This is a genomic window from Herbidospora galbida, assembly GCF_005233835.1.
In the GTDB taxonomy this organism is placed as follows: Bacteria; Actinomycetota; Actinomycetes; order Streptosporangiales; family Streptosporangiaceae; genus Herbidospora; species Herbidospora galbida.
Genome location: NZ_SZQA01000045.1, coordinates 1 through 51069, shown reverse-complemented (window position 1 = coordinate 51069; position 51069 = coordinate 1). Strand labels below are relative to the sequence as shown.

The 51069-nt window shown below is 69.8% G+C and carries 47 protein-coding genes; 21 read left to right on the top strand and 26 right to left on the bottom strand.

Annotated features, from left to right (window positions below):
* The first annotated feature begins 491 nt into the window (after nucleotides 1–491).
* Nucleotides 492–1541, top strand: a complete 1050-nt coding sequence (locus FDA94_RS33495; protein ID WP_137251076.1) for an AI-2E family transporter — start codon at nucleotides 492–494, stop codon at nucleotides 1539–1541.
* 246 nt (nucleotides 1542–1787) lie between these two features.
* On the opposite strand, the gene FDA94_RS33485 is transcribed toward FDA94_RS33495, so the two are convergent.
* Nucleotides 1788–3212 carry a hypothetical protein gene (locus FDA94_RS33485; protein ID WP_212735621.1) on the bottom strand — a complete coding sequence of 475 codons (1425 nt, stop codon included), beginning with the start codon at nucleotides 3210–3212 and terminating at the stop codon, nucleotides 1788–1790.
* Between the two features lie 173 nt (nucleotides 3213–3385).
* Between FDA94_RS33485 and FDA94_RS33480 the strand changes: the two genes are divergently transcribed.
* A complete protein-coding gene (locus FDA94_RS33480; RefSeq protein WP_137251074.1) occupies nucleotides 3386–3790 on the top strand; it encodes a VOC family protein in 405 nt (134 codons plus the stop codon).
* A 106-nt stretch (nucleotides 3791–3896) separates the two neighbouring features.
* Here FDA94_RS33480 and FDA94_RS33475 read toward each other — a convergent pair whose 3' ends face one another.
* The 4 genes from FDA94_RS33475 to FDA94_RS33460 form a co-directional block, all read right to left on the bottom strand.
* Nucleotides 3897–5441: a cellulose binding domain-containing protein gene (locus FDA94_RS33475; protein WP_137251073.1), complete on the bottom strand. Its 1545-nt coding sequence runs from the start codon at nucleotides 5439–5441 to the stop codon at nucleotides 3897–3899.
* A gap of 11 nt (nucleotides 5442–5452) precedes the next feature.
* Entirely contained in the window at nucleotides 5453–7219 is a 1767-nt protein-coding gene (locus FDA94_RS33470; protein WP_137251072.1) for a chitinase, read from the bottom strand.
* The gene (locus FDA94_RS33465; protein ID WP_137251071.1) at nucleotides 7220–8839 is read right to left on the bottom strand and encodes a chitinase; all 1620 of its coding nucleotides are present in this window, start codon (nucleotides 8837–8839) and stop codon (nucleotides 7220–7222) included. It lies immediately after the preceding gene.
* Between the two features lie 226 nt (nucleotides 8840–9065).
* Nucleotides 9066–9536 (bottom strand): GbsR/MarR family transcriptional regulator, encoded by a 471-nt coding sequence (locus FDA94_RS33460; protein ID WP_137251070.1) that lies wholly within the window; start codon nucleotides 9534–9536, stop codon nucleotides 9066–9068.
* Nucleotides 9537–9619: 83 nt separating this feature from the next.
* Here FDA94_RS33460 and FDA94_RS33455 point away from each other — a divergent pair, with 83 nt between their 5' ends.
* Both FDA94_RS33455 and FDA94_RS33450 read left to right on the top strand, forming a co-directional pair.
* The gene (locus tag FDA94_RS33455) at nucleotides 9620–10501 is read left to right on the top strand and encodes an ABC transporter ATP-binding protein (RefSeq protein WP_137251069.1); all 882 of its coding nucleotides are present in this window, start codon (nucleotides 9620–9622) and stop codon (nucleotides 10499–10501) included.
* A complete protein-coding gene (locus FDA94_RS33450; RefSeq protein WP_137251068.1) occupies nucleotides 10498–12057 on the top strand; it encodes an ABC transporter permease in 1560 nt (519 codons plus the stop codon). The genes FDA94_RS33455 and FDA94_RS33450 overlap by 4 nt, the downstream gene beginning before the upstream one ends.
* A gap of 92 nt (nucleotides 12058–12149) precedes the next feature.
* Here FDA94_RS33450 and FDA94_RS33445 read toward each other — a convergent pair whose 3' ends face one another.
* A complete protein-coding gene (locus tag FDA94_RS33445) occupies nucleotides 12150–13253 on the bottom strand; it encodes a YeiH family protein (protein WP_137251067.1) in 1104 nt (367 codons plus the stop codon).
* Entirely contained in the window at nucleotides 13250–13378 is a 129-nt protein-coding gene (locus FDA94_RS41255) for a hypothetical protein (RefSeq protein ID WP_269750632.1), read from the bottom strand. Before FDA94_RS41255 ends, FDA94_RS33445 begins: the two co-directional genes overlap by 4 nt.
* A 58-nt stretch (nucleotides 13379–13436) precedes the next feature.
* Between FDA94_RS41255 and leuE the strand changes: the two genes are divergently transcribed.
* On the top strand, nucleotides 13437–14072 hold the full coding sequence (gene leuE / locus FDA94_RS33440; protein WP_137251066.1) for a leucine efflux protein LeuE: 636 nt from the start codon (nucleotides 13437–13439) through the stop codon (nucleotides 14070–14072).
* On the opposite strand, the gene FDA94_RS33435 is transcribed toward leuE, so the two are convergent.
* Genes FDA94_RS33435 through FDA94_RS33415 form a run of 5 tightly spaced genes read right to left on the bottom strand, consistent with a single transcriptional unit; the run spans nucleotide 14069 to nucleotide 21627 of the window.
* Nucleotides 14069–14614 carry a hypothetical protein gene (locus tag FDA94_RS33435; RefSeq protein ID WP_137251065.1) on the bottom strand — a complete coding sequence of 182 codons (546 nt, stop codon included), beginning with the start codon at nucleotides 14612–14614 and terminating at the stop codon, nucleotides 14069–14071. The genes leuE and FDA94_RS33435 overlap by 4 nt on opposite strands.
* Nucleotides 14611–15153 (bottom strand): hypothetical protein, encoded by a 543-nt coding sequence (locus FDA94_RS33430; RefSeq protein WP_137251064.1) that lies wholly within the window; start codon nucleotides 15151–15153, stop codon nucleotides 14611–14613. The genes FDA94_RS33435 and FDA94_RS33430 overlap by 4 nt, the downstream gene beginning before the upstream one ends.
* The gene (locus FDA94_RS33425) at nucleotides 15143–16174 is read right to left on the bottom strand and encodes a hypothetical protein (RefSeq protein ID WP_137251063.1); all 1032 of its coding nucleotides are present in this window, start codon (nucleotides 16172–16174) and stop codon (nucleotides 15143–15145) included. Before FDA94_RS33425 ends, FDA94_RS33430 begins: the two co-directional genes overlap by 11 nt.
* Entirely contained in the window at nucleotides 16174–19299 is a 3126-nt protein-coding gene (locus FDA94_RS33420; protein ID WP_137251062.1) for an Hsp70 family protein, read from the bottom strand. Before FDA94_RS33420 ends, FDA94_RS33425 begins: the two co-directional genes overlap by 1 nt.
* Entirely contained in the window at nucleotides 19300–21627 is a 2328-nt protein-coding gene (locus tag FDA94_RS33415) for a hypothetical protein (RefSeq protein ID WP_170991238.1), read from the bottom strand. It abuts the gene before it with no gap.
* Nucleotides 21628–21958: 331 nt separating this feature from the next.
* Between FDA94_RS33415 and FDA94_RS33410 the strand changes: the two genes are divergently transcribed.
* Both FDA94_RS33410 and FDA94_RS33405 read left to right on the top strand, forming a co-directional pair.
* Nucleotides 21959–22591 carry a VC0807 family protein gene (locus tag FDA94_RS33410; RefSeq protein WP_137251060.1) on the top strand — a complete coding sequence of 211 codons (633 nt, stop codon included), beginning with the start codon at nucleotides 21959–21961 and terminating at the stop codon, nucleotides 22589–22591.
* 29 nt (nucleotides 22592–22620) lie between these two features.
* Nucleotides 22621–23091, top strand: coding sequence for a TspO/MBR family protein (locus FDA94_RS33405; protein WP_137251059.1), 471 nt, complete (start codon nucleotides 22621–22623; stop codon nucleotides 23089–23091).
* Here FDA94_RS33405 and FDA94_RS33400 read toward each other — a convergent pair.
* The gene (locus tag FDA94_RS33400; RefSeq protein WP_212735620.1) at nucleotides 23088–24023 is read right to left on the bottom strand and encodes an ROK family transcriptional regulator; all 936 of its coding nucleotides are present in this window, start codon (nucleotides 24021–24023) and stop codon (nucleotides 23088–23090) included. The genes FDA94_RS33405 and FDA94_RS33400 overlap by 4 nt on opposite strands.
* Before the next feature lie 51 nt (nucleotides 24024–24074).
* Here FDA94_RS33400 and FDA94_RS33395 point away from each other — a divergent pair, with 51 nt between their 5' ends.
* The 7 genes from FDA94_RS33395 (at nucleotide 24075) to FDA94_RS33365 (ending at nucleotide 30550) form a co-directional block, all read left to right on the top strand.
* Nucleotides 24075–25211 (top strand): MFS transporter, encoded by a 1137-nt coding sequence (locus FDA94_RS33395; RefSeq protein WP_137251058.1) that lies wholly within the window; start codon nucleotides 24075–24077, stop codon nucleotides 25209–25211.
* Nucleotides 25212–25222: 11 nt separating this feature from the next.
* Entirely contained in the window at nucleotides 25223–25954 is a 732-nt protein-coding gene (locus FDA94_RS33390) for an SDR family oxidoreductase (RefSeq protein ID WP_137251057.1), read from the top strand.
* A 208-nt stretch (nucleotides 25955–26162) separates the two neighbouring features.
* Nucleotides 26163–26981, top strand: coding sequence for a DMT family transporter (locus FDA94_RS33385; RefSeq protein WP_137251056.1), 819 nt, complete (start codon nucleotides 26163–26165; stop codon nucleotides 26979–26981).
* 11 nt (nucleotides 26982–26992) lie between these two features.
* Complete coding sequence (locus FDA94_RS33380) at nucleotides 26993–28216, top strand: glycosyltransferase (protein ID WP_137251055.1); 1224 nt, start codon at nucleotides 26993–26995, stop codon at nucleotides 28214–28216.
* Nucleotides 28217–28228: 12 nt separating this feature from the next.
* Entirely contained in the window at nucleotides 28229–28864 is a 636-nt protein-coding gene (locus FDA94_RS33375; RefSeq protein ID WP_137251054.1) for a DUF998 domain-containing protein, read from the top strand.
* 314 nt (nucleotides 28865–29178) lie between these two features.
* Nucleotides 29179–29661, top strand: a complete 483-nt coding sequence (locus tag FDA94_RS33370; protein WP_137251053.1) for a hypothetical protein — start codon at nucleotides 29179–29181, stop codon at nucleotides 29659–29661.
* Nucleotides 29662–29713: 52 nt separating this feature from the next.
* Nucleotides 29714–30550, top strand: coding sequence for a phosphotriesterase family protein (locus FDA94_RS33365; RefSeq protein WP_137251052.1), 837 nt, complete (start codon nucleotides 29714–29716; stop codon nucleotides 30548–30550).
* Here FDA94_RS33365 and FDA94_RS33360 read toward each other — a convergent pair.
* Both FDA94_RS33360 and FDA94_RS33355 read right to left on the bottom strand, forming a co-directional pair.
* The gene (locus tag FDA94_RS33360; protein WP_137251051.1) at nucleotides 30507–31403 is read right to left on the bottom strand and encodes an alpha/beta hydrolase; all 897 of its coding nucleotides are present in this window, start codon (nucleotides 31401–31403) and stop codon (nucleotides 30507–30509) included. The two genes, FDA94_RS33365 and FDA94_RS33360, sit on opposite strands and share 44 nt — an antisense overlap.
* Before the next feature lie 24 nt (nucleotides 31404–31427).
* Nucleotides 31428–32825: an NAD(P)/FAD-dependent oxidoreductase gene (locus tag FDA94_RS33355; protein ID WP_137251050.1), complete on the bottom strand. Its 1398-nt coding sequence runs from the start codon at nucleotides 32823–32825 to the stop codon at nucleotides 31428–31430.
* A gap of 200 nt (nucleotides 32826–33025) precedes the next feature.
* Between FDA94_RS33355 and FDA94_RS33350 the strand changes: the two genes are divergently transcribed.
* Nucleotides 33026–34219: an RNA-guided endonuclease InsQ/TnpB family protein gene (locus tag FDA94_RS33350; protein WP_137251049.1), complete on the top strand. Its 1194-nt coding sequence runs from the start codon at nucleotides 33026–33028 to the stop codon at nucleotides 34217–34219.
* A gap of 350 nt (nucleotides 34220–34569) precedes the next feature.
* On the opposite strand, the gene FDA94_RS33345 is transcribed toward FDA94_RS33350, so the two are convergent.
* The 5 genes from FDA94_RS33345 to FDA94_RS33325 are packed head-to-tail and all read right to left on the bottom strand — an operon-like array spanning nucleotide 34570 to nucleotide 40009.
* Nucleotides 34570–35358, bottom strand: a complete 789-nt coding sequence (locus FDA94_RS33345; protein WP_137251048.1) for an ABC transporter permease — start codon at nucleotides 35356–35358, stop codon at nucleotides 34570–34572.
* Nucleotides 35355–36206 carry an ABC transporter permease gene (locus tag FDA94_RS33340; protein WP_137251047.1) on the bottom strand — a complete coding sequence of 284 codons (852 nt, stop codon included), beginning with the start codon at nucleotides 36204–36206 and terminating at the stop codon, nucleotides 35355–35357. Before FDA94_RS33340 ends, FDA94_RS33345 begins: the two co-directional genes overlap by 4 nt.
* A gap of 4 nt (nucleotides 36207–36210) precedes the next feature.
* Nucleotides 36211–37410, bottom strand: coding sequence for an ABC transporter substrate-binding protein (locus FDA94_RS33335; protein WP_137251046.1), 1200 nt, complete (start codon nucleotides 37408–37410; stop codon nucleotides 36211–36213).
* 60 nt (nucleotides 37411–37470) lie between these two features.
* Nucleotides 37471–38565, bottom strand: coding sequence for an ABC transporter ATP-binding protein (locus FDA94_RS33330; protein ID WP_137251045.1), 1095 nt, complete (start codon nucleotides 38563–38565; stop codon nucleotides 37471–37473).
* Between the two features lie 16 nt (nucleotides 38566–38581).
* On the bottom strand, nucleotides 38582–40009 hold the full coding sequence (locus FDA94_RS33325; RefSeq protein WP_137251044.1) for a gamma-aminobutyraldehyde dehydrogenase: 1428 nt from the start codon (nucleotides 40007–40009) through the stop codon (nucleotides 38582–38584).
* A 182-nt stretch (nucleotides 40010–40191) separates the two neighbouring features.
* Between FDA94_RS33325 and FDA94_RS33320 the strand changes: the two genes are divergently transcribed.
* From FDA94_RS33320 to FDA94_RS33310, 3 genes are all read left to right on the top strand, one after another.
* Nucleotides 40192–40674, top strand: coding sequence for an Lrp/AsnC family transcriptional regulator (locus FDA94_RS33320; protein ID WP_137251043.1), 483 nt, complete (start codon nucleotides 40192–40194; stop codon nucleotides 40672–40674).
* Between the two features lie 107 nt (nucleotides 40675–40781).
* Nucleotides 40782–41210: a hypothetical protein gene (locus FDA94_RS33315; RefSeq protein WP_137251042.1), complete on the top strand. Its 429-nt coding sequence runs from the start codon at nucleotides 40782–40784 to the stop codon at nucleotides 41208–41210.
* Between the two features lie 42 nt (nucleotides 41211–41252).
* Nucleotides 41253–42641 carry an Nramp family divalent metal transporter gene (locus FDA94_RS33310; protein WP_137251041.1) on the top strand — a complete coding sequence of 463 codons (1389 nt, stop codon included), beginning with the start codon at nucleotides 41253–41255 and terminating at the stop codon, nucleotides 42639–42641.
* Nucleotides 42642–42676: 35 nt separating this feature from the next.
* On the opposite strand, the gene FDA94_RS33305 is transcribed toward FDA94_RS33310, so the two are convergent.
* Nucleotides 42677–44062, bottom strand: coding sequence for a M1 family metallopeptidase (locus tag FDA94_RS33305; protein WP_212735619.1), 1386 nt, complete (start codon nucleotides 44060–44062; stop codon nucleotides 42677–42679).
* A 57-nt stretch (nucleotides 44063–44119) separates the two neighbouring features.
* Here FDA94_RS33305 and FDA94_RS33300 point away from each other — a divergent pair, with 57 nt between their 5' ends.
* Complete coding sequence (locus FDA94_RS33300) at nucleotides 44120–44821, top strand: ABC transporter ATP-binding protein (RefSeq protein WP_137251039.1); 702 nt, start codon at nucleotides 44120–44122, stop codon at nucleotides 44819–44821.
* Entirely contained in the window at nucleotides 44818–45483 is a 666-nt protein-coding gene (locus tag FDA94_RS33295; RefSeq protein ID WP_137251038.1) for a hypothetical protein, read from the top strand. Before FDA94_RS33300 ends, FDA94_RS33295 begins: the two co-directional genes overlap by 4 nt.
* Here FDA94_RS33295 and rlmN read toward each other — a convergent pair.
* Nucleotides 45473–46585, bottom strand: a complete 1113-nt coding sequence (gene rlmN, locus FDA94_RS33290) for a dual-specificity RNA methyltransferase RlmN (protein WP_137251037.1) — start codon at nucleotides 46583–46585, stop codon at nucleotides 45473–45475. The genes FDA94_RS33295 and rlmN overlap by 11 nt on opposite strands.
* Before the next feature lie 84 nt (nucleotides 46586–46669).
* On the opposite strand from rlmN, the gene FDA94_RS33285 reads away from it, so the two are divergent.
* Nucleotides 46670–47704, top strand: coding sequence for a suppressor of fused domain protein (locus FDA94_RS33285; RefSeq protein WP_246060288.1), 1035 nt, complete (start codon nucleotides 46670–46672; stop codon nucleotides 47702–47704).
* On the opposite strand, the gene FDA94_RS33280 is transcribed toward FDA94_RS33285, so the two are convergent.
* From FDA94_RS33280 to tsf, 4 genes are all read right to left on the bottom strand, one after another.
* Nucleotides 47701–48534, bottom strand: a complete 834-nt coding sequence (locus FDA94_RS33280) for a phosphatidate cytidylyltransferase (protein ID WP_246060287.1) — start codon at nucleotides 48532–48534, stop codon at nucleotides 47701–47703. The two genes, FDA94_RS33285 and FDA94_RS33280, sit on opposite strands and share 4 nt — an antisense overlap.
* Before the next feature lie 72 nt (nucleotides 48535–48606).
* Complete coding sequence (gene frr, locus FDA94_RS33275) at nucleotides 48607–49164, bottom strand: ribosome recycling factor (protein ID WP_030455681.1); 558 nt, start codon at nucleotides 49162–49164, stop codon at nucleotides 48607–48609.
* Between the two features lie 10 nt (nucleotides 49165–49174).
* Nucleotides 49175–49990 carry a UMP kinase gene (gene pyrH / locus FDA94_RS33270; protein WP_202610317.1) on the bottom strand — a complete coding sequence of 272 codons (816 nt, stop codon included), beginning with the start codon at nucleotides 49988–49990 and terminating at the stop codon, nucleotides 49175–49177.
* A 33-nt stretch (nucleotides 49991–50023) separates the two neighbouring features.
* Nucleotides 50024–50857 (bottom strand): translation elongation factor Ts, encoded by an 834-nt coding sequence (gene tsf, locus FDA94_RS33265; protein WP_137251036.1) that lies wholly within the window; start codon nucleotides 50855–50857, stop codon nucleotides 50024–50026.
* Nucleotides 50858–51069: the final 212 nt, after the last annotated feature.

The window sequence follows — 51069 nt, the reverse complement described above, 5'->3', positions numbered from 1 at the left end:
AATCCGTCTAATAGACGGGGTTGTGCATCATGCACTGGCTTTTAGCACACTGTTGAGTTCTCAAGAAACGGACTTGCTTTGTTTTTCTTTTTTCTTGCTGTTGTGCCTTTATCTTTTCAGCGTTTCCCGCTAGTGTCAAACTCGGTGTTTTGACGCTATTTTGCGGTTCCTGCGAAACGGACTTGCTTTGTTTTTCTTTTTTCTTGCTGTTGTGCCTTTATCTTTTCAGCGTTTCCCGCTAGTGTCAAACTCGGTGTTTTGACGCTATTTTGCGGTTCCTGCCGAAGAGCAACCCCTCTAACTTAGCCAGATCCCAGACGATGTCAAATCGACCGGATTTCCGGATCTTGTTGAGTGGGGTTTGCCGAACCAGGTCGACGTGTTAAAGATTAACAGCTCTCCGGAGCGCTTCCGCACGGCCGCGAGGTCACGGCTCGGTCAGTTGATCACCAATAGTGGATCTCCGCCGGTCAGAGGGGTAGAAACGCCTCATGATCGAGCTGCCCCGCGCACTGGTCGTCCTGCTGACCGCGGCGGCGGCGGTCGTCATCCTCGCCGGAGTCCAGGCCGTCGGATCGATTGTCGGTCCGGTGATGCTGGCTCTCGTCCTGGTCGTGGCGGTGTCGCCTATCAGGGGTGTGTTGGAGCGGAAGGGCGCGCCGACCTGGCTGCAGGTGGCGGTTCCCTTTCTCGTCGTGCTGCTGGTGCTCGCCGGGATGGTGGCGATCATCGCGGTGGCGGCCACGCAGCTGGCGTCGATCGCACCGACGTACAGCGACAAGTTCGCCGCGCTGGCGGCGGGGGCGCGGGCCTTCGCGGCCGAGATCGGGTTCGGGACCGACCAGATCGACAAGGCGATCAGCTCCTTCGATCCCAGCCGGCTGCTGCCGATCGCGCAGGGGCTGCTCTCGGGGGCGCTGGGGGCGGGGTCGGCGCTGTTCCTGATCGTGGTGCTGTCGCTGTCGATGAACCTCGACGCGCCGGCGTTCACCCGGATCATCAGGGTCGCCGAGGTCGAGCGGCCCGAGCTCCACGCGGCGCTGACCACGTTCGCGTCGCGGACGCGGCGCTATCTGCTCGTCTCCACCGTGTTCGGGATCATCTGCGCGGTGCTCGACGTCATCGCGTTGTACATCTTCAGCGTGCCGCTGCCGCTGCTGTGGGGGATCCTCGCGCTGATCACGAACTATGTGCCGAACATCGGCTTCATCCTCGGGCTGTTGCCGCCGGCGCTGCTCGCGTTGCTGGACGGGGGCTTCTCGACGATGTTGCTGGTGATTCTCGCCTACATCGTGATCAACGTGGTGGTGCAGTCGTTCGTGCAGCCGAAGTTCCTCGGTGACGCGGTCGGGCTGTCGACCACGATGACGCTGATCTCGTTGATCGTGTGGGCCTTCGTGATCGGACCGCTGGGAGCGCTGCTGGCCATTCCGCTCTCGCTGCTGGTGCGGGCGTTGGTCATCGACAGCGACCCTTCTGCCCGCTTCGCCCGTGCGCTCGTTTCGGGTGAAGCTCCTCCGCAGGGGCGTACACCGGCATAGGGTCACGGCGTGCGCAGATGGGACATCGATGAGCGGCAGACCGGGATCGCCGACGGCACAGCGATGGATCCGCAGGTCCAGACCCTGCTGGCGTCGATGCGCCGTGACGGCTGGGTGACCGAGGAGCCGGAGGTCCACCTGCTGCCGCACCTCAAGACGGCGTGCGGCGACAGGTGGCGGATCGTACGCGACCGGCTCGTCGACGACGGGGTGTACGAGGTGACGCTGACGATCGGCGAGGACCTGTCAGGCGTCGCGCTGCACCGTGCCGCTGTCGGTCTTCTTGCGGCCATCGCCGAGCCGGTCTTCTTCGTCAGGCAGAGCGAGCCCCGGGTCTTCGACTGCGTCACGGGGGTGCTCGACGGCGACCCGCCCGGGTTCAAGAGTCACGGGCACCTGGTTCGCCTGATCGTCGAATGACCGGCGGGCCCACGGCATCGCGGCGATGAGCAGCGGGAACAGGATGATCGAGCTGATCGCCCACGGGGCGTGCAGGGCGCCCCAGTCCTGTCCGCGGAACTGCGTCAGCACCAGATAGCCGGTCGCGGCCCACAGCGAGCTGCCGATGATCGCCGGCCAGGCCCACTTCGTGGGGCGGGCGACCAGGAACGGCATGAACCAGAGCAGATACTGCGCCCCCAAGCGGGGCGTGACGACCATGAAGCCCAGCAGGATCGCGATCGACACGTCGATCGGGTCGGCCTTGCGCCACCACCACAGGCAGAAGGCGGCCACGGCGTAGATCATGTACTGGCCGACGACGAGCTTCCACGGCGTGAGGTCCCAGTTGCCGCCGTTGATCACGGCGGTCCAGCCCCAGTCGCCGGTGATCGGCCGCACGTCGCTCGGCCGCAGGCTGATCTCCTTCAGCACGTCGACGAGCTGGTCCCAGCGCACCCAGCCGCCGAGCGGCATGGTCAGAAGCACGAGAATCGGCGGTACGGCCACCGCCAGCCCCGACACGATCCGCGCCCGCACGCCCGGCAGGAACATCAACATGCCCGGCACCAGGATCACCGGCCAGCTCTTCGCGCAGAGCGCCAGCCCCATGAGCATGCCGGCGTAGACGGCCCGGCGGGTCACCCCGGCGGCGTCGCGCGTGAGGAGGCTGCGCACCATCCGGTCGGGCCGGTCGAGCAGCGGCTCGCTCCCCCGGAATTCGCCCTGCCCCCGCGCCACCACGTAGGCGGCCACGGCGAACACCAGCGAGACGGGCTCGACCTGACCGTGCACGGAGGCGACCAGGATGGCGAGCGGGTTGCAGGCGTACTGGAAGGCCCGGAGCCTCCCCTGCCCCTGACCGGCCAGTTTGCCGACGAGCGGAATGAGCGCCAGGTCGGCGACGACGGTGACGAGCCGGCCCGCGATCTCCCACGGAATGCCCAGCCACATCAGCGACCCGTAGACATAGGGGATCGCCGGCAGGAAGTGCCACCCGCTGTTGACCGGGTTGCGCCCTTCGAGGATCGCCTCCCCGGCCGGGCGGAAGCTGTTGACGAAGTCGATCGGCTGCCAGGAGTCGGCGGCCGAGAACGCCATGATCAGCACCCGGACCGTGATCCCGACCCCGAGGATCGCCAGGAGTGAGGGTTGCCACCCCTTCCGCTGTGCGAGGACGGCGAGCACGACACCGGTGACGAGAAGAATTCCCGTGGGGATTGCGTAATCCATGACGGGGCAACCTTAGCCACTCCGCCCGGCCGAGGAGGGCCACGCGCGAACGTCGTCACTTCTCAGGGCGCGGCCCTGCGGGGCCGCTCTGGACTCTGAAACGAGGTGCCTGCCACCATGCGGCGCGGGTACGTGGGAGCAGATTCCCAGGCCCGGCACCGGAGAGGATCCACATGGAAACGGTTCGTCAGGTGATCGTGTTCGACGCGGCCGACCTCCGGGCGGAGAGCACGTTCTGGGCGGGGATCCTCGGCGGGCGGGTCGTCGAGGACGACGAATGGCACAGTGTCCTCGACGCCTCGGGGGAATGGCGGATCGGCGTGCAGCTGGCACCCGGCCACGTACAGCCCGGCTGGCCGGACGGAACGCCGCAGCAGATCCACCTCGACCTGCACGTCGACGACCCCCGGGCCGCCCACGAGGAGGCGATCGCCCTCGGGGCCCGCCTGCTCCGGGCCGCGGCCGACCTCGACACCGACGAGGGCCATCAGGTCTATGCCGACCCGGCGGGGCACCCGTTCTGCATCGGCTGGGGGCACCCCTCTCGCGAGGCGCTCGCGGAGCGCTTCACGAGGTGAGGGCTCTCGCGCGCCGTTGAAAGAGCAGTACGAAGAGGACGGTGCCGTACCCCGGCGTCCCGGCGTGGGTGCGGCACCGCCCTCGGCTATTCGGTGTCACGCAGAGCTAGAAGCCTCCGGTGATCCGGGTGAACTCCCAGTTCTGCTGGCTGATGCCCGAGCAGTTGGCGACCACGCCGCCGCCCGGGCAGGGGCGGTCGCGGTTGACCGACCAGGTCGCGAAGCGGGTCAGGCCGCGCTGGAGGGCGTAGTCGCGGATCGCCGTCCAGGCCGCGGGGGTGGTGGTCTCCAGCTGGTCGGAGAGGCCGACCATGCCTGAGATGCCCATCTTCGCGTAGGCCTGGGCGTCGGTGTAGCCATAGGCCGACTTCAGGACGTTCTTCAGGCCCTCGGACGCGTTGATCGTGTCCTGCTGGATGTTCGAGCTGCCGAAGTCGAAGGTCATGATCGTGAAGTTGTCGATCGGCACCGCCAGGGCCCTGGCCTGGTTGATCAGGCGCACTCCGTGGGACGTGGGGCCGGTCGTCGACGTCCCGAAGGTGACCGCGATCTTGATGTTCGGGTTGTTCTGCTTGACGATCTTGAGGCCGTTCAGGATGCGGTCCTGGACGGTGTAGTTCTCGAACTCGTCGGTGTTCTCGATGTCGAAGTCGACCACGGCCGGCCCGGTGGCGTTGATCACCGTCTGGACGGCCTGCGCGTAGGCCTGCGGCGTCGAGCAGTTGGGGCCGAGCTTGTTGCCCGACCAACCGCCGAACGAGACCTGGATCGACCCGCCGGCCGCCTTGATCGCGTTGATGGCGTTGACGTCGGCCGCGTTGTTCAGCGGGCGGTTGCCGTCCCAGGCCGGGTTGCAGCCGCCGCTCGACAGGATGAAGGCCATCGTGAACGACTTCACGCCGGTCGCCGACATCACGGTCGCGGGGTTGGGCGGGTCGCCCCAGCCCATGTAGAGGTAGGGCGCGCCGGGCATCCGGGGTCCGCCGGTCGGGCAGCCGGTGGTCGAGCCGGTCACCGATCCGGACGACGCCGACTCACCCACGTTGTTGTACGCCCTCACGGTGTAGGTCTTCGAGGTGCACGCCGCGATCCCGGAGATGGTGGCCGAGGTGCCGGTGACCTGCGCGCGCTGGGTGCTGCCCTCGTACACGCGATAGCCCACGACGGTCCCCGAGGACGCGCCCCACGACAGCGAGATCGACGACGAGGTGGAACCGGTGACCGACGGGGTTCCGGGGGTGCCCGGAGCGCCGGGGTTGGTGGTGCCGCCGCCGCACGGCTGGCCGTTCAGGGTGCAGTTGGCGGGGACGGCCGAGCCGGGTGAGGCGATGAAGCCGAAGCTCGCGGTGGCGCCGGGGGCCAGGGTGCCGTTCCAGCCGACGTTGGAGAAGGTGAAGCGCTGGCCGCTGCGGGACAGTACGGCGTCCCACTGGGAGCTGACGTTGCCGCCCGAGGGCAGGTCGAAGGCGACCGACCAGCCGTTGATGGTCGACGTCGTGCCGTTGGTGATGACGTATTTGCCCTCGAAGCCGGAGCCCCAGTCGGAGGTCTTGGTGAAAACGGCGGTGGCGGGGGCGGCCTGGGCGGGGGTGGCGACGACGAGGACGCCCGCGAGCGTCCCCAGCGCGACTAAAAGCGCACGTAGTTTCATCGAAAGGTCCCTTATCCGAGCGCGTTGAGGTAGGAGCGGTGGCTGCGGGAGAACTCGAAGTTGTTGAACCGGTCCCAGTTGATCGACCAGGTCATCAGGCCCCGGAGGTTCGGGTAGACGCCGCGCGGCCGGTAGGGGCCGCAGTTGACGCCCTTGGCCAGGCAGTCGAACGCCTTCTGGACCTCGGCGACGGTGGTGAAGCCGTTGCCCGCCTGCGGGGAGGACGGCAGGCCGATGGCGACCTGGTCCTGCCGCAGCGCCGGGAAGACGTTGTTCGCGTTCCCCTGGATCGGGAACCCGGCGAGCAGCATGTCGGTCATCGCGACGTGGAAGTCGTGGCCGCCCATCGTGTGGTACTGGTTGTCCAGGCCCATGATCGGCCCGGAGTTGTAGTCCTGCACGTGGAGCAGGGTCAGGTCGTTCCGCATCGCGTGGATGACCGGGAGGTACGCGGCCGCGCGCGGGTCGGCGCCGCCCCACTGGCCCGAACCGTAGAACTGGTAGCCGAGCTGCACGAAGAACGTTTCCGGAGCCATGGTCAGGATGAAACGGCTCCCGTAACGGGCCTTCAGCGAGCGCAGCGCCGCGATCAGGTTGACGATCACGGGGGTGGTCGGGTTGCGGAAGTCGGTGTCACCGGCGTTCAGCGACAGGCTGTGGCCCTCGAAGTCGATGTCGAGACCGTCGAGGCCGTACTTGTCGATGATGGCGCCGACCGACTGGACGAACTTGTCGCGCGCGGCCGTGGTCGTGAGCTGCACCTGGCCGTTCTGGCCGCCGATCGAGATCAGCACCTTCTTGCCGGCCTGCTGCTTGGCCCGGATGCCGGCGATGAACTGGGCCTCGGTCTCCACGTTGGGGCACTCGGCGACCGGGCACTGGGTGAAGCGGATGTCGCCGGAGGTGACCGAGGTCGGCTCGCCGAACGACAGGTTGATGACGTCCCACTCGTTCGGCACGTCGGCCATCCGGGTGTAGCCGGAGCCGTTGGCGAACGAGGCGTGCAGGTAGCCGACCATGACCCGCTTGGGCAGGCCGGTGGGCGGCGGCGGCACGCTGCCGACGACCGCGGTGACGGTGTTGGACCTGCCCGACTCACCGGCGGCGTTGACCGCGCTGACCTGGTAGCCGTACGTCCCGGCGGCGGGCCGGTCGGTGTAGGCCGTCGCGGTCGGCGAGGAGATGAGCGACCCGTTGCGGTAGACGCGGTATCCCGTGGCGCCCGAGACGGCGGGCCACGACAGGTTCACGTCGGTGGTCGTCTGGCCGAGCGAGAGGACCGGCGCGGCCGGGGGCTGCGGTCCGGGCGGGTTGCCGCCGGGGCCGTCGAGGACGACGTCGTCGGCGTAGTAGGTGCCCTGGCCGTACCAGCCGTTGAGGTAGATCGTCACGGAGGTCTGGGAGGAGCCCGTGGTGAAGGTCCGGGTGAGCTGGGCCCAGGTCGCCCCGGGCGCGGCCCAGGTCTCGGAGAACCCGATCGCGCCGAGGAAGACGTACGGGCCGCGCACCCACGCCGAGAGCGTGTAGGCGGTGTTCGGCTGGACGGTCACGGTCTGGGAGCACCGGGCGAAGTCGCTGCCCGCCGGGGTGGCGGCCAGGGCACCGGTGCCCGAACGGACGGGGGTGGTGACGGCCTGGGCGCCCGAGGAGCACGTCCAGCCGGTCAGGCCCGACTCGAAGCCGGGGTTGGTGGCGATGTTGGCGGCCTGGGCGGGCGACGCCACGAGGGCGCCGCCCAGCACGAGGGCCGCAGCGGCTATGAGGCTGCGGATCTTCATCTACGGCAGGGTGTTCAGGTGGGGGCGGACGGTCCGGGAGAAGTTCCAGTTGTTGCTGGCGTCCCAGTTGATCGACCAGGTCATCGCGCCCCGGATGCCCGGGTAGGCGCGCGGCGGCACGAAGCTGCCGCAGTTGGTCCGGGTCGCCAGGCAGGTGAGGGCCTGGTTGACCATCGACGGGGCGACCACGCCGCCGCCGGCCGCGCCGGGCCCGGCCGGGAGGCCGAGGGCGACCTGGTCGTCGCGCAGGCCGTTCTCGAGCTGGATGCACGCGAGGGCGGTCAGGAAGTTGATCGAGCCCTGGCCGTAGGCGAAGGCCTGGTCGCAGCCGAGCATCGAGCCGGAGTTGTAGTACTGCATGTGGACGACCGTGAGGATGTCCTTGATGGCCAGGGCCAGCTTGAAGTACTCCATGCCGGTCGACTGCATGTCGATCGTCTGCGGGGCCATCGTGATGATCAGCGACGACCCGACACGGCTGCGCAGCTGGCGCAGGGCGTCGCCCATCCACTGGGCGTTCAGGCCGTTCTCCAGGTCGATGTCGACGCCGTCGAAGCCGTAGTTCTGCATCACCGTGTAGACGGAGTTGGCGAACTGGGTGGCGGCGGCGCTGCTGGCGACCTGGACGCGGCCGGTCTCGCCGCCGACGGAGATGATGACCTTCTTGCCGCGCGCCTTCAGGGCCTGGATGTCGGCCTTGAACTGGGCCTCGGTGTAACCGCCGACGGCGGTGGCGAGGCCCGGGTCGAGGGCGAAGGTGACCTGGCCGGGGGTGCTGGTGGCCTCGGCGAACGCGACGGCGATCAGGTCGTACTCGTTCGGCACCGCCGACAGCTTCAGCTCGGCGGCCGGGTTGACGAAGTTGTGCCAGTAGCCGGTGAGGAAGTGCTTGGGCAGCGGCCCGATCGGGCAGCCGGTGGTCGAGCCGCTCACGGCGTCGCTGGCGGCCGACTCGCCCTGCGCGTTGTAGGCCTTGATCGTGTACGTCTTCCCGGTGCACGCCGCCAGCCCGGAGATGGTCGCCGTGGTGCCGGTGACCTGGGCGCGCTGGGTGGTGCCCTCGTACACGCGATAGCCGGTGACGGTGCCCGAGGACGCGCCCCAGCTCAGCGAGATCGAGGAGCCGGTGGTGCCGGTCACCGAGGGAGTGCCGGGCTTGCCGGGGACACCCGGCTGCGGCGAGGGCGAGGGGGACGGGGACGGAGACGGGTTGGTGCCGCCGCCGCAGGACACGCCGTTGATCGTGCAGTTGGCCGGCGTCGCGCCGCCGGGGCTGGCGATGAAGCCGAAGCTCACCGAGCCGCCGACCGGGATGGTGCCGTTCCAGCCGACGTTGGAGAAGGTGAAGCGCTGGCCGCTGCGGGTGAGGGTGGCGTCCCACTGGGAGCTGACGGCGCCGCCGGAGGGCAGGTCGAAGGCGAGCGACCAGCCGTTGACCACGGTGGGGCCGCTGTTGGTGATGACGTACTTGCCCTCGAACGCCGACCCCCACGAGGAGGTCTTGGTGAAGGTCGCCGTCGCGGCGGCGTTGGCCGGGCTCGCGGCGAAGGGGATCACGACGAAGGCGAGCGCGAGCGAGAAGACCGCCGTCAGCGCGCGCCAGAGGTACCTGCGTTGCATGTCACAACCTCTGTGGGACGGGTGGGGGGAACAGAGCTGTGGCCGCGTCCGGTGACTTGACGCAGTGGTTCAGGACTTCTTTTAGTAAAGTTTCCTAAGAGTTGTGGGGATCGTAGCCCGCCGGATCCGCCCTCACAAGGCCCATCCCGGTATCCGGTGAAACATGACGAAACCGCCCCGGAACCCGAGGCGGTCTATGTCAACATGTGTCAGACCACTCTGTCAGTCAGAGCCCGTGTTCGACCTTGTACTCACGCCAGAGGTCGATCAGCTTCGGCAGGGCCTCGTGGATGAACTTGAAGTATTCGTTCATCGTCTGGACCCGGCGGGCGGCCGGGGTGTCCTCGCCCAGCGCCAGCGCGACCTCCTCGGCCATCTTGGCCAGCGTGATGAACAGGTCGTTCTTCAGAGCCGTCGCCTCGTACCAGGGGTTGTCCGGCAGCCGGTAGACGTCGCTGCGGGATCCGAGCTGAGGCTCCTTCTCCAGCATGGCCACTTGCATCAGATAACGGACCGCGCCCGACACCGCCGCCGGGCTCACCGCCAGGCGCTCACCGATCTGGCCGGCCGTGAGCGCGTCTTCGTCGGCGGTCATCACCGTCATCAGCACCCGTGCGGCCATGCGGGGGAAACCCCAGCTCGTGAACACCATGGCCATCCGCTCGGTGGCCATCCGTACCTGTTCCTCGTCTCGCATCCAACCTCCCCTCCGAAATATATATGCGATTCATACGCGTCATGGATTTCACAAGTTTGTGAAACGAGCGTACGGTCCGAACCATGGAAAACGCCATCCTGGTGTCCGGCCTCCACAAAACCTTCGGCCGGACGCACGCGCTCAACGGACTCGACCTCACGGTCAGGACCGGGGAGGTGCACGGTTTTCTGGGCCCGAACGGATCGGGGAAGTCGACCACGATCCGCGTCCTCCTCGGGCTGCTCCGGGCCGACTCCGGGTCGGCCCGCCTGCTGGGCGGCGACCCGTGGAAGGACGCCACCGCGCTCCACCGCCGCCTCGCCTACGTGCCCGGGGACGTCACCCTGTGGCCGAACCTGTCGGGCGGTGAGGTCATCGACCTGCTCGGCCGGCTGCGCGGCGGGCTGAACCCCAAGCGCCGCGCCGAACTGCTGGAGCGCTTCGACCTCGACCCGCGCAAGAAGGGCCGCGCCTACTCCAAGGGCAACCGGCAGAAGGTCGCCCTGGTCGCCGCGCTCGCCTCGGACGTGGAGCTGCTCATCCTCGACGAGCCCACCTCCGGCCTGGACCCCCTGATGGAGGAGGTCTTCCGCGAGTGCATCGTCGAGGAGAAGCAGTCGGGCCGCACGGTCCTGCTGTCGAGCCACATCCTGGCCGAGGTCGAGCAGCTCTGCGACCGGGTGAGCATCATCAGGAGCGGCCAGACCGTCGAGACCGGCACCCTCACCGACCTGCGCCACCTGACCCGCACGTCGATCAGCGCCGACCTGGCCACCCCCCTGACCTCCATTCCGGGCGTGTACGACCTGGTCGTCGACGGCACCCGCGTCCGCTTCGAGGTCGACACCGACCGGCTCGACGAGACCCTCAAGCACCTCACGACGGCCGGCGTGCGCGGCCTCACCTCACAGCCGCCCACCCTCGAAGAGCTCTTCATGCGCCACTACCAGGGCGCGGCGTCATGACCGGCGGATGGCATCTGGTCCGGTTGATCCTGCGGCGCGACCGGGTCCTGCTCCCCCTGTGGGTGCTCATCCTCGCCGCCCTCCCCGCCGTGTACGCCGCCAGCTTCGCCGAGCTCACGCCCACCGAGGAGTCCCGGGCCCTCTACGCCCAGACCACGGCGGGCATCCCCTCGATCGAGGCGATGCTGGGCCCGATCTACGGGTCGAGCGTCGGCGCCCTGGCCACCCAGCGCGCCGGGCTGACCCTGCTGATCGTCGCGCTGATCAACGTGCTGGTGGTGATCAGGCACACCCGTACGGAGGAGGACGCCGGGCGGCGGGAGCTCGTCGCCGCGACCGTCGTCGGGCGGCACGCCCCGCTCGGCGCGGCGCTCCTCGTCGTGATCGCCGCCGACCTGGTGATGGGCCTGCTGACCGCGGCCTTCATGGGCTTCACGAGCGGCGCGCTGCTGCTGGGCATGTCGCTGGCGTTCGCCGGGATCGTGTTCGCCGGCGTCGGCGCGGTGGCCGCCCAGCTCACCGAGAACGCCGGACCGGCGCGCGGGCTGGCGCTGGCCGTGCTCGGGCTGGCCTACCTGATCCGCGCGGCGGGCGACGCGACCGGCTCGAACCTGTCGTGGGCCTCGCCGCTGGCATGGAGCCAGTACACCCAGCCGTTCGCCGACGAGACGTGGCTGCCGCTGCTGGCCTCCCTCGGCCTGGCGGCGCTGCTGGCCGGGCTGGCCGGATGGCTCTCGGTCCGCCGCGACGTGGGCGGCGGGATGCTGCCGACCCGGCTCGGCCCGGCCGGCTCGACCTCGCTGACCGGCCCGTTCGCGCTGGCCTGGCGGCTGCAGCGGGGGCTGCTGATCGGCTGGAGCGCCGGCTTCCTGGTCTTCGGGCTCGCCTTCGGCGGCGCGGCGTCCGGGGCGGCCGAGGCCTTCACGGGCAACCCCGAACTGGCCGAGCTGTTCGCGCGCCTGGGCGGCGGGCTGTCGCTCACCGACACCTTCATCGCCACCCTGCTGGGCATCGCGGCCATCGCCGCCGCGGCGTACGGGATCCAGGCGGCGCTGCGGATGCGCTCGGAGGAGAGCACGATGCGGGCCGAACCGGTGCTCGCCACGGCGACCGCGCGGGTGCCGTGGGCGCTCGGCCACGTCGTCTTCGCGGTGATCGGCCCGGTCGTGGCGCTGTTCATGATCGGGGTCGGCCTGGGTCTCACCTATGGCGCGGACGTCGGCGACATGGGCCAGATCCCCCGGCTGATCGGCGCGGCGCTGGCGCAGGCTCCGGCGGCGGCCACCCTGACGGGCCTGACGGTCGCCCTGTTCGGCCTGCTGCCCCGGTTGTCGGCGGTGGCGTGGGGGATCCTGGCGATCTGCCTGCTGCTGGGACAGATCGGCGCACTGCTCCAGCTCAGCGAGGTCGTACTCGACCTGTCGCCGTTCACCCACACGCCCCACCTCCCCGGCGGCGAGGTGACCGCGCTTCCGCTGGTCGTGCTCGCCGTGGTGGCCGTGGCCCTGACGGCGGCGGGCCTGTGGGGCTTCCGTCGCCGCGACGTCGGGGTGTGAAGTTACCGCTCGGTGGCGCCCCCAACAAGGGGCGCCACCCTTAACCAGGGATTATGTCGCAGCGAGGCACGTTCCATCGGCCCGAATGTGATTTACGTCACAGTGAAGCCGCTGAACAGGAGCAGCGCCAGCCCGAGCGCGAGCACCAGGTTGAGCACCGCGGCGGAGGCGAACACGGCGACCGGCCGCCAGCCGGCCTCCCGGAGCGAGCCGACCTTGAACTCCAGGCCGATGCTGACGAAGGCCAGGATCAGGAACCACACCCGCAGGTCGTTGGCGACCGCGATGACCTCCTTGCCCTCGGCACTGGAGACCGTGCCGAGATACCAGGTGGCGATCACCGAGGCGGCCACGAACCCGAGCACGAACTTCGGGAACCGCGTCCAGAACTCCCCGACCCCCGGCGCCTTGGCGCCCGGCGTCCGCTCGACCCTGAACGCGAACCACGCGGTCAGCGCGATCACCACGATCCCGATCAGCGCGTTCTGGGTCACCTTCACGATCGACGCGACGGCGAGGGCGTCCTCACTGACGAGGGCGCCGGCCGCGGTGACGGCGGCGGTGGTGTCGATGTTGCCGCCGATCCAGGCCCCGGCGACCTCGTCGGTCAGCCCGAACACCGAGGCCAGCCACGGCACCAGGAAGATCGACGGCAGCGCGAACGCGATCACCAGGCTGGCCGTGTAGGCGAGCTGCTCCTTCCGTGCCTGTACGGCTCCCGCCGCCGCGATGGCCGCGCTCACCCCGCAGATCGACACGGCGGCCGACAACAGCGCGCGCAGCTTGTCGTCGAGCCCGAGCCGCCCCGCGAGCCACCAGGTGAAGAGGAACACGCTGGTGATGAGCAGGATGCCCTGGATGATGGCCGGTCCGGCGGCCGTGACGATCACCTTGAGGTTGATGGACGCCCCGAGCAGCACGAGCCCGGTCTTGATGAAGAACTCGGTACGGAAGCCGCCTTCGAGCCGCTCCCGCCATCCGGTGGCGGTGAGGACGGCGTTGCCGATGAGCCCGAGGACGATGGCGTAGACGGGATATTCGATGGCCTTGGCGACGTCGCCCTCGAACCAGGCGGGGACGTTCTTCTCCAGGAACCGGGTGGCCGCGCCGAGCACCAGCACGACGACGACGCCGAGGACGACGTAGAGCACGGGGCTCCGGGTCTCGGCCTGGGACTGGGGCCGGGTCTCGGTCATGGGATCAGCCCCGGCGGGATGACGCCGACGATGACGAGCACGAGCAGGACGAGTCCGATGACGGTGGCCGCCCAGTCCTCGTTGAACTGGGTCCGGCTCTCCTGCCGAGTGGGGGGTTCGGTCATACATTTCATACTAAACATATAGGAATTATCGGTAAAGTGACCGGAGTATCGTGACCGCGTGTTCTTCGGCATCACCGACATATGGACCTATGTCATCGGCGCGTTCCTGATCGTCCTCCTCCCCGGCCCGAACTCCCTGTTCGTGCTCTCCACCGCCGCCCAGCGCGGCGTCCGCGACGCCTACCGCGCGGCGGCCGGCGTCTTCATCGGCGACTCGGTGCTCATGTTCGCCTCGGCGGCGGGCGCCGCGTCCCTGCTCATGTCGAACGAGCTGGTCTTCACGATCGTGAAGTACGCGGGCGCGGCCTACCTGGCCTACATCGGGCTCTCGATGATCTGGGGCGCGTGGCGGGCCCGCGCCGTGACGGGCGAGGTCGAGACGCCCGCGCTCTCCCCGGACCCCTTCCGGAAAGCGCTGGTCATCAGCCTGCTGAACCCGAAGGCGATCCTGTTCTTCGTGTCGTTCTTCATCCAGTTCGTGGATCACACGTACGCGGCGCCGGCGCTGTCGTTCCTGATCCTGGGGGCCATCCTGCAGGTGTTCTCGGTGCTCTACCTGTCGGCGCTGATCTTCGGCGGGACGTTCCTGGCCGGGCAGTTCCGGCAGCGGAAGGTGCTGTCGGCGGGGCTGACGACGGCTGTGGGCGCGGTGTTCGTGGGGTTCGGGGCGAAGCTGGCGACGACGAGCCTCTAGACCGGCTCGCCGGTCACCTCCCAGACCGTCGTGACCTCGCCGCAGGCGGCGGCGTCGTCCTTGACCGCCTCCAGCCGGGCGTCGAACTCGGTGACGAACCACGTCCCGGTCCCTGGGTCGAAGGCGGCCCGGGTCGGGGTGAAGGTGAACCGCCAGCGGTAGTCGTCGCCGTTGTCGGCCCCGTCGCAGCTGAAGTCGCCGGCGCGGGGCACGCCCGCGGCCTCGCCGTCGACGACCGCGACCTGCTTGCGGCCGGACCAGTCGTGCGACACGCACAGGCCGCCGTCGCACGGCTCGACGGTGACCGGCTTCGTCGGCCGGCACTCCGTCAGGCCCTCGCACCGCGTGTTCGCCAGCTCGAACACGACCTTCTCGCGGACGAGCGCGCCGGCCAGGGTGGAGGCGGAGACGACCCCCTGGGTCTCGTACACCTCGATCGTGTCGCGCAGCGCGGCCACCTTGGCGCGGGCGACCAGCGTCTGGGCGACGACGAGGACGGCCAGCACGCAGACGAGCGCGACGAGCGCACGGCCGCGCGTCATGCCAGCGACACGAGCACGAGCCCGGCCAGGGCCAGGGCGACGATCGCGGCCACGACCGGCACCAGCCAGGCCGGCGGCACGGGCCGGGGCACGGCGGGCGGGGGCGGCGGCGCGGCCGGCTCGATCGTGGTGGCCGTCGGGATCCGCGGGATGCGGAGTTCCCGGGTGTCGTCGGCGGCGGGCTCGGCCCAGAAGGCGGTCCGGGGGTCGAAGGTGACCCGCTCGTGGGTGGCGACCGGGATCCACCGCCCGTCCATCGAGACGCCCCGGTGGTGCCAGTGCAGCGCGCCGGTCCCCTCGGCCGCCAGCCGGTGGCAGCGGTCGGAGGCCGCCGCCGAGGTGAAGCAGAGCAGCACGAGTTCGCTCTCGGCGCTCACCTCGAACCCGATGCCGCCCGGCCAGGGGAAGCTGCGCGGCCGGTCGGGGCCGTCCATGGCCACCCAGGCGCCGCGCAGTTCCCCCGCGCCGAACTCCGCCGAGCGGCTCAGCGCCCGGACGTAGTCGTCGTCGGACGGCCAGGCGACCAGGTCAGCTGGCATAGATGACCCGCCCCGGGGACTCGATCCCGTGCACGCTCGACCACGCCCGCACGCACGCCAGCACCTGGCCGGGCCGTTCCGGGTAGTGGATGGCGATGTCGTGGCGGGTCAGGTCGTCGACCGAGCGGTAGCGGCCGGGCGGGAACTTGACCGTCCCGGCGCCCGAGTCGAGCGCGGCGTCGGACAGGGCGTCGTTGCAGGCCACCCGCCACTCCCCCCACCACGAGTCCTCCGGCGCGGGCGGCAGGTGCACCACCGAGCACAGCGCCTCGTGCAGGCGGACCACCGACTCCAGCCACGGACCCGAGTGCCTCCGCTGACCGGCGACCTCCTCCAGGCGGCTGTTCAGATGGCCCACGTAGCCGGTCCGGGCGGCCGGTTCGGCCAGGCCGCGCAGGCCGGAGAACTCCAGCGCCTGGAGACAGTGGTGCAGCCCGGGGTCGAGCCCGGCCAGCACCGGCACCATCGCCGCGAACGCCGCCATCTCGGCCGGGACCGGGCCGGTGGTCTTCGGCGCGCCGCCGACCGCCACCGCCAGGCCGGGCGCGACCGCGCGGCCGTCGACCTTCAGCGCCGGGATCAGCCGTTCGTCCTTGGGCCCGTGCAGGGTGACCGCCGCCCCGGGCCTGCCGAGCTTGGCCCCCGACCGGACGGCGGCCTCCTCTGCGGCCCGGCGCACCAGGTCGGCCTCGCGCCGCGACAGGCGCAGCGCGTTGAGGTGGACGGCGGTCCACAGCGCGCCCTCGTCGTGCGAGGGCGAGGTGGACCCCGGCGCCAGCCGCTCGGCCAGGTCGAGCAGGGCGTCGCGCAGCGGGCTGGCGGCCGTCACGACCGCGACCGGCTGCTCCGGCGCCGGCGCGGCCAGCACGGCGTCGAGGTCGGCGGCCAGTTCGGCCGTTCCCGGGCCGGCCGGGAGGTCGGCCAGCGCCGTGCGCAGCCCGGCCAGGAAGCCCCGCGTCAGGGCGGCGGGCGCGGTCCCGCCCTGGACCAGGACCGCGCGCAGCGTCTCCTCCAGCGCCATCAGTGACTGCCGGTGAACGGGTTGAGCTTCTCGTCGACGTCGGGGTCGCCCGGGATCATCGCCACGCTGAACACCGACCCGGGGTCGGCGACGACGTCGGCCGGAGACCGCGCCTCACGGAAGCGCACGTAGCCGGGCTCGACGGTCAGCCGCCCCTCGGAGTCGAGCACGGGCACCATGTCGGCGCCGAGCAGCCCCGCCTTGGGGGCGCGTACGGACTCGCCGATCTGCGTCAGGGCGTCGGGCCGACCCGGCTCCGGGGTGTAGAAGGTCCAGAGGCCGTCGCCGGGCACGTCCTTGGGCAGCGGCCGGCCGATCAGACCGGCGGCGTGGCGGCCGTTGTCGGTGAGCAGGCGCTCGGTCAGCACCGTCCCGGCCGCGAAGATCGGCTGCGGGGCGGAGGCCAGGCCGCCCGCCGTGTACGGGTTGACCACGATGTCCCGCTGGAGCACGAAGCGGCCCGCCTCGTCCTTGGCCACCAGGCCGCGGGTCGCCGGGGCGGAGCCGAAGCGGGGGGCGTACACGGGGCCGGACTGGTGGCAGAAGTGGGCGGTGACCAGCTCCCGCTCGTTCACCTCGAACGTCACCTGGACCTGCCGGTACCAGGCGGCCTGCTGCTCGGCCGGCACCCGCCCCTTGAGCAGGTCGTGCATGCTCAGGTGGCTCCACAGGCTGCGCTCCTCCTCGACCGCGAACGGCTGGCGGTAGATCGCCATGTTCTGCGGCACCGGGATCCAGTCGCCGTAGCGGCGGCGGCCCTCGATGTCGCCGTCGACCTGGATGCGGTCGAACCGCTCACCGACCTGGAAGATCGGGAACAGCTGCCCGCCGGTGGCGTCGAAGACCAGCGTGTTGGGGAGCGCGTGGAACAGGTTGTCCACGTCGATGTAGAGCTCGGTCAGGCCGCGCCGCACCCGCTGGGTGGCGTGGGAGGCGCTGGCGTAGCCCTTCTGCCGTACGTGTTCGGCCCAGCAGGCGCCGATGGAGGTGCCGGTCTTGGCGAAGACGGGGTCGTACACGACGTCGAGGGGGTTCCAGTTCACGTGGTCGCCGGCCTGCGCGAAGGTCTCCAGGAGGACCCGGCGCACCTGGGGCAGCGCCGACGTGCCGCCGGAGATGATGACCTTGTCGAGGACGTCGGGCACGCCCCTCTTGTCGCGGCCCAGCCGCCGTTTGACCACGCTGAGCGCGATGGCGAAGGCGTCCCTGACCACCTCTTCGATGATCCGGTTGATCTCCTCCTGCTTGACGACCACCTCGGCGGGCTCGGTGATGTCACGGGCGCGGCCCTCCAGCTGGAGCAGCTCGGGCACCCGGCGCACGACGTAGTCGCCCTCCTGGGTGGACTGCTGGCGTTTGGCCAGGTCGGCCTGGCTCCACAGCCGCCGGAATCGCTCCTCGGCGGCGTGCCGGTCACCCGCCGCGCTCGCCCAGCGGGTCGGCACCACCTTCTCGATCAGGTCGGCCCTGCGCTGCTCGGCGTCGGAGTCGGCGGCGGGGGCCAGCAGCGAGCCGGGGACGTAGACGCCGCCGGTCAGGTAGCCCGGGTACTCCTCGCGCACCAGCCGGGGTGAGCGGATCAGCACCGCGTCGGCCAGCAGCGCCTTCAGGTGCTTGAAGACGCCCAGCGTGATGCGGTCGCCGCCGAGCTGGGCCCGGCCCGCCTTCGCCAGCACGGCGGGACGCAGCGCGTAGTAGCGGCCCTGGACCCGCTCGTCGCGGCCCGTACCGTAGACGGTCTGGTCGAGCAGGGTGATGCCGAGCAGCGCGATGTCGGTGGTGCCGCCGCCGATGTCGACGACCAGGATGTTGCGGTGCCACTGCTTGTCGCCCACCCGGCGGGTGTGCGCCCGGAACGCCTCGATGCCGACCGCCTGGTCGCCGGCGAAGTCGCGCATCAGGTAGAACATCGCGGCGGCGGTCGCCTCGTCGTAGGCGGTCACGACCTGGCGCATGCCGATGCGGTGGGCCAGCCGTTCGACGTCCTGGCGGGTGCGGGGCGGGGAGACCGTCGGATAGGTCACGACCGCGTGGGTGATCGGCTTGGTCGACACCTCGTCGGGGTGCTCCTGGCAGTACTTGGCGACCTTCTCGGTCAGCAGGCCCGACCAGGCGGCGGCGATCACGTCGTCGGGCGTCACCGGGTGGCCCGCCGGCAGGCCCGGCAGCGACCGGGAGGAGCCGATGAACTGCTTGAGGCTGCGCTGCGACCGGACCTCCGGCGCCAGCGGCTCGGCCGATCCGCCCGACCGGTGCCCGTCGGCCGCCATGCTGACGGTCAGCGGGTCGAGCCCGTGGACGGCGATCTCGCTGTCGATCGTCTCCTCCCCCGCGTGCAGCGGGATCCGGATCATCCGCTGCTCCCGGATCGGCGGCACGTCGAAGGCCGCGCGGTAGAGACCCTGCAGCGCCTGCGACACGATCGGCTGCCGTACCTGGGCGGCCTGGCGCTCCATCGTCAGCAGCAGCCGGTAGAGCCCCGCGCCGCTGGTGGAGGTGTCGTTGTCGAGGACGGCCCTGGCGGCCTGGAGCGGGTCGGCGGTCCCCCCGGCGGTCGCCAGGGTACTCCCGGTGGCGGCCAGGAAGCGCTGCCAGCTCTGGCCGTCGAGCCCGAACCCGGGATGCCCGTCGAAGCGCAGGGTCAGCTCCCGGCGCAGCACCTCCCGCTGGGAGGGCGGGAAGCCGATCAGGGCGTGCTGGCGGCGCTGGTCGAACAGGGTGATCGAGGTCGTGCTGGTGCCGTAGTCCAAGGCGATCCAGCCGCTGTTGCCGTCGAGGTCGGGGCTGGACTCGGAACTGACGGTGACGCGGCTCTCTGCCATGCGGCGGTTCCCGCCCTCGTACTCGTAGGTGATGGTCCAGGTGAAGACGACCGGTTCGGCCGGCGCGTCCGAGGGCTCGGCCGACACCGGTCCGAGCAGCCGCCACGAGCTGCCGCCCCGCACGCTCAGGCCGCCCGGCGGCACCTGCGGCGTCCAGCGGGTGGCGAGCGCCCCGGCGGGTTCGACGGTGATCGCCCTGATCACGGCGTCCCGTTCCGGGACGACGATCGGGAGGGGCAGCGGTCCGGGCACCCGGACGTCGGTCACCCGGCCGCCGTCGGGGCCGGCGAGGTAGAGCTCCATCTACGCGCCCTTCTTCCAGTCGGCGAACCGGGAGAACCCGAGGTTCACGCCGCCGCTGGGGTAGGCGGCGCGGAGTTTGCGCAGCTCCTCCAGCAGCGGGGTGCCCTTGGCCTGCGCGGGGCGGCGGACGACGTCGGCGCGGATCTGCTCCAGGATGTCCTCCAGGGTCTCCAGGCCCGATCTGATCTGGGCGTCGGCCAGCGGGCGCAGCGCGTCGAGCCACCCGCGGACCACCATGTCGGCGGCGTCGACGACCTGCTGCCGGAGCCTGATCACGTGGACGGGGTGCAGCTGGTGCACGAACCAGGCGTCCTCGGCCGGGCGGTCGTCATGAGGGATCGACCAGGCGAACCGGTGGGGGCGGCGCATCGGGAAGGCGTGCTCGACGCCCCCGGTGTCGGGCCGGGGGAGGTCGCCGGCGGCGTTGGTCAGGATCCCGCGCCACTCGGCGGGCCGGATCAGCGCGGCCAGCGTCTCGCGCTCCTGCTCGGGGAGGTCGACGGCGGCGAGCCGGCGGCGCAGGTCGTCGGTCACGAGGGACTGGGCCTTGGCCAGCACCGCCTGCTCCCAGCGGACCAGCGCCAGGTTCCGGGAGGCCGCGTACACCTCGTGGCAGACCGTGGTGAAGGGGCCGACGAACTCCTCGGTCGACTCGGGGCCGGCCCGCAGCTCGGTGCCGGTGGCGGTGGACATGATCCCCCACCACTGGGGCCAGGCGAAGACGCGGGCGATGAGGTCGGCGCGGATCTCGTCCATCAGAGAGGGGTTGCCGCCGCCGAGGGTCTCGGCGAGCAGCGGCGGCAGGTCGGCCTTGAGGCTGCTCAGCACGGTCTTGACCTGGTTCACCAGGTTCTCGGTCTCCGCGCCGGCCGAGGCGAAGACGGTCCGGGAGGCCTGGTCGAGCGCCGCCTCCAGGTCGCCTTCGGCCAGGTCGAGGGCGGCGCGCTCCTTCACGACCCGGCTGTGGCGGGCGGTGAGGCCGTAGCCGGCCAGCCGGTCGGACAGCCGGTCGAGGACCAGCTCCTTGCCGCCGTCGCGGGCGGTCTCGGTCAGCATGGTCCGCAGCCGGCTCGACTGCGGCAGCCCCGCGGCGACCGCTCCGGCGGCGTCGACGACCCTGACCGCCTCCCCGACCCGGTTGTCCAGCGACCCCGAGAGACCCATGTGGTCGAGGGCCACCAGCCCTGAGTAGAAGAAGGGGTCGTCGTCAGGGTTGAGCCTCCCGGCGGTGTCGAGCAGCTTGCGCAGGGTCGGCACCTGGTCGAGCACCTCGTCGTCAGACTGCGCCTGGCGCAGCGCCGGGGTCTCGAACCGCCTGATGTCCTGGACGTCGCTGAGGTTGCCCACCCCCACCAGCACCCGCCCGCGCCGGTCGGTGGGATAGACCTCGCGTAACAGCGAGGTGAGCTCGTCGGAGGCCATGCCGTCGGGGTTGCCGCCCTTGAGCAGGGCGATCACGGTGTCCATGTCGGGCAGCAGCGTCTTGGTGAGGGTCAGGTCGCGCTCGCCGGAGATGTCGTTGAGGAAGCCCGGGAAGTCGTAGACCACCATGCGGTCCTTGGAGACCTCGTGGTTCCACGACGCGTCGCCGAGCAGCCGGTCGAGGTCGAGCACCTCGGGGGCGACCTCGACGGTCACCGCGATGTGGTCGACGATCCAGAACGGGTCGGGCTCGGAGACCGGCCGCCTCTCGGAGATCAGCAGCAGGTCCTTCGCCTCGGCCTCGGTGATGCCCGGCCGCGCGCCGAGACGGCTCCCGAACTCCCGGACGGCCAGCGCGATGGCCACGAGCTGGGCCGACAGGCGGCGGACCTGGTTGGGGGCCTGGGCCGCGTGGGTCTGGTGCCAGCGCAGCAGCGTACGGCCGTCGCCGTCGCGGGCGGCGGCCTCCCAGACGGCCTGCTCGAACCCGGCGGCGGCCGGGCCCGACAGGGCGCGACCGGCGGTGTGCAGCTCCTGGCCGATCGACTCCCGGCGCTGGGCGACGGCGGTCTCGGTGAGGTAGCTCGCCTGCCTGCCGGTGATGATCGTGCGGGTGCCGGAACGTCCCTGGCGCACCCAGTAGGCGGTGACGTTGCCCGTCGTGGGCTGGTCGCCGATGAGCAGGCCCTCCAGCCCGAGCAGCGAGGCGATGAACATCGTCTTGCCGGCGCTGAACTCGCCGAGCACGCCGAGCTGGTAGGGACGCCGGGTGGCGTCGAGGAGCCGGCCCGCCTGGTCGCGGGTGCGGGCGACGGCCGGCCCCAGCTCGTCGGGCAGATCGGGGTTCTCCAGCAGCCGCCGGATCCCGGCCGCGTACTCCTCCGCCGTGCGGATGTCCTGTCTCATGTGCTCGACCGTCACGTAGCCCCTCCTGGAACGCTCTTCACGTTCGGACTGTAGCTACGTCAACCCCAGCGGACCAGATGCTTCCATCACATCAGGGACAAACCTGGAACGACCCTAGTAAAGGCAACTACAAGAGCTGAGAACGGCCTGTTATCCAGATGGTTAGATCCCTCTAACTCGGACATCTCCCCTTAGGGGGTAGCCCCGACCACCCCTAAGGGTCGAGTAACGTAACGGATCGGCCACGGCCTCCCAAACGGGTTTTCATACACCACCCCATGGGTAGGCGCGGAAGCTTTAGCGTCGGTGCTCCGACGCCTGAAGGAGCAGCATGACCCACCCTCAGTTCGCCCTCCCCCGGCTGACCGCCCTGCTCAAGACGGCGATCCCCCGGTTGCTCGAAGGGGTGGTCGCTCCACTCGCCGTGTTCTACACGGCCTTCGCGCTGCTCGGGCTCGACGGCGGGCTGATCGCGGCCGTCTCCTGGGTCTACATCGGGGTCGCCTACCGGCTGGTCCGGCGGCGGCCGGTGCCCGGGACCATGGTGCTGGCGGCCATCGCGATCACGGTGCGGGCGCTCCTGGGGTGGTGGACGGGCGACGCGGTGGTCTACTTCATCCAGCCCGAGCTGGGCACGATCTGCATCGCGCTGGCCTTCCTGGCCTCCGTACGGCTGAACAAGCCGCTGGTCCAGCGGCTCACGCTCGACTACATCCACCTGCCGCAGTTCGTGCTCAAGCACGAGCGGATGCGGCAGTTCTTCGCGCGGATCACCCTGCTGTGGGCGTTCGTGCTGATGTGCAACTCGGCGGTGAGCATCTGGCTGCTGCTGCACAACAACGTCTCGACCTACCTGCTGGTGCGGACCTCGGCGGTGGCCGTGATCACCGGGGTGGCGTTCGCGGGGTCGGTGTGGGCGTTCAAGCGGGTGCTGAGCCGGATGCACGCCGAGCCCGCCGCTTGACCTGAGCCCCTGCGGGCAGGGGTTCGGGCATGAGCACTCTGACCCGGTATCGCTGGCCCGGACTCCTCGTGTTCGCGCTGGTCGTGGCGCTGGTCGCGGTGACCGGCGGGCTCGCGGCCTCGAACGCGGGCGCCGTCTACACCCAGCTCGACCTGCCCTCGTGGGCGCCGCCGCAGTGGCTCTTCGGCCCGGTCTGGACGGTCCTCTACGCGATGATCGCGATCTCCGGCTGGCTGGTCTGGGAGGCCTGCGGACTCGATCGCTCCTTCGTCCCTTATGTCGTCCAGCTCGTTCTCAACGCCCTCTGGACGCCGCTCTTCTTCGGCGCCGGGCTCTACGGGGCCGCGTTCGTCGACATCGCGCTGCTGTGGGTGGCGATCGTGGTCAATATCGTCGTGTTCCTGCGCAGGCGCCGGGTCGCGGGGTGGCTGCTGGTGCCCTATCTGCTCTGGGTGACCTTCGCCGCCGCGCTCAACCTGTCGATCTGGACGGCGAACTAGCCGAACGTCTCGTCTCGGGCCGCGTCGAGGGCCAGCAGGGTGGCCCCGAGCAGCACCGGGTTGTCGGCGACCGTGCTCGCCGTGACCTCCACGGGGACCGGGCAGATCGCCTCGACGGCGCGCTGGACGCGTACCGAGAGCTCCGAACCTCCCTGGTGGCCCACGCCGCCGCCCAGCACCACCAGGCCCGGGTCGACGACCTCGACGATCGCCGCGACGCCCAGCGCGACCCGGTCGGCCAGCGCGTCGAGAGGGGCCTCGGAGACGAGGTCGTGCAGGTCGCCGCCGCGCAGCGGCAGGAAGCCGACCTCGCCCGCCGCGCCCGAGACGCCCCGGCGCAGCTTGTGGTCGAGGACCAGCGCGCCGCCCGTGCCCGAGTCGAGCCAGAGCAGGGCGAAGTCGGCGCGGCCCACGGCCGCCCCGGCGCGGTGCTCGGCGATGGCGGCCAGGTTGACCTCGTTCTCGATCACCACGCGGGCGCCCAGTTCGCGCTGTTCGGCGTGGCCGTCGCGGGAGCCGTGGCCGGGGGCGCCGACGACCACCGTGTGCAGCGGGCCGCGCGCCACGGCGCGGACGGCCGCCACGATGCCGGGCCGGCCCGGCAGCTCCACCTCGCCGACCGTCTCGCCCGCCAGGTCGGCGCACACGGCGCTCACGTGATCGGGGCGCACGTCGACGCCCACCACGTGGGCCCGCGCCGCCGCGACCCGCCAGAGGCGGGCGTTGGGGCCGCGCCGGTCGGCGCCGGTCTCGCCGGCCGGTTCGATCAACCGGGCGTCGTGCAGCCGTTCGACCAGGTCGGAGACCGACGGGCGGGACAATCCGGTCAGTTCGCGCAGCTGCGGGGCGGTCAGGGGGCCCATCTCGACCAGCAGGTCGAGCGCCATCCGGTCGTTGATCGCCCGTGCGGTGCGGGGGGTCGCCTTAATCATCAGGAAGCCTAACTGTTAATTTGATCGTACCCTCGAAATACGGAGTACGACATGCGTCGCGCGATCTCACTGGTCTTCCTGTGCCACGGAATGGTGGCGGGAAGCTGGTCCACGCGCATCCCCTGGATCCAGGAGCACCTGGGTCTGTCGGCCACCACCCTCGGTCTCGTCCTGCTGGCCACGGCGGGCGGCTCGGTCGCCGGCCTGCTCGCCGCCGGTCCCCTGTTAGCCCGATTCGGGGCGCGGGACGCCACCGCGATCCTCGTCCCGATCTACTGCCTGACGCTCGGGCTGCCCGCGCTGGCTCCCAGTGTCCCCGTTCTCTGCCTGGCCCTCGTCCTCTACGGGGCGGCGGCCGGGACCTCCAACGTCGCCGTCAACGCCGAGGCCTCGGGCATCGAGAAGGCCGCCGGGCGGCCGATCATGACCCGGCTGCACGGCATGTGGTCGGTCGGCATGCTGCTCGGCGCCGGTCTCGGCGCCCTCGCCGCCTCCTTCGACGTCGTGGCGCCGCTCCACCTGGGCGCCGTCGCGGTCGTGACGGCGGGCGGCGCCCTGCTCGCCGCCCGGTCTCTGCCGGTACGCCCCTCCGCGCCCGCTCCCGAACGGCGGCTCGGCCTGCCGTCCCGGTCGGTGATCGTGATCGGGCTGGTGGCCTTCTGCTCCTCCTTCGCCGAGAGCTCCGTGGTCAACTGGTCGGGCATCTACGTCCGGGACGTGACCGGGGCCGACGCCGTCGCGGCGGCGCTGGCCTACGTCGCCTTCGCCTGCACCTCGGCGTTCGCGCGGCTGGGCTCGGTCGCGGTGATCGTCCGGCTCGGGATCGTGCGGACGGTCCGGGCCGGGGCGCTGACCGGGCTCGCCGGCGGCCTGCTGGCCGTGTTCGCGCCGGTGACCTGGGTGGCGGCCCTCGGGTTCGCGCTCATCGGGCTCGGGCTGGCCACCGTCGTGCCGCAGTCGTTCAGCGCCGCCGCCGACGCCGCGCCCACCCCCGGGGAGGGCGTCTCGGGGATCGCCATGATGACCCTGTTCGCCGGGCTCGGCGGGCCCACCCTCTTCGGGGTGGTCGCCGACGCCTTCTCCCCCCGCGTGTCGTTCCTGCTGGTCACCGCGGCCGTCGCGGCCATCGCCCTGGCGGCGCCGGTGCTGCGTCCACGAGTATCGGCACCTGTCCCCGTCCCGGCGTGAAAGGAAAGCTCTTGTCTCTCGGAACCGCTCTCGTCACCGGTGCCAGCCGCGGGCTGGGCGCCGTCATCGCCGAACGGCTCGCCGCCGACGGGTGGCACGTCGTGCTGAACTACGCCCACGACACGGCCGGGGCCACCGCGGTCGCCGACCGCGTCCGCGCCCGGGGCCACTCGATCGAGATCTCCCGCTTCGACGTCACCTCGGAGGAGCAGGTGGCCGAGGCGCTGGCCGCCGCCGGGCCGTTCGCGGTCGTGGTCAACAACGCCACCGGCCCGCAGCCGGAGATCCCCGTCGAGGACCTGACCTGGGACGACCACCTCGACCAGCTCAAGTTCTTCGTCAAGGCGCCGCTGCTGATCCTCCAGGCGGTGCTGCCCGCCATGAAGGCCGCCGGGACCGGCCGGATCGTCAACATCGGCAGCGAGGTCGCCGACCTGGGCAACCCCGAGTTCAGCCAGTACGTCGCCGCCAAGATGGCCATGCACGGCCTGACCAGGTCGTGGGCCCGCGCCCTCGGCCCTCACGGGATCACGGTCAACACCGTCGAGCCCGGCTGGATCCCGGTCGAGCGCCACGCCTCCGTCGCGGCCGAGAACTACGAGTCGTACCGGAACAGCCTGGCGCTCCCCCACATGGGCACGCCCGCCGACGTGGCCGACACGGTGGCCTTCTTCGCCTCCGACGCCTCCCGGTTCGTCACCGGGCAGCGGATCGCCGTCAACGGCGGCAAGACCATGAGCTGATCGCGGCATTCGCCCGGGGTCGCCCCAGGGATGACCGGTCGGCATCTCAGGGGCGATCCCGGATGGATCTCCCACCCGTTTGAACCAGGCTGCGGTTAGCAGTCAGGCACGACAGCGGAAATCTCCCACGAGTTCCCGAACCGGACGCCATATCGCGGCGTTCCGGCCACCGTGCCATGGCTTCATCCAGGGGAGAGGAGTCCGCACCATGACCATGCTCGCGGCAGCGCCGTCGGCGGCCGTAGCCCTAGTCGGTTCGCTCTTCTTCGCCCTCGGCGCCGCCCTCCAGCAGCACGTCGCGGCCACCGGCAACGAGCCCCGCCTGCGGGTGCTGCTGCGCCGGCCGCGCTGGCTGCTCGGCGGCGCGGTGATCGCCGCGGGCGGACTCCTGCACGTCTACGCGCTGAGCATCGGTCCGCTGACGATCGTGCAGCCCATGGGTGTGGCCAGTCTGCTGTTCGCGCTCCCCATCGCCGCCGCCCTGCACGGACGCAGGACGTCCAGGAGCGAGCTGGCGGCCGGAGCGATGGTCGCGATCGGCCTGATCGCGCTGGTCCTGATGGTTCCGGTGCCGAGCCGGCCGCCGAGCATGACCGGCGCCGAGGTCACCCTGATGCTGGGTCTGGCGGGCGCCGCCGCCCTCGTCTGCCTGGCCGCCGCCACCCGCATCGGCCCGCCGGGGCGCACCGCCCTGCTGGCCGTCTCCGCCGGGATCATGTACGGCGCCGCGTCCACCCTGATGCGGGTCATCGCCGACGGCTGGCCCGGCCAGCTGTGGTTCCTCCTGGCCCTCCCGATCCCCCTGGTCGGGGCGCTGATGCTGCTCCAGAAGGCGTACGCGATCGGGCACTTCGGAGTGGCCTTCGCGGCGTTGCAGGTCGCCGACCCGGTGACCGCGGTCTCCTTCGGCGCGCTCCTGCTCGGTGAACCCCTGCCCGCCAACGGGCTGGCCGCAACGGCGGCCGCGGCCCTCGCGGCGGCCGGAACGGTCGCGCTCGCCAGAACCACTCCCCTGTCGAAAAGGTGAACGGAGCCCCCATGAGCCTCACCCTCGCCGAGGCGTCCGTCGCGCACTCGCGCCCCCGCCGGGTGCTGATCGCGACCGACACCTACCCGCCGGACGTCAACGGCGCCGCCTACTTCTCCCACCGCCTGGCCTCGGGCCTGGCGGCCCGGGGCACGGAGGTCCACGTCGTGTGCAGCTCCGACGACGGCCCCCCGGTCACCGACGTGATCGAGGGCGTGCTGGTGCACCGGCTCCGGTCGGCCCGCCTGCTGGTCCACCCGACGATGCGGTTCACCGTCCCGGCCGGGCTCGGCCGCACGATGGACCGGCTGGTGCGGCGGATCGCGCCCGACGTCGTGCACACCCAGGGCCACTTCGTGGTCGGCCGGTCGGCTGTGGCCGCCGCTCAGCGGGCCGGGCTGCCCGTGGTGGCCACCAACCACTTCATGCCGGACAACCTCTTCCAGTTCACCGGGGTCCCCACCCGGCTGCGCCGCCGGGTCGGCGAGCTGGCCTGGAAGGACCTGAACCGGATCTTCGAGCGGGCCGACCACGTCACCACCCCGACCCCGCTGGCCGCCGACCTGCTGTCGGCCAAGGGCCTGCGCAAGAAGGTCGAGCCGGTGTCGTGCGGCATCGACCTGTCGCGGTTCCGCCCGCAGCCGCAGGCCTGGGCCCGCCGCCGGTTCGGCGTGCCGGAGCGTCCGACGATCCTGTTCGTCGGCCGCCTCGACGAGGAGAAGCACCTCGAAGAGATCGTGCTGGCGCTGCCGAAGCTGCTCAACGACCTCGACTGCCAGGCCGTCTTCGTCGGCCAGGGCAATCGCCGCGAGGCGCTGGAGAAGCTGGCCCACCGGGTCGGCGCCGGCGACCACGTGAGGTTCCTCGGCTTCGTCGAGGACGCCGACCTGCCCCAGGCGTACGCCGTCGCCGACGTGTTCTGCATGCCCGGCACGGCCGAACTGCAGAGCATCGCCACCCTGGAGGCGATGGCGAGCGGCCTGCCGGTCGTCGCGGCCAACGCGATGGCGCTGCCGCACCTGGTCGAGGGCAACGGCCACCTCTACACGCCCGGGGACGTCTCGGAGCTGGCCCGGCACCTCAAGACCATCCTCACCCGGCCCGAGGAACGCGCCGCGATGTCGAAGGCGAGCCTCACCCTGGCCGCGACCCACACGCACGAGCAGTCGCTGGCCCGTTTCGAGTCGATCTACGGGGAACTCGTGCACCGCGCACCCATATCCGCTGTCCACTGAACCGGGGGACCAATGATCCTGATGGCCACGGCGGGCCCGGCGACGGCCCTGCTCCTGATGCTGGGCCTGCACCTCTTCTTCGCCGACCTGATCAACCCGATGACCGGCCTGCTGAGCGACTACGCCGTCACCGACACCACGACCGAGACCGTCTTCGCCCTCGGCATGATGGCCCTGGCGGCCGGCTGCGTGGCCACCGCCTGGAGCCTGACCGAGCCGAACCCGTCGCGCACGGCGGCGACCCGGGTGCTGCTGATCGTGGCGGCGGCCGGGCTGGTCCTGGCCACCATCTTCCCGACCGACCTGTCGGCCGACGTGACCACCCTGGGCGGCGAGATCCACCGCTGGTCGACGGCGGTGGTCTTCACCTCGCTGCCGGTGGCCGGCTGGATCCTGACGCGGCGGGGGCCGCTCGGTGCCGTCGGCCTGCTGGCCCGGCTGAGCGGGGTGTTCCTGGTCGCCTACCTGCTGAGCCACCCGACGTCGCCGGTCTCGGCGCTGGTCGGTGGGGAGGCCTACTTCGGCCTGCTGGAGCGGATCGTGGTCGTCCTGGAGATCCTGCTCGTGATCGCCCTGGCGAACCTGGGCAAGGCCGGGCAGCGGGCGGCCGCCCCGGCGACGCGGCCGGAGCACGCGCTGAACGGCTGACCCTCTCACCGCCTCTTCGCCACCGAAGGGGCGGTGAATTTATTTCCGCCACAAAAACCATCAACTCCGGCATTACGCGATCGAAATCAACCGAATTCCCAAATTCGACACGACGGCGATGGATACTCCCGTCCATGGGAAGCGCGTCGAATGCCGGCCGGATCACGGCCGCTGCCTGCGGGATCGCGGTGGCCGCGACCTGGGCGTACGCAGATCCGGACTTATCCGGAAAATATCTCGGACCGGCCAGCCTATTCGCCGGATTCGTCGCTTTGACCCTTTTGGTCATCAGCCTTCGCGGCACTCCGCGGCTCATGCCCTTCGCCATCGCGGGATTCGCGCTGATGACCGCCGGGCTCGTCATCTCCCTCGTACGGCAGACCTGGTTCGCTCCCCCGATCGCCGCCGTGACCCGGGCGCCGCTCGCGGTCAACTACGGGATGGTGCACATCACCCGGCCCGTCGACGGCGGGTTCAGCCCGACCTGCACGACCGTCACCGGCACCGCCATCCCGCCCGGCGCCGGGAAACTGTGGCTGGTCGTGGGCGGGGTCGTCGTCCACGAGATGACCACCGACGACGACGGCGGCTGGCACGTGCCGGTCCGCGTCGGGATCGACGACCCGCGCGACGCCGACCGCGAGTACGACATCCAGGTCTACTGGGTACCCGACGGGAGCCGGCCGCCGGCGATCCCGGCGCAGGGGCGGATCCTCGACGAGATCACCGTCGTCAAGGACCCGGCCAAGCTGGCCTGCGCCTCCCCAGAGCCGACAAACGCTAACACTCCGGGGTAAAGGAATCCCAAGAATGGCCTGATCACGCCTCAAAATCGGCTAATGTCCGGTCATGTTCGAGGCTCGTATCCAGACCGTCGCCGGGACCGTCCCGGTCAGTTCCGTCGAAGGCCCGGTGCTCCCCTGGGAGACTCTGCGGGCCGACACCCGATGGGGTGTCGGGGTCGAGTCCGATCCCGAGCGGTGGCTGGACGAAGAGGGCCACGTCACCGCCGAGCTGACCCGCCTCAACCGGGAGTTCGGCCTGTCCCTGATCGTCGACCACACCGGTCTCGGCATGGGACGCGACACGACCGCCCTCACCCGCATGGCGGCGGGCTCCCGGGTCGGGATCGTCGCCGCCACCGGCTTCGGGCCCGAGCCGTTCGCCGGAGAGCTGATCAAGCCCGCCGGGGTCGACGACCTCACCGGCGACCTGCTGCGGGAGATCGGCGTCGGGCTCGACGGGACCTCCGCGCGGCCCGGCGTCATCGTCGCCTCGGCCCACGACGAGACGCCCACCCCTGCCGAGGAGCGGGCGACGGTGGCCGCCGCCCGCGCGTCGCTGCGGACCGACCTGCCCATCGCGGCGTCGGGCCTGGCGCTGCTGGAGACGCTGCTGCACCACCGGGTGCCGCCGCAGCGGGTCAACGTCAGGACCGCCGACCCGCTGGCCCAGCGCAAGATCTGCGAGACCGGCGCCTACGTCACCGTCACCTGCCCCGACGACGTGTTCACGCTGCTCGACGCCGGGCACGGCGAGCGGGTGCTGTTCACCTCGGGGGTCTCCCGGCGCGACGAACTGTGCCCCTACGGCGGCGAGGGCTACGCGAAGCTGTTCGACGTCGAGGGCGTGCCCGACCTGGTCACCCGTGTGAACCCCGTGCGGTGGCTGGCAGGTGGACGCTGAGGAACTCGCCCACGGCCTGGACCGCCTGGGTGACGTAGGGCTCGGTGTCGTAGAGGTCGACGTGCTGTTTGGCGTCGAGCCAGACGAGCTTCCTCGGTTCCGACAGGCGGGCGTGCACCTCGTGGGCGCCCTCGGGCGCACAGTAGGCGTCGACCACGCCGTGCACCAGTAGCCCCGGTTTGGGCGACAGGAAGTCGGCGCCCATCATGTTGTCCATCGTGATCAGCTCGCGCAACGAGGCCCTCGTCACCTCGTTGACCCAGCCGGGGGTCTCGCCGCGGGCGGTGCCGTAGTACTGGAACGGCTCGTCGCCGGCCATCGCGGCGTCGGGGCCGCCGACCGCCGGGACGTATTCGGGCCGGGCCCCGAGGTCCTGCCGCTCCAACGCCTCGGTGAACGACTTCAGGGCGCCGGGCCACCAGTCGCCGGTCCGCATCGTGTAGGGGCTGTTGTAGCCGCCCGCGATGCCGACGAACACCCGGACGCGGGGGTCGAAGGCGGCGAACTTCAGCGCGTAGCCGCCGCCCAGGCAGATGCCGACCGCGCCGATCGCGTCCGATCGCACCTCGGGACGCGACCGCACGTAGCTCACGGCGGCGCGCAGGTCCTCCAGCTTGCCCTGCGGGTCTTCGTGCCGCCGGGGCTGGCCGTCGGACTCACCCCAGTTGCGGTGGTCGAAGGCCAGCGTGACGTAGCCGAGGTCGGTGAGGCGGGCGGCGTACAGGCCGGTGACCTGTTCTTTCACCCCGGTGAAGGGGCCGGTGAAGACGAGCGCCGGGTGGGGACCCGGGCCCGTGGGCACCCTCAGCTCGCCGGCGAGCCGGAGGGTGCCTGCGGTGAACTCGACTCTCATTCCCTCAGTGTTGACGTAAAGATCTCATGAGTCGAATCCCAGCCCGAGCCGGTCGAGAGTGCGCAGCCACGCGTTGCGGCGCCCGCCGTTCGCGTCGGCGCGGGCCAGCGACCACCGGGTCAGCTGGATCACCCCCGACCTGACGGGTTCGGGCGGGAACGGCACCGGCTTCTGGCGGACCATGTGGAGCCGCGTCCGCTCGGTGTCCCGCCCGTCGAGGAGGTCGAGCATGACGTTGGCGCCGAAGCGGGTGGCCGCCACCCCGAGGCCGGTGTAGCCGACCGCGTAGGCGAGGCGGGTGCCGTAGCCGGTGCCGAAGAACGCCGAGAAGCGGCTGCACGTGTCGATCACGCCGCCCCACTTGTGGGAGAACCGCACGTCCTCCAGCTGGGGGAAGGTCTCGTAGAAGTGCTCGGCCAGCGTGTGGAAGGTGGTGTCGCGCTGGTCGTAGGTCGGGCGGACCCGGCCGCCGTTGTAGTAGACGGCGTCGTAGCCGCCCCACAGGATGCTGTTGTCGTCGGTCAGCCGGTAGTAGTGGAACTGGTTGGCCGAGTCGCCCATGCCCTGCCGGTTGCGCCAGCCGATCGAGTCGAGCTGCGCCTCGGTGAGCGGCTCGGTCATCAGGGCGTAGTCGTAGACGGGGACGACGTAGTACTTGAGCCGCCGCAGCAGGGGCGAGAACACGCCGGTGCCGAGGGCCACCCGGCGGGCACGGACGGTGCCGTACATCGACTTGAGCTGCAGCGACGGGCCGAGCGAGGAGATCTCGCGGACCGGCGAGTGCTCGTACATGCGGACCCCGAGCTTCAGGCACGCCTGGCGCAGGCCCCAGGCGAGCCGGGCGGGGTCGATCATGGCGCACTCGCCGCGTTCCCAGACGCCGGCGATGTAGGTCGGGGAGTTGACCTCGGCCCGCACCTCGTCCTGGTCGAGGTACTGGATGTCCATCCCGAGCTCGCGGCCGATCGTGTGGATCTCGCGCATCTCGTCGATCTGCCACTGCTCGGTGGCGACGTTCATCTCGCCGGTCCGCTCGAAGGAGCAGTCGATGCCGTAGCGCTTGATCGTCTCTTCGATCTCGTTGAAGTTCTCGATGCCCATCCGGTGCAGGTCGGCGATCTCGTAGGGCCAGCGCTCCAGCCCGTTGCCCAGCCCGTGGGTCAGGCTCGCGTGGCAGAAGCCGCCGTTGCGGCCGGTCGCCGCCCAGCCGACCGTCTGGCCCTCCAGCAGGACGACGTCGCGCCGGGGGTCGCGCTCCTTGGCCAGCAGGGCCGTCCACAGCCCGGAGAATCCGCCGCCGACGATGGCCAGGTCGGCGGTGGTGTGGCCGAACAGACGCGGCAGCGTCTCCGGCTCGTGGGGGTCTTCGTGCAGCCAGTACGGCTTGCGCTCGGCATCGGCCAGCGCGCGTCGGGGATCCATCAGAAATCTCCGATTTGACCGGCATTATTACATGAGAGGGGAATTGGGAAGGTAAGGGCCGTCAAGGCCACGGAATGCAGAAGGTTGCCCGATCTGCACATCGAAATTCTCCATTCTTCGGCGCATATGATGTGCGGCGGCGTTCAATGATCCTGTGACTTGTCAGGTGCGAATTCGTCCGAGCGCCGAAGGCGGGGCCGTTGCGCAGGTCCTACGTGTTCCGGCTGCGACCCACCCGACACCAGGAGATCGCACTTGCCGCCTGTCTCGATGACCACCGCGAGCTGTACAACGGGGCCCTGGAGCACCGGCGCACCGCTTACCGCAAGGCGGGAGTGATCGTCCGGTACGGCGATCAGTCGGCGGAGTTGAAGAGCATCCGAGCCGATGACCCGGACGGGCAGGCCCGTTGGTCGTTCTCTTCGCAGCAAGCCACGCTGCGTCGGCTGGACAGGGCGTTCGCTGCGTTCTTCACCCGCATTCGCGCAGGTCGCACGCCCGGGTTCCCGCGCTTCAAGGGACGGGGCTGGTTCAACACGGTGGAGTGGCCCAAGGACGGTGACGGTTGCCGGTGGAATTCGCAGCCCGACCATCCGACCGCCACCTATGTACGATTCCAGGGCGTCGGGCACATCCGCGTCCATCAGCACCGGCGGGTGTCCGGCACCGTGAAGACGATCAGCGTCAAGCGGGCGGGCTCCCGCTGGTTCGTCGTGCTCTCGTGCGACGACGTTCCCGCCAGGCCGCTGCCCCGGACGGACGCGATGACCGGCATCGACATGGGTGTCGCCTGGTTCGTCACCACTAGCGAGGGGATGCACATCGCGAATCCCCGTCACCTTCTCGCCGATGCAGGCCGCCTTGTCGGCGCTCAACGGAGTCTGGCCCGCAAGAAGCGCGGATCGAAGCGCAGGCGCAAGGAAGTGGCGCGGGTCGCGGCCATACATGGGAAGATCCGCCGCCAACGCTTGGACAGCGCACACAAGACGGCGTGCGGGCTGGTCCGCGACTACGACGTCATCGTGCACGAGGCGCTTCAGGTCGGGAAGATGACCAGACGGGCCCGCCCCCTGCCGGACGGCCGGGGCGGATTCTCGCCCAATGGAGCGGCTGCGAAGTCCGGGCTCAACAGGAGCATTCTCGACGCGGGTTGGGGGGTGTTCCTGGCGATCCTGTCGCACAAGGCTGAAAGCGCCGGTCGAGAGCTGATCGCGGTGAACCCCGCCAACACCTCCCGCACCTGTGCCCGATGTGGGCATTGCGCGGCGGACAACCGTGTCTCCCAAGCCGAGTTCCGATGTGGAACGTGCGGGCACGTGGCGCACGCGGACGTGAACGCGGCTCAGAACATCTTGCGGGCAGGGCTTGCCCTTCGCGGAGCTGTCGCGGCTTAGCGAGAAGCCGTCGTCTTCGGGCGTCGGAGGAGTCACCATCGCCTCAGCACGGGTTCGTCACCGGCGGGGATTCCGACAATTTTTCTGGTACGCCTCATCATTCAAGGTCTCTTTCTCGGAGGTACGGGAAATCCCGGCATGACGGAGCGCCATGCCGGTGGGGGAAACGCCTATTGGCCCCGGAGCTACGGCTCGACGGGGCTGCGGAGATCAGATCAGGTGGGGGCGGCGGACACGCCGGGCCTGCGCCGGTCGAGAGGAGACGCGGCGCGAGCGGAGTGGAGCGGGCACTTGCCCTTCGCGGTGCTAGGAGTGCAGCTGTGCGGAGGGGTCACACATTTCACGTCCCTTTAGTGGGTCGTCTTCCTGCGAGCGGATACGGCATTGGCGATGGCGAGCAGGACGCCTATACCAAAGATAAGGGTTCCCATGACGTTCACCTGTGGCGGGATGCCCACCTTCACGGCGCCCACGATCCAGAGGGGGAACGTCTGTTCCGAGCCGTTGACGAAACTCGTCACGACGTAGTCGTCGATCGACAGGGCGAAGGCGAGCATCGCGCCCGCCGCCACGCCCGGCATGATCGACGGAAGGGTGACCAGGCGGAACGTGGTGAACGTCCCGGCGCCCAGGTCGCGGGCGGCCTCCTCCAGCGAGGGGTCGAGGCCGACCACCCTCGCCCGGACCGTCACGACGACGAACGCGAGCGAGAAGAGCGTGTGCGCGATGATGATCGTGATGTGGCCGCGCGGGGCGTTGGCCGACACGAACAGCGACAGCAGCGAGGCGCCCATGACGAGCTCGGGCGTGCTGATCGCGGCGAAGATGAGGAAGTCGGTGACGCCCTTGCCGCGGAAGCGGTAGCGGCCGACGGCCAGGCCCAGCAGGGTGCCGAGGACGGTCGCCAGCACGGTGCTGACCACCGCGATGATCAGTGAGTTGACCAGCGCGTCGGTGAGGCCGTCGATGGCGAACAGCTGCTGGTACCACTTGAACGTGAAACCCTGCCACGAGGTGTTCGACTTCGACTGCTTGTCGTTGAAGCCGAACAGGATCATCACCGCGATGGGCGAGGCCAGCCACAGGATGATCAGCCACGTGTAGACGTAAAGGGCCCTGTCGCCCAGCTTCCCTCTCATCGGGCCGCCGCCTCCAGGACGTTCTCGGTGCCGAGGGCACGCGCGTAGATGAAGATGCCGATCAGCAGCACGGCCATCAGGGTGAACGAGATCGCCGACGCGGTCGGGTAGTCGTTGTTGACCAGGTACTCGGTCTGCACGATGTTGCCGATCATCGTGTTGCTCGTGCCGCCGAGCACCTGGGCGTTGATCGGGTCGGCCGTGGCCGGCACGAACGTCATCAGGACGCCGGCGAACACCCCCGGCAGCGACAGCGGGAGCACCACCCGGCGGAAGGTCGACAGGCGCGAGGCGTACAGGTCGTAGGAGGCCTCGATGACCCGGGGGTCGACGCGCTCCAGCGCCACGTAGATCGGCAGGATCATGAACGGCAGGAAGTTGTAGACCAGGCCGCCGATGACCGCCACCGTCGTGGCCAGCACGTGGAAGTCCTGCGGGAGCACCCCCCAGCCCTTCAGCGTGCCGAACAGGATGCCGTCGTCGGCCAGCAGGAAGCCCCACGAGATCGTCCGCAGCACGAACGACACGAAGAAGGGCAGCAGGAGGAGGAACAGGAACATGGACTTGCGGTGCCCGGCCTTGAAGGCGATCCAGTACGCCACCGGATAGCCGAGCACCAGCATGATCACGGTCGCGACGCCGCCGTACACCAGAGAGCGTACGAGCTGCGTGCTGTACTTCGCGATCGCGTCCGAGTAGTTGGAGACGCTGAACGTCTGCGTGAACCCGTCGATGAGGTTGCCCGTGGTCAACGACACCGAGGCCATGGCCGCGATGGGCACCACCAGGAAGATGGCGAGCCACAGCCACGCGGGCAGGGCCAGCCAGTAAGGCGTCCAGCGTCTCATTCGATCAGCCCTGCGTGATGGTCTGGAAGAGGCCGTTGTAGACCGGCTCCTCGGCGTTGGTGAGGGTGCGGTAGGGCCGCAGCTTGGCGTAGTCGGCCTCGGTCGGGAAGATCAGGGGGCTCTCGGCCAGGGCCTTGGAGTCGTCGTCGCTCTTGCCGGCCAGGATCTGCTGCACGCCGTTCACCGGGGTGACGTACTGGATGTAGGAGGTGAGCTCGGCGGCGATCTCCGGCTTGTAGAGGAAGTCCATCAGCATCAGCGCGTCGACCGGGTTGGCGGCGCCCTTCGGGATGGCCATGTTGTCGATCCAGATCGTGCCGCCCTCCTGGGGCACCACGAACTTGACCGGCTCTCCGGCCAGCTGCCGCTGGAACACGTCGCCCGACCAGGCCTGGCTCAGCCACACGTCGCCCTTGGCGACGGCGTCGATGTAGTCCTGGGCGTAGTACTTGCGCACGATGCCCTGGTCGCGCTGCTCCTTGAGCTTGGCGGCGGCCTTCTCCCAGTCGGCCTGGGTCGACTTGTCGGGGTCGATGCCCACGGCGAACATGCCGAAGTTCCCGACCTCCTGCGCGTCGGCCATCATGCCGACCTTGCCCTCGTACTTCTTGTCGAACAGGGACTGGATGCTGGTGATGTCCTCGTCGACGTACTTGGTGTTGTACGCGATGCCCGTCACGCCCGCCTGGTAGGGGATCGTGTACGTGTTGTTCGGGTCGTAGGCCGGGTTCTTGTACGACGCCCCGGCGTTGGCCGCGAAGTTGGGCAGCTGCTTGTGGTCGAGCGCGGTCAGGTAGCCCAGCTGGATCATCTTGCCGAGCTGAAGACCGTTGGTCATCACGATGATGTCGTAGCCGAGCGGCTGCCCGGCCCGCAGCTGCGGCTCCGACTTGCCGAAGAACTCGGCGTTCTCCTGGATGACTTCCTTGTACTCGTACGAGATCCCGGTCGCCTGCTGGAACTGCTTGAGCGGGGCCTGGTCCTCGGGCATGTACTCGGGCCAGTTCGCGAAGACGACCCGGCCGTTCTTCTTCCGGGTCGACCAGAAGTCGGCCACGGCGCTGGGAGAGGGCGCCGCGGCCTTCTGGCCCTGCACGCCGCAGGCGGCCAGGGCGAGCCCGGCGGCCGAGTAACCGGCGAAGCGGAGGGCGTCACGGCGGGAGTATCGGGACTGCGTCAGACCGCGCAGGAGGGGATTGTTCATCAAAGCTCCGAGGGGGTTTCTATCTGGACGTTCCTGAAGTTATCCGCAAAATTCCCCCGGTCATGACAGCGTGTACGAGTGCTGCGGGCGCCACGAGAGCCACACCGTGTCACCGCGTTCCGCCGTCGTCGAGCTGTCGATGGCGTTCTGCTGGAAGACCGTGATCTCCGTGCCGTCGGCCAGCGCCACCGCGTAGCTGTTGTAGGTGCCCAGATAGGTGATCTCGGCGACGTCGCCCCTGACGACGCTCAGCCCGGACTCGGGCTGCTCCGTCGAGATCGTGATCTTCTCCGGACGTACGGTCAGGTCGACGGTGTCCCCCGCCGCCGCCTTCCCGGGCACGAGGATGCGGTCGTGCTCGCCCAGCCGGACCACCAGCAGGTCGCCTTCGGCGGCGTCCACGGTGCCCGACAGCAGGTTCGAGGTCCCGATGAACCCGGCCACGAACTTCGAGGCCGGCCTCTCGTAGATCTCTCTGGGGTCGGCCAGCTGCTCCACCAGGCCGTCGTTCATGACGGCGATCCGGTCGCTCATCGTGAGCGCCTCGGACTGGTCGTGGGTCACGTAGACGAAGGTGATGCCCACCTCGCGCTGGATGCGCTTGAGCTCGGTCTGCATCTGCTGGCGCAGCTTCAGGTCGAGGGCGCCCAGCGGCTCGTCGAGCAGCAGCGCCCGGGGCCGGTTGACCAGCGCGCGGGCGAGCGCCACCCGCTGCTGCTGGCCACCGGACATCTCGCGCGGACGCCGCTTCTCCCGGCCCGTGAGGTCGACGATCTCCAGGATGTCGCCGACGCGCTGCTTGATCTCGGCGTCGGCCACCTTCTTGCGCCTGAGGCCGAAGGCCACGTTCTCCCACACGTTCATGTGCGGGAACAGCGCGTACGACTGGAAGACCATGTTGATGTCGCGCTTGTTGGGCGGGACGTTGGTGACGTCCTGCCCGAGGAGTTTCACGAGGCCCTTCGTCGGCTCCTCGAACCCCGCGATCATGCGCATCGTCGTCGTCTTGCCGCAGCCGGACGGGCCGAGGAGGGAGAAGAACTCGCCCTCCCCGATCGTCAGGCTGACACCTTTTACCGCCTGAACCGTCTCGCCGTGCGCGAGGTATTCCTTGACGACGCCGTCAAGCTCGATGGCGGGGACATCCTCGGGCATATCACCTCTCGCTTACCTAGTCGCCGATGTAGTGCATGACGTGCTTCACCCGGGTGTAGTCGTGCAGGCCGAAGACCGACAGGTCCTTGCCGTACCCGGAGTGCTTGAAGCCGCCGTGGGGCATCTCCGACACGAAGGGGATGTGGGTGTTGACCCACACGACCCCGAAGTCGAGCCGCTTCGACATGCGCATCGCGCGGCCGTGGTCGGAGGTCCAGACGGAGCTCGACAGGCCGTACTGCACGCCGTTGGCCTTGGCCAGCGCGTCGGCCTCGTCGGTGAAGGTCTGCACGGTGATGACGGGGCCGAACACCTCGGTCTGCACCATCTCGTCGTCCTGCTTCAGGCCGTCGACCACGGTCGGGGCGAAGAAGTAGCCCGCCTCGCCCACCTGCTCGCCGCCCGTGAGCACGGTGGCGTGCTCGGGGAGGCGCTCGAAGAAGCCCTTGACCCGGGCCAGCTGGTTCGGGTTGTTGAGCGGGCCGTAGAAGGCGTCGTCGCCGGTGCCGGTGACGGTCGCGGCGGCGGCCTCCTTGAGGGCCTCGGCGAACTCGTCGTGGATCGACTCGTGGACGAGCACGCGGCAGGCGGCGGTGCAGTCCTGCCCGGCGTTGTAGAGGCCCGCGCCGGCGATGGCCTCGGCGGCGGCCTTGATGTCCTTGATGTCCTCGAAGACCACGACCGGGGCCTTGCCGCCCAGCTCCAGGTGGACGCGCTTGAGGTCGTCGGCCGCGCTCTTGGCGACGGCCATGCCCGCGCCGACCGAGCCGGTGATCGCGACCATCGAGGCGGTCGGGTGGGCGATGACCAGGGAGCCGGTCTCGCGGTCGCCGGTCACGACGTTGAACACGCCGGCCGGGAGGACGTCGCCGATGATCTCGGCCAGCTTGACGGTGGAGACCGGGGTGGTGTCCGACGGCTTCAGCACGATCGTGTTGCCCGCGGCCAGCGCCGGGGCGATCTTCCAGACGGCCATCATCATCGGGTAGTTCCACGGCGTGACCTGGCCGATGACGCCGACCGGCTCGTGCCGGATGACCGAGGTGTGGTCGGCGAGGAACTCGCCCGCCGTCGGGCCCTCCAGCGTGCGCGCCGCGCCCGCGAAGAAGCGGAAGTGGTCGGCGGCGACCGGGGTCTCGTCCTCGCTCATGCGGGCGTAGGGCTTGCCGGTGTTGCGGCACTCGGCCTGGTTGATCTCGTCCGCGCGCGCCTCGATGGCGTCGGCTATCTTCAACAGCAGGTTCGCCCGCTCACCCGGAGTCGTCTGTCCCCAGGTCTCGAAAGCCGCCGCGGCGGCCTCGTAGGCCGCGTCGACGTCCTCCTGCCCGGACAGGGGGGCCTGCGCGTAGACCTCGCCGGTGCTCGGATCGACCACGTCGGAGAAGCGTCCGCTCCTGGCGTCGACGAACTTCCCGTTGATGTAGTTCTGCAGGCGGGTGGTCACTTCGACCTCCTGTGAAGGTGTTCAAAGTTGTCGCGACTCTGACAGACATATCAGACAACGACAAGGGATTTCGTAGCGAAAGATATCAAATTGCTACGGAATCGCTTGACAAGGGACGCGGAACTGACAACATGTCGCACCTAGGCGGCAACATGTCGGAAACATGAAGGGCTTATGCGGGGATGACCACGCCGAAGGTTCGGACCACCAGGAACGGCCCCGTGGTGCTCGACGAGATCTCCAAGCAGATCGTCGAGCAACTGCAGGCCGACGGCCGCAAGCCGTATGCCGCCATCGGGAAGGCCGTCGGGCTCTCCGAGGCCGCCGTCCGCCAGCGCGTCCAGCGCCTGCTCGACGCCGGTGTCATGCAGATCGTGGCGGTCACCGACCCTCTCACTCTCGGGTTCCCCCGGCAGGCCATGATCGGCATCAAGTGCGAAGGCGACCTGGAGGCCGTCGCCGACGAGCTCGGCTCGATCGAGGAGGTCGACTACGTCGTCCTGACGGCCGGCTCGCTCGACATCATGGTCGAGGTCGTGTGTGAGGGAGATCAGCACCTCCTGGAAATTCTCGGCAAAATCCGGGCGATCCCTGCGGTCAGGGCCACCGAGACCTTTGTCTACCTGAAACTGCACAAACAAACGTACTCCTGGGGCACACACTGACGGCCCACAGCAACCTCTAAGCTTCCAGGTTCCCGGCTGAACGGCTCTGTTCGAGCATTCCGGTGGGGCGGAGAACGCCCCGCCAGCGAACAGAAAACGAGGGAACCATGAGATCCAGAACGTTCTCCGTCCTCGGCGTCGCCTTCCTCCTGGCCGGCGGCATCACGGCGGCCGCCTCCCCGGCCTCCGCCCTGGCCTGTCCCACACAGGCCAACCCGAACACGCTGGACAACGCCTACACCTACACCAGCAGAACGGTGGGCGGCCGGACCAACCAGCTTCGCTACGGCTACTCCGGCACCAGTCGTTACGTCTGGTCGAGGCTCGCCACGTCGGTCAACGGCGACCAGGTCTGGGTCGACCTCTCCAGCAACGGAGGCTCGTCCTGGATGCAGTGCGGCCTCACGACCCTCCAGGCCGACCGCAACTGGTCCTACGCCTACCGGAAGAATTCGGGAGTCTGCGTGCGGGTGGGCTTCCGTCCGAAGGGCGGGTCGACTTCCTACGTCACGCCCGCATCCGGCTGGTGGTGCTGAAACGACGCCTGAAAGGCGTCTGTGAGGGTAGCGGCGGCGGCCATGAGCAGCATGCCCGCGTTCAAGGTCGCCCAGTTACCCGAGCCCCAGCCGCTCCGCCGCGTCCTCGGTCCGGGGGTGATCGCGGCGGGGGTCGGGCTCGCCTCGGGTGAGTTCGTCATCTGGCCCTACATCTCCGCCAACGTCGGCCTGGTCTTCCTGTGGGCGGCCGTCGTCGGGGTGATCGCGCAGTTCTTCCTCAACATGGAGATCGAGCGCTACACCCTGGCCACCGGGGAGACCGCACTCACCGGGTTCTCGCGGCTGGGGCGGCACTGGGGCATCGTGTTCGCCCTGATGGCGCTGCTGGCCAACATCTGGCCCGGCTGGGCGACCTCGTCGGCCACCGTGTTCACCTACGCGGTCGGTCAGGGGAACGTCACCGTCATCGCGGTCATCGAGCTCGTCATCATCGGGATCGCGCTGACCCTCTCCCCCGTCGTCTACCGGACCGTCGAGGCCACCCAGTTCGTCAAGGTCGCGGCGGTGCTGGTCTTCCTGGTCGTCGCGCTGTTCGTGGCGATCTCGGGAGAGGCGTACCGGGGGCTGGGAGAGGCGGTCACCAGCATCGGGACGGTGCCCAGTCAGCTGGGCACGGCGCTGGTTCTCGGCGCGCTGGCCTTCGCGGGGGCGGGCGGCGGCCAGAACCTCGTCCAGAGCAACTGGATCAGGGACAAGAACATGGGCATGGGCGCCCGGATCCCCCGGCTGGTCTCACCGGTGACGGGAGAGGACCAGGCCGCGCCCGCGACCGGTTACACCTTCGAGCCCACCGAGGAGAACCTGTCGCGGTGGCGGGGCTGGTGGCGGGTCGCCAACATCGAGCAGCTCATCTCGTTCGTCGCGATCACCATCTTCACGATCTTCCTGATGTCGATGCTGGCCTACTCGACCGTCTTCGGCTCCGGGTCCACCAACGACATCACCTTCCTGCGGGCCGAGGGCGAGGTGCTGAACCAGCGGCTGAACTGGTTCGGGACGTTCTTCTGGGCGATCGGCGCGCTGTCGCTGTTCGCCGCGGCGATGGGCATCTGCGACTACGTCGGGCGGATGGTCGCCGACATCGTGAAGACCGTCTACCTGCCCGCCTCGGAGCGGTGGACGGAGAGCCGGATCTACTCGCTCGTCGTGTGGTTCATCGTGGTCTTCGGGATCCTGATGCTGACGATCGGGTTCGACCAGCCGATCACGCTGCTGGTGATCTCCTCCAGCGTCGGCGGGATCATGATGTTCGTCTACTCGGCCCTGCTGGCGGTCCTCAACCGGCGGATGCTGCCGCAGGCGATCAAGATCCGCGGCTACCGGATGGTCGCGGTGCTGCTGACGTTCGCGTTCTTCGGGTTCTTCTCGGTGCTCACGCTGATCGACCAGATCGGCAAGCTGACCGGCTGAGGGCGGGCCCTGTCGGAAGCCCGCCCTCGTGCGGACTAGAGCGCGGGCTTCTTGGCCACGTACAGCCACTTCTTGAAGAGCGGGTCGAGGTCCTTGCCGCTGAGCTCCTCGGCGAGGGCCACGAAGTCCTTCGTGGTGGCGGTGGCGTGCCGGTGGCGGGCCGGCCACTCCTTCAGGAGCTCGAAGAAGGTCGCGTCGCCGATCTCGGTGCGCAGGGCGTGGACGGTCATCGCGCCGCGCAGGTAGATCGCCTCCCAGTCGAACATGTTCTTCTGGCCGGGGGCGCCCGTCTTGACGTCCCAGAACTTGCCGGTGCTCTTGTAGTACTTGTCGAAGGTCGACTGGGCCGTCGGGCCGTTGTGGGTCTCCTCGTAGAGCCACTCGGCGTAGCTGGCCAGGCCCTCGTTCAGCCAGATGTCGTTCCACGACTCCAGGCCGACGCTGTTGCCGAACCACTGGTGCGCGATCTCGTGGACGATCAGCAGGTCGTCGCTGGCGTCGCCGTCGTAGACCGGGCGGCCCTGCGTCTCCAGGGCGTAGTGGACGTCGAGCTTGTCGGCGATGCCGCCGGTCGAGCCGAACGGGTAGGGGCCGAAGTGCTCGACGCCCCACTTCGTCGCCTCGGCGGTCTCCTTGTGGAAGTGCTTGGAGGTCTTGGCCAGGGCGGGGTCGTAGGCGGTGATGTTGGGGACGCCGGCGGCGGTGCCCTCGCTGACCTTGTACTTACCGATGGCGATCATGGCCAGGTAGGGGGCCATGGGCTGCTTCATCTGCCAGCGCGAGACGACGTAGCCCTTCTTGACCCGGACGATGCCCGAGTTCTGCGGCTCGCCGTTGGCCAGCACCGTGAGGCCGACGGGGGCGCTGATCTCGTACGAGAACGTGGCCTTGTCGCGCGGGGTGTCGTTCGCGGGGAACCAGGTGCGGGCGCCGTCGGGCTGGGAGACGACGACGGCGCCGTCCTTGGTGTGGATGAACCCGGTGATGCCGAGTTCCGGGTCGTCGACCGGCTTCGGCCTGCCGTCGTACTCGACGACGACCTTGAAGGTGGCCTCGTCGTCGACGCCCTTCTTCGGGGTGACGGTCAGCTCCTGGCCCTTGCGGGACCACTTGGCCTTCTTGCCGTCGACCGTGACCGCGCGGACGGTGAGGCCCGACAGGTCGAGGTTGAAGCGCGACAGGCCCTTGGTCGCCTTGGCGGTGATCGTCGCGGTGGAGTCGATCTCGCCGGACTTGGGGGTGTAGCGGAGCTTCAGGTCGTAGTGCTGGACGTCGTAGCCGCCGTTGCCGGCGTACGGAAAGTAGGGGTCGCCCACACCGGAGGAGCCCGGGGAATGAGCGTCGGCCCATGCCGGGGCTGAGGGCGCGAGTAACGCGGCGACCGCGAGCAACGCCGCGCCGGAGATTCGTGTGCGAAGCATGCCGCACATTATCGAGATGAATCCGGCAACGGACACAATCAACCTAATATCGGTGAAGTGCGTGCGACTGACGTCTCCTTCCGTTACCGGCGGGGCGATCCCTGGGTGCTCTCCGGCGCCTCCCTCGACCTCGCCCCCGGCGCGGTCGCCGAGATCACCGGCCCCAACGGCACCGGCAAGTCGACCCTGCTGCGGCTGCTCGCGGGCCTGTTGCGGCCGGTCAGGGGCCTGATCGAGGAGCGCCCTGCGGTCATCGGCTACGCCCCCGAACGGTTCCCCTCGGCCCAGCCGTTCACCGTGGCGGCCTACCTGCGGCATATGGCGGCGATCCGCCGGGTGGCCGTGCCCGAGGAGCTGACCGCCCGGCTCGGCATGGACCATCTGCTCGGCCAGAAGCTGCCCGACCTGTCGAAGGGCAGCGCCCACAAGGTCGGCCTCGCCCAGGCCCTCGCCGGGGAGCCGGGGCTGCTGATCCTCGACGAGCCGTTCGCCGGGCTCGACGTGACGGCCCGCGCCGAACTGTCGGTGATCGTCACCGAAATCGCCGCCCGGGGCGGCATCGTCGTCGCCAGCGACCACCAGGGAGACCTGCGGGCGGTGCCGGGCGTGACCCGCTACGAGGTCCGCGACGGGAAGATCACCCAGGTCGCCCGGGTCGTCGAGGACGACCCGCTGACCACCCTGACCATCAAGCTGCCGCAGTCGAGGGCCGCCGCGCTGGCGGCCCGGCTCCGGGCGGAAGGCCACGAGGTTTCATGATCCCCCTGGTCACGTTCCGGCTCTCGGGATACGTACGGTCGCACCGGATCTTCCAGCCCCTGCTCGGGCTGCTCGCCGTCCTGTCGATCATCTACGCCACCGGGGTCCCCGCCGGCGGCGAACTCCCCAGCTACTCCGACTCGGCCGGCATCCTGATGCTCGTCTTCGCCTGGGCGGCCCGGGGCCTGCTCGACAACGAGCCCGACGAGCAGCGCCTCATCGCGATCACCGCCGTCGGCCGCCGCCGCGAACTCGTGGCCGGGCTGCTCGCCGCGCTGCTGCTGACGGCCGCGCTGGCGCTGGTCGCCGTGGTGTTCCCGCTGCTGGTCGGCTTCGCCGAGACGCCCGGCGCGGCCGACCTCGGCTACGGCGCCGGGCTGCACCTGCTGGCCGTGCTGGCCGGGACCGCCCTGGGCGCCCTGACGAGCCGCCCGGTGCTGGCCTCCCCCGCCGCCTCGGCCGCCGTGCTGGTCGGCGGCTACGTGGCGATCCTGCTGCTCAGCTCGGCGGGCCCGTGGGCGTCGGTGCCGGTCTTGGACTGGATGAACGCCGCCCACCACCACGAACTGCCCGACCGGCTGGGGGTCATCGTCGCGTCAGCGCTGGCCTGGAGCGCGGCCGGGCTCGCCGGCTACGCGGCGGTGCGCCGGGTCAGGGGTTAGCCGCGGCGAGCTGGCCGCAGGCGCCGTCGATCTCACGGCCACGGGTGTCGCGGACCGTCACCGCGACCCCGTGGGACTCCAGCCTGCGGACGAAGGCCCGTTCGTCCTCCGGCCGGGAGGCCGTCCACTTCGAGCCCGGGGTCGGGTTCAGCGGGATCAGGTTGACGTGCACCAGCTTGCCCTTGAGCAGCTTGCCGAGCAGGTCGGCCCGCCACTCCTGGTCGTTGATGTCCTTGATGAGGGCGTACTCGATCGAGACCCGGCGCTTGGTCTTGGCGGCGTAGTCCCAGGCCGCGCCGAGGACCTCGGCCACCTTCCAGCGCGTGTTGATCGGGACCAGCGTGTCACGCAGCTCGTCGTCGGGGGCGTGCAGCGAGACGGCCAGCGTCACCGGCAGGCCCTCGTTCGACAGCTTCTCGATCGCCGGGACGAGGCCGACCGTCGAGACGGTGACGCCGCGCGCGGAGATGCCCAGGCCCTCGGGCGACGGGTCGACCATGCGGTGGACCGCGCCGATCACGGCCTTGTAGTTGGCCATCGGCTCGCCCATGCCCATGAAGACGATGTTGCTGACCCGGCCGGGACCGCCCGGCACCTCGCCCTTGGCCAGCGCCCGCTGCCCGGCGACGACCTGCTCGACGATCTCGGCGGTCGACATGTTGCGGGTCAGCCCGGCCTGGCCGGTCGCGCAGAACGGGCAGTTCATGCCGCACCCGGCCTGCGACGACACGCACATCGTGACCCGGTCGGGGTAGCGCATCATGACCGACTCGACCAGGGAGCCGTCGAACAGCTTCCAGAGCGTCTTGCGGGTCATGCCGTCGTCGCAGGTGATCTCGCGGACCGAGGTCAGCAGCGACGGGAGCAGCTGGCCGAGCGTCTCGCGCGAGGCCGCCGGGAGGTCGGTCATCTCGTCGGGCGACTCGGTCAGCTTGGCGAAGTAGTGGCGCGAGAGCTGGTCGGCCCGGAACGGCTTCTCACCGAGCTCCGCGACGGCGGCACGGCGCTCGGCCATGGTCAGGTCGGCCAGATGGCGCTGCGGCTTCGCCCGTCGCGGTGCGACGAACGTGAGCTGACCGGCCTTGGGGGCGGCCTCGGACATAACGAACCCTCACGATCTCAAAACGACGACTGCTCTTACGGCCAGGCGGCACCGGGCTTAGAGTCCTGATCTGGGAGGTGAGGCGTGGACAGCACCATCGTGCTCACCAGCACCAATCCCTACGGAAGCCGCACCCTTACGGTCGAGCGCGATCAGGTGTCCTCGGTAGCTTACCTGCGCGACCCGGCCGGATCCGTCCGTGGAGCCGTCTGGCTGGGCAACCACGTGACGGCCCCGATGTCACTCGACCTCGCCCGTCTCAACACCGGCCGGCCCCCGGTCATGCCCAGAGCGGGCACCCGCCGCCCTTTCGGCACCGCCCACCTCGACGCGTCCCGGCTCCGCGTGCTGTGGTTCGAGGAGGGTGACGGCGTCGCCCTCTACGACGACGAGGGCCTGCTGGCCGTGATCCCCGGCTGGGCCGATCTGGAACGTGGCATGCCCGGCTACGCGCGCGAGGCCGTCGGCGAATGGCCCTTCGCCTGGGCGCTGTCGGAGGCGCTCGAAGGCCTGAGCCCCCGGGTCGCCAAGGCCGAGGCCTACTGGCAGTGGCGGGCCGGCGAGTCGTCGTGGGCGTCGTTCCAGCAGTTCGTGATGGGCCACCTCGACGGGCGGCTGGGCCCTCCGGGCCGGTTCTGGGACGCGAGCGGCGGCCAGATGCCCGCACTCGGCGTCACCGAACGCCCGCCCGCCTACGGCCGCGACTTCACGGTCCTCTCGACGGTCGGGATGAGCTGCCAGCGGATGCCCTCGGCCGAGCTCTACGACACCCCGACCCGCGTCGAACTGGCGGTCGCCACCCGGGGCGATCCGAGGGGGGCGGCCCGGCTGTTCCTGTGGCTCGGCCAATATCCGTGGCGCTCGGTGACCTGGCTCGGCGACGGCCACACGGCCCGCTGGTATCACCAGCCCGGCACCTTCCCCGTGCCCGGCGGCTACGAAGGTGTGATGATGCTGGCCGCCCCGCGCGGCCTGCCCGACCTGTCGGGGTTCCAGGTCGCCGGAGACGTGGTGCGGTGGCTCTGGCTGATCCCGGTGACCGACGCCGAACTCAAGGTCGCCGCCGAACGCGGCCACGACGTCATCGCCTCGCGGCTGAGCGCCTTCGACCGCATCTAGCGGATGAAGGCCGCCAGCAGCAGCCAGCAGGGCACCAGGGTGAAGAGCAGCGAGTCGATCCGGTCCATCATGCCGCCGTGGCCCGGCAGCACCGAGCCCATGTCCTTGATGCCGAGGTCGCGCTTGATGACCGACTCGATCAGGTCGCCCACCGTGGCGCAGACGACGACCACGGCCCCGAGCAGCGCACCCTGCCAGATCTGGCCCTTCAGCAGCCAGGCCACCAGCCAGCCGCCGACCGCGACGCAGGCGATGGCCGAACCGGCGAAGCCCTCCCAGGTCTTCTTCGGGCTGATGATCGACATCTTGTGCCGGCCGAAGAGGACCCCGGCGGCGTACCCGCCGATGTCGGAGGAGGCCGTCACGGCCACGAAGATGAGGGCCCGGTTCGCGCCGTCGGGCGGCGCCAGCAGCAGGCCGACGAACCCGGCGAACAGCGCCGGGTAGACCGCCATGAAGACGGTCGCGGTGGCGTCGCGGACGAACCCGTCGGACCCCTGGAAGAGCCGCCAGCCCAGCACGCCCATGACGGTGATCGCGAAGATGCCGAGGAACACCCCCGGCCCGAAGTAGTAGGCCCCGGAGACCATCGCCGCCATGCCCACCAGGACGGGGATCAGCGGCACGTGGATGTCGCGGGTGGCCAGCCCCTTCACCAGCTCGTGGATCCCCACGCCGACGGCGGCGATGACGACCACGAGGAACGCGGGCTTGTACAGATAGAGCGATCCGAGGATCACCACCGCCAGCCCGAGCGCGGACGCGATCGCCGCCGGCAGGTTCCGGCCGGTACGGCTCCCGCCCGCCGGGGGTGACACCGTTCCGTCCAAGATGTCCTACTCCCTACATGCGCGCGATCCCTGCCCCTTGCATCACCGGGGCAAGGATCGCGATGGTGCTCGTCAGACTTCGAGCAGCTCGGCTTCCTTGTGCTTGAGCAGCTCGTCGATCTTGGCGACGTGCTTCTGGGTCAGGTCGTCGAGCTCCTTGACCGCGCGGTGGACCTCGTCTTCGCCCGCCTCGCTGTCCTTGACGAGCTTGTCGAGCACTTCCTTGGCGTGACGCCGGATGTTCCGGATCGACACGCGGCTGTTCTCGGCCTTCGTCCGGGCGATCTTGATGTACTCCTTGCGGCGCTCGCCCGAGAGCTCGGGGAACACCACGCGGATGACGTTGCCGTCGTTGCCGGGGTTGACCCCCAGGTCGCTGTCGCGGATCGCCTTCTCGATGGCGCTCATCGAGCCCTTGTCGTAGGGCTGCACCAGCACCATGCGTGCCTCGGGGACGTGGAAGGAGGCGAGCTGCTGGACCGGGGTCAGCGACCCGTAGTAGTCAACATTGATCTTGTTGAACATCGCGGGGGTGACCCGGCCGGTGCGGATGGCCGCGAAGTCCTCCTTCGCGACGGTCACCGCCTTGTCCATCTTCTCTTCGGCCTCGAAGAGGGTTTCCTCGATCACTGTTGGCTCCCTATTTCCCTGCCGGACTCACCAGCGTGCCGATCTTCTCTCCGCGGACCGCCCGCAGGATGTTGCCTTCGCCCATCAGCTCGAACACCACGATGGGCAGGCCGTTGTCCTTGCACAGGCTGATGGCCGTGGCGTCCATCACCGCGAGGTCGCGCGTGAGGACCTCGCCGTATTCGAGCCGGTCGAACCGGACCGCGTCGGGGTTCTTCCGGGGGTCGGCGTCGTAGACGCCGTCGACCTGGGTGCCCTTGAGCAGGGCTTCCGCGCCGATCTCCAGCGCGCGCTGGGCGGCGCAGGTGTCGGTGGAGAAGAAGGGCGAGCCCAGCCCGGCCCCGAAGATGACCACGCGGCCCTTCTCCAGGTGGCGGATCGCCCGGCGGGGCAGGAACGGCTCGGCGACCTGCTGCATCGTGATGGCGGTCTGCACGCGCGTTTCCACGCCGCGCTTCTCCAGGAAGTCCTGCAGCGCGAGACAGTTGATGACGGTGCCCAGCATGCCCATGTAGTCGGCGCGGGCCCGGTCCATGCCGCGCTCGGACAGCGCGGCGCCCCGGAACATGTTGCCGCCGCCGACGACCACCGAGACCTGGACGCCGTCACGGACCGCCTCCGCGATCGAGTCGGCGATCTTGGCCACGACGACGGGGTCGATGCCGAGGGAATCCCCGCCGGCGAACGCCTCGCCGGAAAGCTTCAGCATGACCCGCTTCCAGCGCAGCGGCCCGTCATACGACGAAGCCGCCGGGGCGGGTTCGGTGTTCTCCTGCACGGCGGCGGCCTCCTCAGTGGATTTCGGGCTGAACAGGTCGTCCCGCATGATTACGGGACGACCTCGGGTGACAGCCCCAGACTATGCCTGGCCGACCTTGAAGCGGGTGAAGGCCAGGACCTTGACGCCGGCCTCGTCCGCGTACTTCTTGATCGACTTCTTGTTGTCCTTCACGAACGCCTGCTGGAGCAGCGTGAAGTCCTTGTACCAGCCGTTGACGCGACCCTCGACGATCTTGGCGATCGCGGGCTCGGGCTTGCCCTCCTCGCGGGTCATCTCCTCGAAGAGCGCGCGCTCCTTCTCGATGACCTCGGCGGGGACGGCGTCGGCGTCGAGGTACTTCGGCGCCATCGCGGCGGCGTGCTGCGCGATGTCCTTGGCGACCTCGGCGTTGGCCGAGTCGAGCTGGACCAGGACGCCCACGGCCGGCGGCAGCTGCGGGTCGGTCTTGTGCATGTAGGCGCCGATGTAGCCGCCTTCGAGCACGGAGAACCGGCGGATCTCGATCTTCTCGCCGAGCGCCGCGTTGGTCTCGTCGAGCAGCTCCTTGACGGTCTTGCCGTCGAGCTTGGAGTCGAGCAGCTCGGCCACGTCGGCCGGCTTGGTCTCGAGGATGAAGGCGACGACCTGGGCCGCGACCTCCTGGAAGCGCTCGCCCTTGGCGACGAAGTCGGTCTCGCAGTTGAGCTCGAGCAGCGCGGCGCGGGAGTCGCCGTCCTGCTTGAGGGCGATCAGGCCGTTGGAGGCGGTGCGGGCCTCGCGCTTGCCGACGTCCTTGGCGCCCTTGAGACGCAGGAGCTCGACCGCGCGGTCGAAGTCGCCCTCGGACTCCTCCAGCGCCTTCTTGCAGTCCATCATGCCGGCGGCCGTCAGCTCGCGAAGCCGCTTGACATCGGCCATGTTCACGGAAGCCATTGTCATTTCCTCATGGGTTTCGTCGTGGAGCGGGTGGGCGTGTCATCGTGCCGACACGCCCACCCGGAAGAGCTTTGGGGGAAGGACTACGCCTTCGACTCGTCACCGTCGGCGGGGGCCTCGGGCGTCTCGGCGGCGGGGGCCTCGGCAGCCGGGGCCTCGGCGGCGGGCGCCTCGGCGGCGGCCTCAGCGGGGGCCTCGGCCGGAGCCTC

Coding starts and splice junctions, on each gene's coding strand:
- FDA94_RS33340 (WP_137251047.1), bottom strand. CDS start 36,206: ATGAGACGCTGGACGCCTTACTGGCTGGCCCTGCCCGCGTGGCTGTGG.
- FDA94_RS33405 (WP_137251059.1), top strand. CDS start 22,621: ATGAGCACTCTGACCCGGTATCGCTGGCCCGGACTCCTCGTGTTCGCG.
- FDA94_RS33295 (WP_137251038.1), top strand. CDS start 44,818: ATGATCCCCCTGGTCACGTTCCGGCTCTCGGGATACGTACGGTCGCAC.
- FDA94_RS33365 (WP_137251052.1), top strand. CDS start 29,714: ATGTTCGAGGCTCGTATCCAGACCGTCGCCGGGACCGTCCCGGTCAGT.
- FDA94_RS33425 (WP_137251063.1), bottom strand. CDS start 16,174: ATGGCGCTGGAGGAGACGCTGCGCGCGGTCCTGGTCCAGGGCGGGACC.
- FDA94_RS33465 (WP_137251071.1), bottom strand. CDS start 8,839: ATGCAACGCAGGTACCTCTGGCGCGCGCTGACGGCGGTCTTCTCGCTC.
- FDA94_RS33485 (WP_212735621.1), bottom strand. CDS start 3,212: ATGGATTACGCAATCCCCACGGGAATTCTTCTCGTCACCGGTGTCGTG.
- rlmN (WP_137251037.1), bottom strand. CDS start 46,585: ATGTCCGAGGCCGCCCCCAAGGCCGGTCAGCTCACGTTCGTCGCACCG.
- FDA94_RS33475 (WP_137251073.1), bottom strand. CDS start 5,441: ATGAAACTACGTGCGCTTTTAGTCGCGCTGGGGACGCTCGCGGGCGTC.
- FDA94_RS33410 (WP_137251060.1), top strand. CDS start 21,959: ATGACCCACCCTCAGTTCGCCCTCCCCCGGCTGACCGCCCTGCTCAAG.
- FDA94_RS33470 (WP_137251072.1), bottom strand. CDS start 7,219: ATGAAGATCCGCAGCCTCATAGCCGCTGCGGCCCTCGTGCTGGGCGGC.
- FDA94_RS33370 (WP_137251053.1), top strand. CDS start 29,179: ATGCCCTTCGCCATCGCGGGATTCGCGCTGATGACCGCCGGGCTCGTC.
- FDA94_RS33450 (WP_137251068.1), top strand. CDS start 10,498: ATGACCGGCGGATGGCATCTGGTCCGGTTGATCCTGCGGCGCGACCGG.
- FDA94_RS33310 (WP_137251041.1), top strand. CDS start 41,253: ATGAGCAGCATGCCCGCGTTCAAGGTCGCCCAGTTACCCGAGCCCCAG.
- FDA94_RS33445 (WP_137251067.1), bottom strand. CDS start 13,253: ATGACCGAGACCCGGCCCCAGTCCCAGGCCGAGACCCGGAGCCCCGTG.
- FDA94_RS33355 (WP_137251050.1), bottom strand. CDS start 32,825: ATGGATCCCCGACGCGCGCTGGCCGATGCCGAGCGCAAGCCGTACTGG.
- FDA94_RS33480 (WP_137251074.1), top strand. CDS start 3,386: ATGGAAACGGTTCGTCAGGTGATCGTGTTCGACGCGGCCGACCTCCGG.
- FDA94_RS33415 (WP_170991238.1), bottom strand. CDS start 21,627: ATGAGACAGGACATCCGCACGGCGGAGGAGTACGCGGCCGGGATCCGG.
- FDA94_RS33380 (WP_137251055.1), top strand. CDS start 26,993: ATGAGCCTCACCCTCGCCGAGGCGTCCGTCGCGCACTCGCGCCCCCGC.
- FDA94_RS33335 (WP_137251046.1), bottom strand. CDS start 37,410: ATGAACAATCCCCTCCTGCGCGGTCTGACGCAGTCCCGATACTCCCGC.
- FDA94_RS33435 (WP_137251065.1), bottom strand. CDS start 14,614: ATGACGCGCGGCCGTGCGCTCGTCGCGCTCGTCTGCGTGCTGGCCGTC.
- FDA94_RS33455 (WP_137251069.1), top strand. CDS start 9,620: ATGGAAAACGCCATCCTGGTGTCCGGCCTCCACAAAACCTTCGGCCGG.
- FDA94_RS33315 (WP_137251042.1), top strand. CDS start 40,782: ATGAGATCCAGAACGTTCTCCGTCCTCGGCGTCGCCTTCCTCCTGGCC.
- FDA94_RS33430 (WP_137251064.1), bottom strand. CDS start 15,153: ATGCCAGCTGACCTGGTCGCCTGGCCGTCCGACGACGACTACGTCCGG.
- FDA94_RS33395 (WP_137251058.1), top strand. CDS start 24,075: ATGCGTCGCGCGATCTCACTGGTCTTCCTGTGCCACGGAATGGTGGCG.
- FDA94_RS33375 (WP_137251054.1), top strand. CDS start 28,229: ATGATCCTGATGGCCACGGCGGGCCCGGCGACGGCCCTGCTCCTGATG.
- FDA94_RS33320 (WP_137251043.1), top strand. CDS start 40,192: ATGACCACGCCGAAGGTTCGGACCACCAGGAACGGCCCCGTGGTGCTC.
- FDA94_RS33305 (WP_212735619.1), bottom strand. CDS start 44,062: ATGCTTCGCACACGAATCTCCGGCGCGGCGTTGCTCGCGGTCGCCGCG.
- FDA94_RS33400 (WP_212735620.1), bottom strand. CDS start 24,023: ATGATTAAGGCGACCCCCCGCACCGCACGGGCGATCAACGACCGGATG.
- FDA94_RS41255 (WP_269750632.1), bottom strand. CDS start 13,378: ATGACCGAACCCCCCACTCGGCAGGAGAGCCGGACCCAGTTCAACGAG.
- FDA94_RS33385 (WP_137251056.1), top strand. CDS start 26,163: ATGACCATGCTCGCGGCAGCGCCGTCGGCGGCCGTAGCCCTAGTCGGT.
- FDA94_RS33330 (WP_137251045.1), bottom strand. CDS start 38,565: ATGCCCGAGGATGTCCCCGCCATCGAGCTTGACGGCGTCGTCAAGGAA.
- FDA94_RS33345 (WP_137251048.1), bottom strand. CDS start 35,358: ATGAGAGGGAAGCTGGGCGACAGGGCCCTTTACGTCTACACGTGGCTG.
- pyrH (WP_202610317.1), bottom strand. CDS start 49,990: ATGCGGGACGACCTGTTCAGCCCGAAATCCACTGAGGAGGCCGCCGCC.
- FDA94_RS33460 (WP_137251070.1), bottom strand. CDS start 9,536: ATGCGAGACGAGGAACAGGTACGGATGGCCACCGAGCGGATGGCCATG.
- FDA94_RS33360 (WP_137251051.1), bottom strand. CDS start 31,403: ATGAGAGTCGAGTTCACCGCAGGCACCCTCCGGCTCGCCGGCGAGCTG.
- tsf (WP_137251036.1), bottom strand. CDS start 50,857: ATGGCTTCCGTGAACATGGCCGATGTCAAGCGGCTTCGCGAGCTGACG.
- FDA94_RS33495 (WP_137251076.1), top strand. CDS start 492: ATGATCGAGCTGCCCCGCGCACTGGTCGTCCTGCTGACCGCGGCGGCG.
- FDA94_RS33420 (WP_137251062.1), bottom strand. CDS start 19,299: ATGGAGCTCTACCTCGCCGGCCCCGACGGCGGCCGGGTGACCGACGTC.